This is a genomic window from Haematobacter sp. (genome assembly GCF_032102465.1).
Lineage (GTDB): Bacteria > Pseudomonadota > Alphaproteobacteria > Rhodobacterales > Rhodobacteraceae > Haematobacter.
Genome location: NZ_DAMDHB010000001.1, coordinates 384257 through 440783, shown reverse-complemented (window position 1 = coordinate 440783; position 56527 = coordinate 384257). Strand labels below are relative to the sequence as shown.

The window sequence follows — 56527 nt, the reverse complement described above, 5'->3', positions numbered from 1 at the left end:
AAAGGTCGCGGGACGGGAGAAGAGAGCGCCGATGCTGTATTCCTGATCGTCGCCGCTTCCCAGACCCTGCCCCTGAAGATCGAACCGAAGGTTCTCCGCCCCTCCGAACAGGTTGCGGTGCATCCAGTAGCCGTTCAGGTTCACCCCGTCGGAGGAGGATACCTCGGCACCGAAGCCGAAGCGACGGGGCAGCGATTCAACAACCGTCGCGGTGATGTCCATGGTATTTCCCGGCCCGAGGCGGTCGGCCTCCTGCATCGCCACGGAGGAAAAGGCCCCGGCGCGACGCAGCCGGCGGGCGCTTTCGTCCAGATCGTCCGGACTGAACACCTCCCCCTCCGGAAGACCGGCAATGGCATGGACGCGCTCCGTCCGCACATTCTCGTTTCCGGCGACGATCAGCTTGCCAAAGCTCACGCGCGGCCCCGGCACCATGCCGATAGCGACGTTCAGAAGGTTCTGCCGGTGATCGGCCACGATATCCTGCTTGCCGGTGGCGACCTTGGCATAGCCCGCGTCACGCCATCCGGTCGTTGCTGCATCCACGCCTTGCTGGACCAGCGTGGAGCGTGCGCGCTCCCGCGGGCGCAGATCCGCGGGCAGGGTGGTGGAGGGGGTCAGCGGCGCGATGGAGACCTGACCGAACTGAAAGGTGGGGCCGGTATCGACGTTCACATCTATGCGACGGATGGCACGGGGCGCCTGCAACGTGGGGATATTGGCGGCCTCTCGCCCGTCCACGAGAATGTTGATGACCGGCGCGTAATATCCGCGCGAGTAGAGCGCGCCGATGAGACGCGCGTAATCGGCCCTGGCGGAGGCGATGAGTTCCTGCGGATCTCCCTGCCGGTTTTCCGCCGCAGCCGACAGCAGCGAAGCCCCCCGCAGAAGCGTCTCGAGATCATCGTCGCGACCACCGCGGATATTGAAGTGTATGCCGTCGCGCGACTGCTGGCGCTGTTCAGCGGGCTGGCTCTGCTGGGCGAGAAGCACGGCAGGCACGACGGAAACACCACATAGGACCGCCGTTGCACACAGCAGGGCGGCATGCCACTTCCCGTCGGTCCTGTCTGTCATCACTGCCCTGCCTTTGGTTTGTGTTTTTGACACAACCTAGCATGCAGCATTCCGTTCCCATTTCCAGCCGTCCGGGCACATTGCCTCAGACGGTGAGCCACCTGCGCAACTCCGGCTCCCGCGCGCCGCTCATCTCCACCTGTATCCCGTCCATCACCACCTCGCCCCTGTCCATGACATAGAAGCGGTCGGCCAGTTCGCGGGCAAAGTCGAAGAACTGCTCCACAAGCAGGATGGCCATGCCGGCTTCATCGCGCAGATAGCGGATGGCGCGGCCGATGTCCTTGATGATGGAGGGCTGGATGCCTTCCGTCGGCTCGTCCAGCACCAGAAGCTTCGGCCGCATCACCATTGCCCGGCCGATGGCAAGCTGCTGCTGCTGTCCGCCCGACAGGTCGCCGCCGCGGCGCGCCATCATCTCCCCGAGGACCGGGAACAGGGCGAAGACGTCGTCGGGTATAGCCTTCCGGCCCCGGGGCAGGGCGGCAAAGCCGGTCTCCAGATTTTCGCGCACGGTGAGCAACGGGAATATCTCCCGTCCCTGCGGAACATAGGCGATGCCGCGCTGGGCGCGCTCCACAGGGGAGAGGCGGGCGATCTCCGCCCCCTGCCATCGGATCGCGCCTGCGGTGATGCCATGCCGCCCGACGATGGCCCGCAGCAGGGAGGTCTTGCCGACGCCGTTCCGCCCGAGCACCGTCGTCACCTCCCCCTCCCGCGCGGCGACGGTGACGGATTTCAGCGCCTGCGCCGCGCCATAGGACAGGTTGATATGATCGACTTCCAGCATCTCAGCGTCCCAGATAGACTTCGATGACTTCGGGCATGGCGCTCACCGTTTCCAGACTGCCCTCCGCCAGAACGCTGCCTTGATGGAGAACCGTCACCTTGCAGTCGAGCGCGCGGACGAAGTCCATGTCATGCTCGACCACGATCACCGCACGTTCCCCGGCGATGGCGCGCAGCAGTTCAGCCGTTCGCATCGTTTCGGCATCGGTCATGCCCGCGGCGGGTTCGTCCACCAGCAGGAGTTGCGGATCCTGCGCGAGCAGCATGCCGATCTCCAGCCATTGCTTCTGCCCGTGCGACAGGTCGGCGGCGGGGCGGTGGCGGGCATCGCCAAGGCGCACGATCTCCAGCAGCTCCGCCACCCGCCGGGTCTCGGCGGAGGTGGTCTTGTGGAAGAGGCTCGCCAGAACCCCCCGGTCTCCCTTGATGGAGAGGCGGAGGTTGTCCTCCACCGTATGGCTTTCGAACACGGTGGGTTTCTGGAACTTTCGCCCGATCCCCAGTTGCGCGCAGTCGGCCTCGTCCAGTTTTGTGAGGTCGAGCTGCTGCTCCCAGAGCACCTTGCCCTCATCGGGGCGGGTCTTGCCGGTGATGATGTCCATCATCGTGGTCTTGCCCGCGCCGTTCGGGCCGATCACGGCGCGCAGCTCCCCCTTGTCCACCACTAGCGACAGGTTGTTGATCGCCTTGAAACCGTCGAAGGTCTTGGTGACGCTGTCGAGTTGCAACTGCTGAAGGGTGGCGCTGCCGGGAATGGCCGTGTGCACGGTCATGCCTCCACCTTCACCGGGTCGCTGGAGCGCTGACGCCGGAAGCGTTTCCCGGTGTCTTCGATCGCGCCCAGCACACCGTTCGGCAGGCCGATGGTCACAAGAATGAACATCGCGCCGAGGAAGAAGAGCCACGCATCCGGGAACCAGCTTGTCAGCAAGGTCTGTGCCAACGAGACGATGATCGCGCCGAGCGCAGCCCCCACCAGCGTGCCCCGACCGCCGAGCGCCACCCAGATCACGATGAGGATGGAGTTCGCGGCGGAGAATTCCGACGGGTTGATGATGCCGACCTGCGGCGTGTAGAGCGCGCCCGCCACCCCCGCCATCATGGCCGAAACGGTGAAGATGAAGAGCTTGTAATGCTCCACCCGGTAGCCGATGAACCGCGTCCTGCTTTCGGCATCCCGCACGCAGACCAGCACCTGGCCGAGACGCGACCGGGTGATCCAGCGCCCCAGCAGCAGCCCGCCGGCGAGCGCGAGGCCCGAGATCACCATGAGCGCCGCCCGCGTGCTGTCGGCCTGAATCGGGAAGCCGAGGATGTCCTTGAAATCGGTCAGCCCGTTGTTGCCGCCGAAGCCCATCTCGTTGCGGAAGAAGGCGAGCATCAGCGCATAGGTCATCGCCTGCGTGATGATCGACAGATAGACCCCCGTCACCCGGCTGCGGAAGGCGAACCAGCCGAAGACGAAGGCGAGCAATCCCGGGACGAACAGCACCATCAGCATGGCGAAGGGGAAGTGGTTGAAGCCCTGCCAGTACCACGGCAGGTCCTGCCAGTTCAGGAACACCATGAAATCGGGCAGTGTCGGATTGGCATAGACGCCGCGATCCCCGATCTGGCGCATCAGATACATGCCCATCGCATAGCCGCCGAGCGCGAAGAACGCCCCATGCCCGAGCGACAGGATCCCGCAGTAGCCCCAGACGAGATCCAGCGCCACGGCGAGCAGCGCGTAGCAGAAGTATTTGCCGATCAGCGCCACGATGTAGGAAGGAATGGGCCGCTGCTCCATCATCAGGTTGCCCACCGGCACCGCGACGATGACGATGAACAGCACGATGAGCGCGACGACAAGACGGCGGTTGAAAAAGGTGCCCTGCATTTCTCAGCCCTCCACGAACCGGCCCTTGACGGCGAACAGGCCGCGCGGACGCTTCTGGATGAACAGGATGATGAAGACGAGGATCAGGATCTTCGCCAGCACCGCCCCCGCGAAGGGTTCCAGGAACTTGTTGATGATGCCGAGCGAAAAGGCTGCCGCGAAGGTGCCCCAGACGTTGCCCGCACCGCCAAAGACGACGACCATGAAACTGTCCACGATATAGCCCTGCCCGAGATTGGGGCTGACGTTGTCGATCTGCGACAGGGCGACGCCCGCCAGCCCCGCGATGCCGGCGCCGAGGCCGAAGGTCAGCGCGTCCACCCGCCCGGTACGGATGCCCATGTTCGCGGCCATCGGACGGTTCTGCGTGACGGCGCGCATCTGGAGACCGATGGCCGTGCGCTTGAGCACCACCGGAAGGGTTGCAAAGACCACGAGAGCAAAGACGATGATCCACAGCCGGTTCCAGGTGATGGTCATCTGACCGATCTGGAACGCGCCCGACATCCAGGAGGGGTTGCCCACCTCCCGGTTGTTCGGGCCGAAGAACGACCGCACGGCCTGTTGCAGGATCAGGCTGACACCCCAGGTGGCCAGCAGCGTCTCCAGCGGGCGACCGTAGAGGTGGCGCACGATCCCCCGCTCGATCAGCACCCCGACCCCGCCCGCCACGGCAAAGGCCAGCGGCAGGGCGATCAGCAGCGACCAGTCGAACAGCCAGGGCGCATGGGCCCGGATCATGTCCTGCACCACAAATGTCGTATAGGCGCCGAGCATCACCAGCTCCCCATGCGCCATGTTGATGACGCCCATCACCCCGAAGGTGATGGCCAGCCCCACCGCTGCCAGCAGCAGCACGGAGCCGAGGGACAGGCCGAACCACACGTTCTGCACGGTGTTCCAGAAGGCGCGCGACCTTTCGATCTCGGCGATCGCGTTCCCGGCGGCGGCGGCGATGGCAGGTTCGGGGGAGGCGAGCAGGGGGGTCAGCAGCGAGAGCGCGGACTGATCGCGGAGATCGCCGATGAGGGCCACGGCCTTCTCCTTCTCGACCACCGGCCTGTCGGAGGTCAGCACCGCCGCCGCATGGGCGAGGGCTAGCCGCGCGCCGATCGCCGCGTCGGTCTCCGCTGCCATCGCGGCCTCGAGTGCGGAAAGCTGCTCCGGGTCCGGGGCGCGGAAGGCGGCCTCTGCGGCAGAAAGGCGTTTGGCCGGGTCGGGATCGCGCAGCGTCAGCACGCCGAGCGCCGCGCGGATGTCGCGCCGCAGGGAGTTGTTGACCTTCACCTTCTCCGCATTGCGGCCGGGGTCCGGGATTGCCTCACCCGTCAGCGCCACGCGGGCCTCGCGGCCTTTCACGATCACCACGGTGCCATCGGATTTCAGCGCGGCCAGATCGCCGTCCACGAGAGCGTTCAGCACATCGACAGCGCGCGGATCGCCGGTGGCGGCAAGCGCGGTCACCACGCGGGCGCGGTCGCTGAAACTGCCGGCGGGCAGCTGGGTCACCAGCTCATCCACGCTCTGCGCGGCGGCCATTCCTGCAAGGGTGATGCCGAGGGCGGCAAGAAGAAGGCGGAAGAAGGTCATGCACCTGTCCCGGAAATACATGCGGCGCGCGGAAAGGCGCGCGCCGCGAAGGACGGATCAGTTGGAGCCGCCGCAGGTCTTGGTCTGGGTGTTGAAGTTCCCGCAGGAGAGCGGCGCCCGCCAGTCGGAGATCAGCGGCTTCGACTCCGGCAGGAAGTCCGACCATTCGTCGCCCAGCACGAGGCCCGAGGTTTCCCATACCACGTCGAACTGGCCGTCCGCCTGAATCTCGCCGACAAGCACCGGCTTGGTGATGTGGTGGTTCGGCCCCATGGAGGCATAGCCGCCCGTCAGGTTCGGCACGGCAACGCCGATGATGGAATCGATCACCGCATCCGGCGTGGTGGTGCCCGCGGCCTCCACGGCCTTCACCCACATGTTGAAGCCGATGTAATGGGCTTCCATCGGGTCGTTCGTGACCCGCTTGTCATCCTTGATGAACTTGTGCCAGCCGTCGATGAAGGCGGCATTCTCCGGCGTATCGACCGACATGAAGTAGTTCCAGGCGGCCAGGTGGCCGACCAGCGGCGCGGTGTCGAGACCCGCCAGTTCCTCTTCGCCCACGGAGAAGGCGACGACGGGGATGTCTTCCGCCTTGATGCCCTGGTTTCCGAGTTCCTTGTAGAACGGCACGTTGGCATCGCCGTTGATGGTGGAGACGACCGCGGTCTTCTTGCCGGTCGAGCCGAACTTCTTGATGTCGGAGACGATGGTCTGCCAGTCGGAATGGCCGAAGGGCGTGTAGTTGATCATGATGTCCTCGGCCGCGACACCCTTGTCCTTCAGGTATTGCTCGAGGATCTTGTTGGTCGTGCGGGGATAGACGTAGTCGGTGCCGGCCAGCACCCAGCGCTCCACGCCCTCGTTCTCCATCAGGTAATCGACGGCTGGGATCGCCTGCTGATTCGGTGCAGCGCCGGTGTAGAACACGTTCCGCTGGCTTTCCTCGCCCTCATACTGGACGGGGTAGAAGAGCAGGCCGTTCAGTTCCTCGAAGACCGGCAGCACGGATTTGCGGCAGACGGAGGTCCAGCAGCCGAACACGGCGGCGACCTTGTCCGTCTCCAGCAGCTGTCGCGCCTTCTCTGCCGCGAGCGGCCAGTTGGAGGCGATGTCCACGACCACCGGCTCCAGCTTCTTGCCCAGCAAGCCGCCTTTCTCGTTCTGCTCCTCGATCAGCATGAGCATGACGTCTTTCAGCGTCGTCTCCGAGATCGCCATCGTGCCGGAAAGCGAATGCAGGATGCCGACCTTGATCGTATCGTCCTGGGCGCGAGCAGGCGCACCGAAGGCGGCGGCCAGCACTGCTGCCGCCAGAAGGGATTGTCCCAATTTCATTCTGTCCAATACTCCCGGTGGATGGCGGCAGTCCGCCCGACGCGCCGCAAGCGACCGCCGTTCGTCTCCCCCCGTTGTTGTTGTCCCGCGGTCTGCCGCGGCGGGCGCGGCGCTCCCCGTACCCGCGTTCCGGCGGGATGACGGAGGCTTGCCACGCTGCCGACAGCGGGCAAAGGATTCTGGGCAGGACGAACGATGGCCCGGCCGGGATGCCCAATTATTGAGCGTCCCCGTGCGGGTAAAGCACGCAATATGTGCATGAAGCAATTTTCTTCGGCAAAGTGGGGTCTTCGCGCAAGCATCTCCCAACGGCGTTCACGGGAAGATCACGGCGGATCAAAAAACACGCAGGAGGCAGGTTGACGCAGGGCGGCGTTTTGCTACGTGTTTCGGCAGCGCCAGAGGGGAGGCCCTCGGCGCGGAAACCGGTACCGGGCCCCTCTGGCGAGAGTTCATCGGCGCTCTCGCGATGTCGGTGCCGCTGTGGAAACAGCCGGCGGAACTATGGACACATGAACAACGCGACCAACGGTCGTGCAGGAGCGGGCCGGACCCGTGCTTGCGCGTTTGGCCACGGGGGGCTGCGCGGATGAGCGGGGCAACCAGAACGAGCACGCTTTCCTATTTCAAATGGGCCTTCGTCGTTACTGCATTCGGCCTCGCGCTGGGCGCATGGCTGGGCTGGCAGACGACCGGGACGGTGCAGGGGATGCTGTCGGTCTTCTTCATCTGCTGCGTGCTGGCGGTGCTGGAGATCTCGCTCTCCTTCGACAATGCCATCGTGAACGCGAACAAGCTGAAGGACATGACCCCGGAGTGGCAGCACCGCTTCCTGACCTGGGGTATCCTCATCGCGGTGTTCGGGATGCGGATCGTGTTCCCGCTACTGATCGTGGTCATCGCGGCGAATGTCGGACCGTGGCAGGCGATCATCATGGCGGCGAGCCAGCCCGAAGAATATTCCCGCATCATGCAGGATGCCCACCTGCCCATTGCGGCCTTCGGCGGGACTTTCCTGATGATGGTCGGCCTCACCTTCTTCTTCAACCATGAGAAGGACGTGCACTGGGTCAGGTGGGTGGAGGAGAAGGCCGCGCGGTATTCCTCCGTCAAGGGGATCGAGATCGCGGTCGTGCTCGTCATCATGCTGGCCTTCTCCCGCATCATCCAGTCCGATCCCGACCTCGGCCCCGCGGCGGCGAACACCTTCTTCCACGCGGCGGTCTGGGGTCTTCTGACCTTCCTGCTGGTGGAAGTGGTCGGCGGCGTGCTGGACAAGCGCGAGGAGACAATGTCCGCCGCTGCAAAGGGCGGGCTGGGCGCGTTCATCTATCTGGAGGTGCTGGACGCGAGCTTCTCCTTTGACGGGGTGATCGGGGCTTTCGCGCTCACCAACAACCTGTTCGTCATCGCCATCGGTCTGGGCATCGGGGCGATGTATGTCCGCTCCATGACCATCATGCTGGTGGAGAAGGGGACGCTCGCGCATTTCCGCTATCTGGAGCACGGGGCGTTCTACGCGATCCTGATCCTGTCGGTGATCATGTATGTGCAGGCGCTCGTGCATATCCCGGAGGTCATCACCGGGCTTGGGGGCGCGGCGCTGATCGGTGTCTCGCTATGGTCCTCGATCCTCTACAACCGGCGTCATCCCGAACATTCGGACGTCGCGCCCTCCGGCCCGCAGGGCGACACGCTGTAGAACCGGAAAGGGCGGCCACCCTGGCCGCCCTTCGATCTTCCAGTTCCAGTCTTCCAGTTCCAGTCTTCCAGTCGCGGTTTTTAAGCCCCGGTCTTCAGTCCCGGTCATTCAGTCGCGGTTGAAGACGCGTACCGGATGCAGCTCCCCGCTCCGGTAGGTGCCGACCGCAATCGCCTGCCCCTCGAAGGAGGCCCATGCCTCCTCGCCATATTCCACATCGGAGGAGGGCAGGACGATGCCGGGATTGCCGTTGCGGAGCCGCGCTGCGCCCTCGGGCGTTGCACGCAATTCCGGCAGATCCTCCAGCCCGTCTTCCAGCGGCAGGACGAGAGCATCCAGTTCGGGTTTCCGCGCCAGCTCCTCGATCCGTTCCATGGTGACGCCCTTTTCGGCCTCGAAGGGGCCGGACCAGACGCGGCGCAGCCATTCGACATGGCCATAACAGCCCAGAGCCTGCCCCAGATCCCGCGCGATGGACCGGACATAGCCGCCCTTGCCGCAGACCATCTCCAGCTCCACGTGATCCGCGTCGGGCCGGAGCATGACCTCCAGGCTCTCGACCCAGAGCAGGCGGGGGGCAAGCTCCATTTCCTCCCCCTCGCGCGCTAGGGCATAGGCGCGCTCACCATCCACCTTCACGGCGGAAAACTGCGGCGGCACCTGCATGATCTCTCCCCTGAAGGCGGGGAGCGCGGCGGCGATATCGGCATCCGTAGGGCGCTTGGCGGAGGTCGCTATGACCTCCCCCTCCGCGTCATCGGTGTTCGTCGCGGTGCCGAGGCGGACGGAGAACCGGTAGCATTTTAGCGCATCGGTGACATAGGGCACCGTCTTGGTCGCCTCTCCGAGTGCGATGGCGAGAACCCCTGTCGCCGCCGGATCGAGCGTGCCTGCATGGCCAGCCTTCTTTGCGTCAAGCGCCCAGCGGACCTTGTTGACCACCGCGGTGGAGGTGATGCCCGCAGGCTTGTCCACCACGAGCCAACCCGAAATGTTGCGTCCCTTGCGCCGTGCCAAGCTCCGCTCCTTCCCTGTTCCCGAAAGCGGGCTAGCTAGCGCCCGCAGGCCGGGCCGTCAATCGGCGGCGTTCTCCGGCACGGCCAGTCCGACGATCGGGCCCATCGGAAAACCGAAGTCGTTGCGCCGGAGCGCCGGGGCATAGAGCCGGGAGATCTTGCCGTCCAGATAAAGCGCGTTCGGCGTGTTCAGCCCGTCACGGAACAGCCGGCCGAACTCGTAAAAGGTCACGGGCCGGTCGGAGATGGCGAACACCGCTGTCCCATCCTGCCGGATACCCACGCCATTGCGGATGAAGCGGGAGTCGCTGTCGGGCAGGAAGCGGGGATGCAGCTCGCCGTCGATCACCAGCATGGGACCGGACTGAGTGGCAAAGCGGCAGGGCAGGGGATGGCGGGCGAAAGCCCGGCTTTCGACGACGGCGTAACCGCTCTCCCCGATACAGAAGACGCCGTTCGGCAACATGCCAAAATTGCCCTTGCTCGCACCGGTGACGATGGCGTTGTGCTCGACCCCGCCCGTCACAAGCAGGCCGACCGGACCGCGGTCGGCGTGATACATGCCGCCGTTCATGGCGAAGCCGAGGCGCCGCCCCTCCGCCCGCAGGTCATTGTCGATCCGCCGGAAGGAGCCGTAGAGACTGCCCGAGTCATCGCTGTGCCACACGCGGATGTCCGCACCCTTCGGTACAGGGCACAAGACATACCCCTCGCCCTCGAACGTCATCCGCTCGCAGGGCGGGGCCGCCGCGGGGGCGGCGACGGGGATAAGGCTCATCAGGGCGGCGAGAAAGAGCAGGACGGGGGCGAACGGCCCCTCAATCCTGCCTGTCATCGCCCCGGTCATCGTCCCTGTCTTCGTCCTCGTCAGTCTCCAGATCGCGGCGCACGTCATCGCGGGCGAAAAGGCGGCGGGTCTCGTCCATCCGGTCGAATGTCTCGTCCAGCGCGAACCGCAGCTCGGGCGCGAATTTCAGCGACAGGCCGGACGCGACGAGGCGGCGAAGCTCATGCCGGTTGCGGCGGAGCGCGGCCAGAGCCTCCTCCTGTCCCGCGCCGCCCAGCGGCATGACATAGGCCGTCGCCACATGCAGGTCGGGGGAGGTGCTGACCTCCGCCACGGTGATCGACATGCGGGACAGGTCCGGGTCATGGATGTCGCCGCGCGCCAGCACCTCCGACAAGGTGCGGCGGATCAGCTCGCCCACGCGGAGCTGGCGTTGCGAGGGGCCGGAGCCCCTGTGTGAATCCCGAGGAGTGCGCTTCTGTGCCATGATCCACCATCTAGGTCATGCGGGAGCCGCCCGCAATGCGCCGGTTTGCCAAGTTCGCCCGTGCCGGTTAGGGAGGGGCAAACGGAGGGCGTGATGACGGAACTCGAAGCAGGCGAAACCCGGCCCGGCGTGGTCGTCACGGGGGTATCGGGGCGGATGGGGCGGACGCTCGCCGCCTTGGTGCTCGACAGCCCGGAGTTGCGGCTCGTCGGTTGTCTGGAGCGGTCCGGCGGTGCTGGTGTGGGCGAGGATGTCGGCCGTCTGCTGGGCCGCGATCCGGTAGGCGTGCTTGTGGAGGACGACCCGCTGCCCGCATTCGCCCGCGCGCAGGCGGTGATCGACTTCACCTCTCCCGCCGCGACGGTGGAATTCGCGGCGCTGGCCGCGCAGGCGCGTGCCGTCCATGTCATCGGGACCACCGGTCTGGAGGCGGGTGATCTTGCCAGGATCGCCGCCGCCGCGCGCCATGCGACGATCATCCGCGCAGGCAACATGAGCCTCGGGGTGAACCTGCTACTCGGCCTGACCCGCAAGGTGGCGCAGGCGCTGGGGCCGGAGTTCGACATCGAGATCGTGGAGATGCACCACCGCCACAAGGTCGATGCGCCCTCCGGCACCGCGCTGATGCTGGGGGAAGCGGCGGCGGAGGGGCGCGGCGTGGCGCTCCCCGATGTGTCCGACCGGGGGCGCGATGGAATCACCGGGCCGAGGGAGCCGGGCCATATCGGGTTTTCCGCCGTCCGGGGCGGGGATGTCGTGGGCGAGCATGACGTGATCTTTGCCGGTCCGGGGGAGCGGCTGATTCTGCGCCATGTCGCCACGGACCGCGCGATCTTCGCGCGGGGTGCGCTCCGCGCGGCGCTCTGGGGGCAGGGGAAAGCGCCCGGCGAATACACGATGGCCGACATTCTCGGACTCTAGCGCTTCAGGAGTTCTTCCACCCACGGGGGCACGATCTCGGTGGCGCGGCCCTGCCGCGTCTCGTCGAAGTCCGAGTGGATGGCCGAGGCTTCGAGGTTGAGTTCGATCGTATGGGCCCCGGCGCGGCCTGCATCCTGGACGAAGGCCGCCGCCGGATAGACATTGCCGGACGTGCCTATGGCGACAAAGATCTCGGCCTTTCGGAGCGCCGTCCAGATCTCCTCCATGTGATAGGGGTATTCCCCGAACCATACGATATCCGGGCGTCCCGCCGGAGCACCGCAGGCGGGACAGACCTCCTCCACCGCCATGACCGCAGGTGCTGGCCAGCGATGGCCGCAGGCCGCGCAGAGCGCGCCTTCCAGCGATCCGTGCATATGCAGCACATTCCGTGATCCCGCGCGTTCATGCAGGGTATCGACATTCTGTGTGACGATCATCACCTCTCCCGGCAGCATCGTCTCCAGCCGTGCGAGCGCTGCATGGGCGAGATTGGGCACCGCCGCACGGGACGTGCGGCGGCGGTCGTTATAGAAGTCCTGCACGAGACGTGGGTCGCGGGTGAAGGCTTCGGGCGTCGCCACATCCTCGATGCGATGATCTTCCCAAAGACCATCTGAATCGCGAAAGGTTCTGAGCCCGCTTTCGGCAGAGATTCCGGCTCCCGTCAGGATGACGATACGCATTTTTACGCTCCTGTCGCCTATAGTTATAAATAATTATGCGTCCAGCCTGTATTTCACTTTATGGTTAACACGGACGTGCTAGTCTGATGCACGGTCATCGTACTTTGTATTATCGGAGTTTTATAAAATGACCCGCGCTTCCATTTTTGCGACTACCGCCACTCTCGTTCTACTGTCTCCCCTTGCGGTCAACGCGGCTGTCATCCGCGTGACTGAGGATAACTTCACGGCAGCAGCCGGAAAGCTTACCTTTTCCGAATTCGCTGTCGGGACGGAAAATCCGGTATACGCCCCCGCCGACTATGGCGGTGGTGCGGATTCTCCCACGGTCTATACCGGTGGATACTTCACTGGCCAGTCGATCAGCCCCGACCCTGGCACCGACTGCCCCGGCGCTTCGCCCACCGGATGCGTCATCGGCTCCCCTACGGGACCGCTGTCGCTCGACGCCTCCGCCCCGCCCGCGTTCATCACGACGGACGGCGCTTTCCCCACCTCTCCGACCCTGAGCGGCACACCCCGCTTCAACGGGCCGGTCGCCCTCCTCTTCAGCGAGGATCAGACCGGCGTGGGCTTTGAGGCAGGTTATTTCGATGCCGTAGGCAGCACAGGTATCACCGCCTTCGCGCGTGACGGCTCCATCCTTGGAACCGTCGTGAACACCACGACCGGGATCGAGTTCCTCGGCCTCGTTACAGACGACCTGAAACCGGCGATCGCCGGGGTGTTCCTCGACCTCGTCGGAAATGAACCGGCGGGCTACAATATCGACAATGTGCGCTTTGGTGTGGGTGATGAAATCATCCCGCCGATCTCGCCGGTGCCGCTGCCGGCGGCGCTGCCGCTGTCCCTTGCGGGGCTTGGGGCCATCGCCCTCTTCCGGCGCCGCAAGGACGCCTGAACATCGTATGAATTGTGGCAAGGGCGTCCTCCGGGGCGCCCTTTCGCTTTTCGCGTCTTGTGCGGTGACGGGTTGCGTGCTGCAGTGCCGGAATACAACCGGAGGGCGTTCATGCCGGTCAAGCGCATCCTTTTCGTGTGTCACGGCAACCTCTGCCGCTCTCCCATGGCGGAGGGCGTCCTTCGGCGGATCGCCGGAGAGGCAGGGCTGGCGGTGGTGGTGGACAGCGCGGGGACCGGTGTATGGACAGCGGGCGCATCGCCCGACTTGCGGGCCTTCGAAGCGGCGGAGGCGCGGGGCTACAGCCTTGAAGGCATCCGGTCCCGCAGGCTTTCCGCGGCAGATTTCTCTGCCTTCGATCATGTGATCGCGATGGACAGGGCCAATCTCGCCGTCGTCCGGCGTCTGGCGCCCGCGGAGTCACGGGCGGACACCGGCCTGCTGCTCAGACATGCCGGGCGATGTCTCCGCGTGCAGATCCCCGACCCCTACACCGATGGCCGCTTCGAGCACGCGCTCGATCTCATCGAGCACGGGTGTCGGGGTCTGGTGGCCACGCTTCAGCGCAAGGCGGCGGATCAGCGCGAGCAGTATGTTTCCGCGGCGCTGCCGAAGTTGCGGTAGCGCGTCCAGAATTCGTTGTCGGACGTCTTCTTGGACACGCGCACTTCCTGTGCTTCGTTCGGATCCTTGAAGAACCGGGCTGCGCGGCGCTGATCGGAGCCGGAGAGGGTCATGTCGGCAACCTGCTGGATGCAGTTGCACATGGCACCCGCGCGTGCGCCGCGGTCGGAGCCCAGACAGGCGTTTTCTATCGTCCCGCGCGCTTCTGCTCCGGTCGCAAGGGAAAGACCGGAGACGGCCATGCCGATGGCCAGAATCACGTATTTCATGCTGCTGTCCTCGTTCGCCTTTGGGGTGGCGTTGTCTCGCCCCCCGGATTTGTTGATCCGATGACGCTAGCACGGCCCGACCGTTTTCGCCACCTTTCCGCGCATCCCGACATGCAGTGGAGCAGCGGCGCTCCGCCACCAGATCGGGCCTGCCGCGCGGGTTCCATGCGTGCGAATCAGACGCCCGCTTGACCGCTCCCCGAAACCCGCTCATATGGCGCCATGACCGAGCTTTCGCTGATCCGCAACTTCTCCATCGTGGCCCATATCGACCACGGCAAATCCACCCTCGCCGACCGGCTGATACAGCTCACCGGCACGGTGGCCGAGCGCGATATGAAGGCGCAGCTCCTCGATTCGATGGATATCGAGCGGGAGCGGGGGATCACCATCAAGGCGAACACCGTGCGGATCGACTATCCGGCGAAGGACGGCAAGAGCTATGTCCTGAACCTGATCGACACGCCCGGCCACGTGGACTTCGCCTATGAAGTCTCGCGCTCCATGCGCGCGGTGGAGGGGTCGCTCCTCGTCGTCGATGCGACGCAGGGAGTGGAGGCGCAGACGCTCGCCAACGTCTATCAGGCGATCGACGCGGGGCATGAGATCGTGCCGGTGCTGAACAAGATCGACCTCCCCGCCTCCGACCCGGAGCGGGTGAAGGAGCAGATCGAGGATGTGATCGGCATCGACGCCTCCGACGCCGTCCCGATCTCCGCCAAGACGGGCCTCGGCATCCCCGAGGTGCTGGAGGCCATCGTTCACCGGCTGCCCGCGCCGAAAGGCGACCGTGACGCGCCGCTGAAGGCCATGCTGGTCGATTCGTGGTACGACCCCTACCTCGGCGTTGTTGTCATGATCCGCGTGATGGACGGCGTCATCCGCAAGGGTGACCGGATCAGGATGATGCAGACTGGCGCGCTCTACGGCGTGGACAAGCTCGCGGTGCTGAAGCCGCAGATGGTGGATATCGCGGAACTCGGTCCGGGCGAGATCGGTGTGCTCACCGCCTCCATCAAGCAGGTGCGTGACACCCGCGTGGGCGACACGATCACCCATGAGCGCAAGGGCACGGACAAGCCGCTTCCGGGCTTCAAGCCGGCGCAGCCGGTGGTGTTCTGCGGCCTGTTCCCGGTGGACAGTTCCGAGTTCGAGGCATTGCGCGACGCCATCGAGAAACTGGCGCTGAACGATGCCTCCTTCAGCTACGAGATGGAGACCTCCGCCGCGCTCGGGTTCGGGTTCCGTTGCGGTTTCCTCGGATTGCTGCACCTCGAAGTGATCCGCGACCGGCTGGAACGGGAATACGACATCGACCTGATCACCACCGCACCTTCGGTGGTCTATCACGTCTATATGCGCGACGGCTCCATGATGGAGCTGCACAACCCGGCCGACATGCCCGACCTGACCCATGTGGATCATATCGAGGAACCGCGGATCAAGGCGACGATCCTCGTGCCCGACGAGTATCTGGGGGACGTGCTGAAGCTCTGCCAAGACCGGCGGGGCGAGCAGCTCGACCTCTCCTACGCGGGGAGCCGGGCGATGGTGGTCTATGATCTGCCGCTGAACGAAGTGGTGTTCGACTTCTACGACCGGCTGAAATCGGTAACGAAGGGCTATGCCTCGTTCGACTACCAGATGGCCGGTTACCGTGAGGATTACCTCGTCAAGATGCAGGTGCTGGTGAACGATGAGCCGGTGGACGCGCTCTCCATCATGGTGCACCGCGACCGCGCGGAAGCGCGGGGCAGGGCGATGGTGGAGAAGCTGAAGGAGCTGATCCCCCGGCACATGTTCAAGATCCCGATCCAGGCGGCCATCGGTGGGCGGGTCATCGCGCGGGAGACGATCTCCGCCATGCGCAAGGACGTGACCGCCAAATGCTACGGCGGCGACGTGACGCGGAAGAAGAAACTGCTGGAGAAGCAGAAAGCCGGGAAGAAGAAGATGCGGCAGTTCGGCAAGGTCGAAATCCCGCAGCAGGCCTTCATCAACGCGCTGAAGATGGACAACTGACCGCCCTGTGCGCCTCACCTGATCTCCCGGCTGGTGAGGGCTGGCGGAAAACTCCAGTTCCGGGCGGTAGAGTTCCGGGCGGTAGAGTTCTCAGGGGCCGATCACGCCCGGCCGGTCCTGTAGCCGAAGGACCATGTCCCAACGGTCAAGCCCGTCGCCGAAGCCATCGGGCGTGACGGCGGCGGCAATGAAGCCGAAGCGCTCATAGAAGGCGCGGGTATGCTGGCTTGTGGCGAGAGCGACCTCCGTTATGCCCGGCAGGCGACGGGCGAGCGCCAGCCGCGCTTCCGTCAGCTTCCCGCCCAGCCCTCTCCGGTGCGCGGCGCGATCCACCATTCCCCAAGTGAGGATGGCGCGATGCGCTTCCGCATCGACGGACAAGCCGCCGCAGGCCAAGACCCTCTCATCGGACAGCAGCACCAGATAGGTCGCAGGCTCCATGGTGCGTAGATGGGTTTCAAATGCGTCCCTCTCCGACGGCGCAAAGAACCCTGGCACGTTGCTGTCGAATATGGCGAGGCAGGCAGCCGTGTCTGTGGGGAGCCAATGACGGACGGCAATGTTCTCCAGCACCGGGTCACCCATGTCCTCCCCATGAAAAAAGGGCTGCCTGCGGGGCAGCCCTCTCTCATTCCGTCATGCGGCTCACATCTGGGACTGGGCTTTCCGCGCTTCCCCGGTCAGGGCGGCGCCGCCGGACTGGATGTCATGTCCCGCACCTGCCATGGTGTTGCAGGCGGCGATGGCAAGGATAGCCAGCAACGGCAGAAGGCGAAGCGAGCGTTTCATGTCGAATACTCCTTTGGAATGCTGCCGTCTAACATTCGGGAACGGGCATGGGTTCCCGGTCAGGAAAGAAATTTATCGACCGCGGCCTCAACTTCGCGCGGGCGTTCCGCATGGAGCCAATGGCCGGCCCCGGCGATCTCCTCGAACACCGCGTTCGGGAACAGGTCCAGAATGCGCGCGTGCATCTCCGGGCGGACGTAGCGGGACTCGGCTCCGCTGAGAAACAGGGCAGGGCCGTCGAACCGGCCGGAGACTTCCGGGAAGCCGACGGCATTCGCCATGCCGCGTTCCAGTTCCTCCAGATTGAGCTTCCAGCGCGGGCCACCCTCTGCGCGAAGGTCCAGCGACTGAAGCAGGAAGGCGCGCGTCCCAGGGTCTTCGACCCCAGCCGCCAGCCGCTTGTCGGCCTCACCGCGGGTCGTGAGATCGGTAAGATCGAGGTCTCTCATCGCGTCTATCAGCGGCTGCTGCGTGTGATGATAGGCGACCGGGGCGATGTCGGCTACGACGAGCCTGCGGATCAGTTCCGGCTCCTGCAGCGCCAGCACCATCGACGCCTTGCCGCCCATGGAATGTCCCAGCACATCCGCTCGCCCGCCATGCGCACGGATCACCTCGGCGATATCGGCGGCCATGGAGGGGTAGTCATGCGGGGCGGCCCAGGCGCTGTCGCCGTGGTTGCGCTGGTCAACCGCGATGACCTGACGCCCCGCCGAAAGGCGCTTGGCGATGACATTCCAGTTCCGCGCGGAGCCGAAAAGGCCGTGCACGATGACAAGCGGGGGGGACTCGGCCGGTTCGCCGGTGATGATCGTGTTCAGCATATCCGGGTAGATATCGCCTGCCATGCGATCCGCCAAGGGGTTGCTGCGACGGAGCGGCGCACTAGCTGACTCACGGAAACGCGAGGGGTGTTGAAACGCGAGGCAGGGCGATGCGCAGGACGGATGACAGGGCGGACGATATCTCCACGCTGCTGTCGCGGCGGGCCGGGCTGCATGGCCGGACCCTGGCGGACAAGCTCTCGCATGCGCGGGGGGTGGTGCCCGGCTATGTGCGCAAGGAGGCCGGTCTTCTGGCGGAGGCGGAGCGGCTCCGGGGCCATCCGAAGCTCGCCGGACGGATCGCGGAGCGTGATCTCGACCATGCCTATCGCGTCTGCCGGGGGCATCTGGAGGGGCGGGACCGGCGGGGTCTCCGCCGCTCCCGGTTTCTCGACTGGCTGGCCGGGCTGGCCTTTCAGTTCTTGCTGCTCGCGCTGCTGATCGGCGCCGTGCTGGTCTGGCGCGGCTTTCTGTAGATCAGAGCGTCGGGTAGAGCGGGAAGCGCCCGCAGAGGGCGGCCACTTCGGCCTTTACCTTGGCTTCCACATCGGCATTTCCCGTGTCGCCGTTCGCCGACAGGCCGTCGGTCACCTCGACGATCCAGCGCGCGATCTGGCGGAACTCCTCCTCGGCAAAGCCCCGCGTGGTGCCCGCCGGTGTGCCCAGACGCACGCCCGAGGTGACGAAGGGTTTCTCCGGGTCGAAGGGCACGCCGTTCTTGTTGCAGGTGATATGCGCGCGGCCGAGTGCTGCCTCCGCAGCCTTGCCCGTCACATGTTTGGGGCGCAGGTCGGCCAGCATCAGGTGGTTGTCCGTGCCGCCGGAGACGATGTCGATGCCGCCCTTCTGAAGCTCGTCGGCCATCGCCTTCGCGTTCTTCACGATCTGTGCGGCGTAGGTCTTGAATTCGGGGCGCAGCGCCTCGCCAAGAGCCACCGCCTTGGCGGCGATCACATGCATGAGCGGGCCACCCTGAAGCCCGGGGAACACGGCGGAGTTGATCTTCTTGGCAATGTCCTCGTCGTTCGTGAGGATCATACCCCCCCGCGGCCCGCGCAGGGATTTGTGCGTGGTGGTGGTCACCACATGGGCATGCGGCACAGGCGAGGGATGCTGCCCGCCGGCCACCAGACCCGCGATATGGGCCATGTCCACCATCAGCCAGGCGCCGACCTCATCGGCGATCTTGCGGAACTCCGCCCAGTCCCAGATGCGGGAATAGGCGGTGCCGCCGGCGACGATCAGCTTCGGCTTGTGCTCATGCGCGGTGGCCCGGATCGCTTCCATGTCCAGAAGCTGGTCCTGCTTGCGCACGCCGTAGGACACGACATTGAACCACTTGCCCGACATGTTGACCGGCGAGCCATGCGTCAGGTGCCCGCCGGAGTTCAGGTCGAGGCCCATGAACGTGTCGCCCGGCTGGAGCAGGGCGAGGAATACCGCCTGGTTCATCTGGCTGCCGGAGTTCGGCTGCACGTTGGCGAACTTCGCGCCGAACAGCTCCTTGGCCCGTTCGATCGCCAGCGTCTCGACGATATCCACATACTGGCAGCCGCCGTAGTAGCGCTTGCCCGGATAGCCCTCGGCATATTTGTTGGTGAGCACCGAGCCCTGCGCCTGAAGCACGGCCAGAGAGGCAATGTTTTCCGAGGCGATCAGTTCGATTTCGTCGCGCTGCCGACCCAGCTCCTTGCCGATCGCGCCGAAGATTTCGGGATCGCGCGCTTCGAGTTGTTCGGTGAAGAAGCCGCTGTCGCGGATCGCTGCGGTCATGGGTGCCACTCCCTGCGGGTGCTGAAAGATGGGCGCTTTTAACGCAAGCCTCTCCGCGCCGAAAGCGGTAATGCGCCGCTTTTCCGCCCGAGCCGCTTGCCAACGGATTGCGGGCGGGCGAAGACAACGGGGCAGGGGGACAGAATGACGGACAAGAGGCGGATCGCCTTCCTCGCTTCGACTTCCGATCTCGCGCAGGATGCGCGGGAACGGCTGATCGCGCGCTATGGCGATGCTCCGGTGGAGGCCGCCGATGCGATCGTGGCGCTCGGAGGGGACGGGTTCATGCTCCAGACGCTGCACGGCACGCAGCATCTCTCCGTGCCGGTCTATGGCATGAACTGCGGCACCGTCGGTTTCCTGATGAACGAATTCGCGGAGACAGGGCTGACCCGCCGTCTGGCCGATGCGGAGGAGGAGGTCATCAACCCCCTCGCCATGACGGCGGAGGATGCCGCGGGCCGCATCCATGAGGCGCTGGCCATCAACGAGGTTTCTCTGCTCCGCGCCGGGCCGCAGGCGGCCAAGCTCCGAATCACGGTGGACGGCAAGGTGCGCATGGAGGAGCTGATCTGCGACGGCGCGCTTGTCGCGACGCCTGCGGGCTCCACCGCCTACAACTATTCCGCGCATGGGCCGATCCTGCCCATCGGCTCCGCCGTGCTTGCCCTGACGCCGATGGCGGCGTTCCGGCCGCGCCGCTGGCGGGGGGCCCTGCTGCCGCGAACCGCGACCGTCCGGTTCGATGTGCTGGAACCGCAGAAGCGCCCGGTCATGGCCGACAGCGACGGAAGGTCGGTGCGCGACGTGCTCTGGGTTTCCGTCCGCTCCGACCCTGCGGTGCGGCACCGCATCCTGTTCGATCCCGGCCATGGGCTGGAAGAACGGCTTATCCGTGAACAATTCGTCTGAGGACTGACATGACCAAGCGCTTTGGAGATCCCGTCGCCGACTGGACCGCCGCCCGGAAGCCGGAGGCGACGCCGCTGGCGGGCCGGTACGCGCGGCTCGAACGGCTGGAGGAGGATGCCCATGCCGCGCCGCTCCATGCGGCGAACGGGGCGGATGACGCGATCTGGGATTACCTTCCGTATGGGCCTTTCGCCACGGCGGAGGATTACGGAAGATGGGTGCGTGACGTGTCGGCGCTGGAGGATCCGTTCTTCTTCGCCATCCGTGACCTGGACCGGGAAGGCACCCCCGCCGGCGTGGCGAGCTTTCTGCGCATCACGCCGGATGTGGGCACCATCGAGATCGGGCACATCAACCTCTCTCCCGCGTTGCAGGGGCGGCGCGCGGCGACGGAGGCGCTGTCGCTGATGATCGGCTGGGCCTTCGATGCGGGCTATCGCCGGGTGGAGTGGAAATGCGACAGCTTCAACCTGCCCTCCCGGCGGGCGGCGGCCCGGCTGGGTTTCAGCTACGAGGGGACGTTCCGCCAGGCGACCATCACGAAGGGCCGCAACCGCGATACGGCATGGTTCGCCATCATCGACAAGGACTGGCCCGATATCCGCGCGGCGCATGCCGCCTGGCTTGATCCGGGGAATTTCGCGGCGGACGGGCGCCAGAAGACACGGCTTTCGGACCTGACCGAACCGCTGCTCGTCGCCCGCGACCCCGGGGCCGCGGGTTGAGACGCGCCCCGGAGATTGCACCACGCGGCCCCCGCGTGTAAGAGCGGCACCCAGAAAACCGCCGGAGAAGGCAGGAGGAACGAGCATGCGCAGGGTCGTCGTCACGGGTCTCGGACTGGTCACACCGCTGGCGTCGGGAGTGGAGGAAACCTGGTCCCGGCTGTTGGCGGGGGAGTCGGGGGCAGGCCCCATCACCCGGTTCGACACCACCGGCCTCGCCACGACCTATGCCTGCGAAGTGCCCTATGGCGACGGCACGGACGGAACGTTCAACCCCGACGAGTGGATGGAGCCGAAGGAGCAGCGCAAGGTCGATACCTTCATCCTCTACGGCATGGCCGCCGCCACCCAGGCGATCCGCGACAGCGGCTGGGAGCCCGCGACCGAGGAGGACAAGGAGCGGACGGGCGTGATGATCGGCTCCGGCATCGGCGGGCTGAACTCCATCGCGGAAACCGCGCTGCTCATCAAGGAGAAAGGTCCGCGCCGCGTATCGCCCTTCTTCATTCCGGGCGCGCTCATCAACCTTGTCTCGGGGCAGGTGTCGATCCGCTTCGGCTTCAAGGGACCGAACCATTCCGTCGTCACCGCCTGCTCCACCGGTGCCCATGCCATCGGCGATGCCGCGCGGCTCATCATGCTGGGCGATGCGGATGTGATGGTCGCGGGCGGCGCCGAGGCCGCGATCTGCCAGATCGGCATCGCGGGCTTCAATGCCTGCAAGGCGCTTTCCACCAAGCGGGCCGACGATCCCAAATCCGCCTCCCGTCCCTATGACGCGGATCGCGACGGCTTCGTCATGGGCGAAGGCGCGGGCATCGTCGTGCTGGAGGAATACGAGCACGCGAAGGCGCGGGGCGCGAAGATCTACGCCGAGGTGCTGGGCTACGGCCTCTCCGGCGACGCCTATCACATCACCGCTCCTGCGGAGGACGGTGACGGCGGCTTCCGCTCCATGAAGGCGGCGCTGAACCGGGCCGGGATGCAACCTTCCGACATCGACTACATCAACGCGCATGGCACCTCTACCATGGCGGATACGATCGAACTCGGCGCGGTGGAGCGGCTGATGGGCGATGCGGCAGCCTCCGCCACGATGTCCTCCACGAAATCGTCCATCGGCCACCTGCTCGGCGCGGCCGGGTCGGTGGAGGCGATCTTCTGCATTCTGGCGATCCGCGATCAGGTCGCACCGCCGACGATCAACCTCGACAATCCGGCCGTGGAACCGACGCTCGACCTTGCGCCGAACAAGGCGGTGAAGCGCAAGATCGACGTGGCGCTGTCCAACTCCTTCGGCTTCGGCGGCACGAATGCGTCGCTGGTGATCGGGCGGGTGACCGGCTGATGTGGCGTAACATCGCCTCCAACGCGCTGACGCTGTTCATCGTGCTTCTGGCGGCGGTGGCGGGCGTCGTCGCCTGGGGCAAGCGGGAGTTCTCAGGGCAGGGGCCGCTTGCGCAGGCGATCTGCTTTCAGGTGCCCCGCGGCGCCTCCATGAGCGCCGTCGCCGAACGGCTGGCCGATCAGGGTGCGATTTCCCACGCGGCCATCTTCCGCATCGGCGCGAACTACCGGGAGCAGTCGGGCAACCTGAAGTTCGGCTCCTACCTCATCCCCCCCGGCGCACCGATGGAGTCCATCCTCCAGAGCCTGACGCAGGCCGGACAGAGCACCTGCGGGACGGAGATCAATTACCGCATCGGCGTGCTTGTCGCCGATACCGTGGTACGGGAGCTTGACCCGACAACCAACCGCTACGTGGAAGTGGTGAAGTTCGACCCCGCGACGGAAGCGGCTCCGGCGCAATATGTCGATCTCGCCCAGGGGCAGGACGTGCGCTTCCGCGTGACGCTGGCCGAAGGCGTGACGAGCTGGCAGGTGGTCGAGGCGCTGAAACGCGCGGAGTTCCTCTCGGGAGAGGTGGGCACGGTCCCGGCGGAGGGATCGCTCTCCCCCGACAGCTATGAGGTCACGCGCGGCGGCAACCGGGCGCAGCTCATTGGCCAGATGGAGAACCGGCAGGCGGCGACGCTGGCGGATCTCTGGGCCAACCGCGCCGAAGGTCTGCCCTACGACACGCCGGAGGAGGCCCTCGTCATGGCTTCCATCGTGGAGAAGGAAACCGCGGTGCCGGAGGAGCGCCGCCGCGTTGCCAGCGTGTTCGTCAACCGTCTGGAGCAGGGGATGCGGCTCCAGACCGACCCGACGGTGATCTATGGCGTCACGCAGGGGAAAGGCGCGCTTGGCCGGGGCCTGCGGCAGAGCGAGCTGCGGCGGGTCACGCCGTATAACACCTATGTCATCGACGGGCTGCCGCCCACGCCCATCGCCAATCCGGGCCGGCTGTCGATCGAGGCCGCGCTGAACCCCGAGCAGACGGCCTACCTCTTCTTCGTCGCGGATGGCACGGGGGGGCACGCCTTCGCCACCACCCTGCAGGAGCATAACCGCAATGTCGCCCGCTGGCGGGAGATCGAACGGACGCAGGGCCTGCCGCCGGATGCGACCGGCACCAATGTCGGCGGCGCGGATCAGTAGCCCGACCCGCAGCCGGGGCGGGCCAAGTCAGACCTTGCCCGCCAGCCGCGCCTGTTCCCTGCTCAGGGCGGCCAGGATCATTTCCGCCTCATAGGGTTTCTGCACCACGGGGATGTTCTCGAACACCGAGGGAATGATGGAACTGTCGCCGTAGCCCGTGGCGAAGACGAACGGGATCTTCCGTCGGATCAGCTCCTCCGCCACCGTGAAGGACGTGTCCCGCCCGAGGTTCACGTCCAGAACGGCGAGATCGGGCGCCGCGCGCTCTATCATCGACAGGGCCTCTCCCGAGGCGCGGGCTGCGGACACGTTGTCATAACCAAGATCGCCCAGCATCGCCTCCACATCCATCGCGATCAGCACCTGATCTTCGACCAGGAGGATGTTCAGGTCATGCGCGGGCGCGTCGGCTTGTGACTCCGGCTTGGGCAGGGACATGGATTCCTCCGTGGGCGCGGGATCGGCTCCGCTCGGCGTAACATGCTGGGCAGGGATCAGGAAACGGGCGCGCAGCCCTTCTGGCGCGAAAACCACTTCCGCCTCGCCGTCCAGATCATGCGGGATGGAGCGGGTGATGAGTGTGGAGCCGAACCCGTCGCGCTTCGGCTCGACGACCTCCGGCCCGTCGCTTTCCGTCCAGGTGATCTCCACCGCTCCGTCGGCACGGCGCTGCCAGCCGACGAGCAGCCTGCCCTGAGGCTCCGACAGCGCGCCGTATTTCGCCGCATTGGTCGCCATCTCATGCAGCACAAGGGCCAGTACCGGGAAGGCGCGCACGTCAAGATGCACGGGTTCCCCGGAAAGTGTGACCGCATGGCCAAGATAGGGGCCGAGTTCCGCCCGCATCAGGTCATCGAGCATCCCGCCATCTTCGCCGCGGATCACCTGATCATGGGCATAGGCCAGCGCCTGAATGCGTCCGCGCAAATCCTCCACATAATCCCTCAGGCTACCGCCATCGACGACCGGCTGACCGATCAGCGACTTTATGAGCGCCAGCACGTTCTTCACCCGGTGGTTCAGCTCGTCGTTCAGCACCCGCTGTCGCAGGGCGGCGCGGTCGCGCTCATCGGCCAGCAACTCGCTGTGGCGGAGCAGGATTTCCGTGATCGCGCTGCGGATCGATTCCGCCGCGTCTATTTCCTGAACGGTCCAGGGGCGCGACTGCTGATAGACGGTCTCCTTCCAGATGGCGAAGCTGCGCCGGGGCGTAAGGCGGTCGCCATGGGGGCCGGTCGTATAGGTCTTGTTCGGGTCTCCGGCCCAGTCGAGCGACTGGATGATCTCCTTGCGGAAGAAGAACATGTAATCGCGCGGCAACTGCGACAGCGGGATGATGAGCAGGCCGGAGGCCGCCCCGTGATATTCCGCCGCTTCGGGCAGCACGGAGGACAGCGCATTGGTGGACCAGACCCGCCCCTGCGCCACATCCCGCAAATCGGCGACGATGCTCCGCGCCGCGCCCGGGGGCGGGGTGGTGCCGGTTTCTGTCCACAACCCGTCGATCAGCAGCGCCGCGCCGTCGGCATGCAGCACCTGCGAAAGCTCCGGCAGGCTGCGGACCAGCACCCGATCCGGCGGTGTGGTGCTGCCGAGATAGGTCAGTCGCTCCACGGTCGCCCGCACCTCACGCGCGAGCTCCAGCTTCTCCTGCCGCTGGAGGGAACTTAGCTGGAGGGAGAGGAACTCACCGAACATCTCCATCGACACGCGGAGCGACATCGGCAGGACACGGATTTCGTAATGGTGGCAGGCAATCAGCCCCCAGAGGCGCCCATCCACCACGATGGAGATCGACATGGAAGCGCCCACCCCCATGTTGCGCAGATATTCGCAGTGGATGGGAGAGACGGCGCGCAGATGGGCCTGTGACAGATCGAGCTTGCGCCCTTGGTCATCCACTTCCGGCAGAAGCGGGACGCGGTGGTCGGACGCATCGGATATGATGCGGATGGTGTTGCGCAGATAAAGCGCGCGGGCCTGGATGGGAATATCCGCTGCCGGGAAATACTGGCCGAGGAAGCTTTCCAGGTCATTCCGTTTCGTCTCGGCGATCACCTTGCCGGACCCGTCCTCCTGAAAGGCATAGGCCATCACCCGGTCATATCTGGTGGTGCCGCGGACCAGCCGGACAGCCTGCTGGATAAGGGCTGATTCCTGATCGATGCGGCGGATGCGGGCCATCAGGGTGCGGCTGATCTCCAGCGGTGCGCCGCCACCTTCCTCCGCGGGCTCGAACTCCACCACGATCTCGTCGCCGGAGCGGTGGATGGCGATGTCGAACAGGGGACTGCCCTCCCGTGCCTCCACGGCGAAGAGCAGGGCGGGACGGTCGATGGCGAGCAAGAGAGCGTTGCGGAGCCGGTGAAGGGTCCCACGTCCCAGAACGGCGTCGGTCGATGTGCCGGGACGGAGCTCGGGCGCCTCCAGCATGGCTGCGGCATTGGCGGAGACACGGGTCACCACCGTAAGATCGCCGCTCAGGGCCAGCAGACAGCCATGCGGTTGAGTGGCGCCGGGAATGTGGATCGGCTCGCGGTCGCAGGTCGTCAGATCGAGCTGGAAGTCTCCCTGCATCAGTCCCTCTTTCCGAAGGCGTTCTGGGCGAGGGCGAAGCAGGTGCTGCTCGCCGTTGCGGCCAGACCCAGATCGAAGTCGCTCTCCGCCTCCAGCCGGACGAGGAACTCCCGCCACTCGGGCACGCGCCCCGCCTGAAGGGCAAGGTGCCGCGCTCCGTGGTCGCCCGTCAGGCCAAGCGTCTGTGCCCGCCGCAGCAGCACCTGCGCCCCGAGGGTCGCGCCTTCCAGAACGTAGAGCGTGCCGTAAGCCGTCTCGCGCCGCGCATCAAGAAGGGGGCCTCCCGCCAGCGGGGCCATCGGTGTCAGGCCAAGATCGCCGATATCGGAGAGGAGGGCGGGAGCCACGCGGGCCGGCCGCCAGCCCCGAAGCCCCTCCGGCAGCGGCATGCTCTCCAGTGCCGTCTCCACCACCGCCCTGAACCGGTGAAGCGCCAGGAGATAGTCCCCATAGCCGGCCAAGCTGTCCACGCCGCCGACGGCCTTGTCCACGGCGTCATGCGAGGCATGCGTTGCGGCCCGCAGGTGCCAGCGTCGCGGCATATCCGTCATGAAAGTTCCCTTCTCGCCAGGCATTCCGGTGCAGGCCGCACCCTTCCCGCACGCGGCCGGCCAACGCATGGGATACGGGGGGAGGTATAGTGCTCTTTGACGGTCTCGCCAGAGCTAGTGAATGCTTTCGCTGATCGGCTTCAGCGGCAGATCGTCATGCGGGGGCACCGTCTGCCGTTCGATCATCCGGTGAACGCGCGGTGGCGCATCGCCGGAATGAAGGGTGCGGAGCCGCTTGGTGATCTCATAATCCCCGACGGTACGGCGCTGGTTATGGCGGAGGTAGTCCATCCATGTCGGCACATGATAGCTTTCCGTCCAGAGGTCCGGCTGTTCGAGGTCACGCAGGAGCGCCCATTGGCGCGCGCCATCCCGGATGCGGATGCGGCGGCGCTCGCTCATCGCGGCAAGGAAGTCGTCGGTGTCCTCGGGGCGGATGACGTAATCGACCATGATCATCAGCGGCCCGCTGCGCTGCTTGATGTCCAGCCGCAGCGCCGGTTCGTTGAAGCGCTCCAGCGGGTCGAGGTTCACGGTGCCGAAGGCCGGCAGGCTCCAGCCCAGCCCGAGCGCCATGCCGAGGACCAGCGTGATTGAGGCCGCGAGCAGCGCGACATCCACCCCGTATCCCTCCGCGATCATGCCCCAGACCCAGCTCCCGATCGCCATGCCTCCAAAGGTGAAGGTCTGATAGAAGGCAAGCGCCCGGCCCACGACCCAGCGGGGCGTGGAAAGCTGCACCGTCACGTTGAAGAGCGACAGCGCCATGACCCATCCCGCGCCGCCCAGCAGAAGGAACAGGCAGCTCAGCCACAGGTCCCGGCTGATGGCGAGAACGGCCGTGGTGATCGCCACGGCGAGAAAGCCGCAGCGGGCGACATTCTCGTTCGACAGCACTTCCCGCAAGCGTGCGTTGGAGAGCGCCCCCCCGATCGCGCCCAGGCCGAAACAGCCGAGCAGCAGGCCATAAGTCAGCGCGGTGCCGTTCAGCAGCCGCTGCGACACGACCGGCAGCAGCGCCAGGATGGAGACTGCGGAGAAGCCGAAGCAGAAGGCCCGCAGCATCACTTTCAGCAGATGCGGCGACATGGAGACATAGCGCAGGCCGGAGCCGATGGCGCGGCCCAGCGGTTCACGCGCAAGCGGTGCGGGTTTGGGCTCCGGCTTCCAGCGCCAGAGCGCGAAGATGAGCGAGACATAACTGAGCGCGTTCAGCGCGAAGGCCACCGCCGCTCCCGCCGTCGCCACGATAATGCCGCCGATGGCCGGCCCGACGCTCCGCATCAGGTTGAAGCCCATGGAGTTCAGCGACACGGCCTGAGCCAGATCCTGCCGGGGAACGATGTCGCCCATGGAGGATTGCCATGACGGGTTGTGAAGCGCAGTGCCCACGCCGATCAGGAAGGTGAAGCCCAGAAGCGTCCAAGGCGTCAGCAGTCCGGCAAAAGCGGTCAGCGCCAGTCCGATGGACACGAGCAGCATGAAGGACTGCGCGAACAGCATGATCCGACGCCGGTCGAGCGTATCGGCCAGTGCACCCGCCGGGATGGAGAACAGCATGATCGGCAGCGTGGTGGAGGCCTGAACCAGCGCCACGAGACCGGTGGACGTGGTCAGCGTGGTCATCATCCAGCCCGCGCCCACGCCCTGTATCAACCCACCGAGGTTGGACAGCAGCGTGGCCATCCACAGCATCCGAAACGTCTTGTGACGGAAGGGGGCGAGAGAGGAGGGGCGTTCAGGCACGGAAGCGTCCTCGCATGGCTGCTTAACGACCGAATATGTCGTTCTGGCTGCAACGGCAATGGCGCGATAGCTGCGCACCGCAGGATGTGACCTTTCCGCGATAAACGGGAACATCGCCGCTTAAGCGGCGTTTCATTTCCCGATCGCGGAGGGTGCGAGATGCGCGATGAGGAGTTGGTACTGCCGCTTGCCGAGGAACACGCGACGATCTCCGTGAGAAACAGCGTGTCAGGCCGGGTGAGCGTTCATCTTCGTACTGAAACCGTTGTCGAGACTGCGGAAGTGGAACTGGCTTCCACGGAAGTGGAGGTGAAGCGTGTTGCGATCAACCGGGAGGTGGATGCGGTCCCCGAGACGCGTGTCGAGGACGGTGTCACAATCATCCCCGTGGTCGAGGAACGTCTGGTCGTCCAGCGGCGGCTGGTACTTACGGAAGAGATACATCTGATCCAGCGCCAGAGGCGCGACGCCGTTTCCATGCCCGTGACCCTGAGGCGTCAACGGGCGGAAATCTTCAGAAGCGGCGGATCGTCCGAGGCTTCATCCATGAGAGAGGACCATATCATGGCCGACTATGGAAACCGGAACTTGACGGCATTTTTCGACAGCAAGGCGGAGGCGGACAAGGCGCGGAACGCGCTGAAGGCTCTGGGCCTCCCCGACAGTTCCATCCGCGTTACCGGGGGCGAGGAATATGCCGGCCGCGCCTCCTCGGATTATGAGGATCGCGGCTTCTGGGAGAGCATCTCCGACTTCTTCTTCCCCGGCGACGAACGCGAGACCTATGCCGAAGGGCTGCGCCGCGGGGGCTACCTCGTTGCAGTGAGCAATGTGCCTGACGACAAGCATGATCACGTGCTCGACATCCTGGAGGACGAAGGGGCCATCGACCTCGACGTTCGCGCGGATGAATGGCGTCAGCAGGGCTGGGGCGGAGAAACCGCGACCGGTGCGGCCACCGCCGCTGCGACCGGTGCGGCAGCGACTGCGGCAGCGGCAATGAGCAGCACGCGCGGCGATACGATGCCGAAGCAGATGGCCGCGTCGCAGCAAGCGACTTCCGGCCAGATGGGCGGCACCGTCGGCAGCGCTCCGACTGCTGCGGCCTATGATGCAGCACGTGCCTATTCCGACAGGGACGAGGAAGAATATCGCGCCACCGACGAGATCATCCCGATCGTCGAGGAGCAGCTCCGCGTAGGCAAGCGGGACGTGAACCTTGGCCGGGTGCGGGTACGCTCCTACGTGGTCGAGACGCCGGTCTCCGAGGAGGTCACTCTCCACAGCGACCACGTCGAGATCGACCGTCATCCGGTGGATCGGGCGGTGAAGGCGGGTGAGGATCTGTTCCGCGAACGCGTGATCGAGGCCGAGGAACACGCGGAAGAAGCCGTGATCAGCAAGGAAACCCGGGTGAAGGAGGAGATCGCGCTCCGCCGTCATCAGGAGGATCACACCGAGACCGTATCCGACAAAGTGCGCCACACCGAGGTGGAGATCGAGGATGCGCGCAAGGAAATGAAAACGCGGAGCGCCGAAGTCATCGACTCCAAGGATATGGCGGCGATGCGGGATACGAAGGACAAACCCGTTCGCCCCATCTGACTCCGGGCCGGCGGTGGGCCGCCTTTGGGAGACTCTGACACTTCTGGGGCCGGCTCATTATCGGGCCATCTGACCCTCGGGCCGCCTGACCATCCAGCCGCCTGACCCTTGGGCCGCCTCATTGTCGGGAACGCATCGCGAGGGGGCGGCAGCAGGAGCCGCCCCCTCGCTTGCTGACGGTTCAGGCTTCGGAGCCATCTTCCATGGCTTCCAGCTCATCTATGAAGCCGGAAATCATCGACAGGCCCTTGTCCCAGAAGGCGGGATCCGTCGCGTCCAGCCCGAAGGGGGCGAGAAGTTCCTTGTGATGCTTCGACCCGCCCGCCTTCAGCAGCGCGAAATACTTGTCCTGGAAGGAGGGATCGCCTTCCTCATAGACCGCGTAGAGCGCATTCACCAACCCGTCGCCGAAGGCATAGGCATAGACGTAGAACGGCGAATGCACGAAGTGCGAGATATAGGTCCAGTAGGTCTCGTAGCCTTCCATGAACCGGAAGGCATCGCCGAGGCTTTCCGCCTGCACGGACATCCAGAGCGCGTTGATGTCCTCTGGCGTGAGCTCACCCTCCCGGCGCGCGGCATGCAGCTTGCATTCGAAATCATAGAACGCGATCTGCCGGACGACGGTGTTGATCATGTCCTCCACCTTGCCGGCGAGGAGCGTCTTCTTCTCTTCCGGCGTCTTCGCCTCCGCCAGCAGTTTGCGGAAGGTCAGCATCTCCCCGAACACGCTCGCCGTTTCTGCCAGCGTCAGCGGGGTGGAGGACAGAAGCTCTCCCTGTCCCGCGGCCAGCACTTGATGCACCCCATGGCCCAGTTCATGGGCAAGCGTCATCACATCCCGCGGTTTGCCGAGGTAGTTGAGCATGACATAGGGATGCACTTCGGTGACGGTCGGATGCGCAAAGGCACCGGGCGCCTTGCCGGGCTTCACGCCCGCGTCGATCCAGCCCTTGGTGAAGAACGGCTCCGCGATCTCCGCCATCTTGGGGGAGAAGTCGGAATAGGCGTCAAGCACCGTCTTCTTCGCCGTCGTCCAGTCCACCGTTGTCGGTGCATCGACGGGAAGGGGGGCGTTCCTGTCCCAGATCTCCAGATGGTCTAGCCCCATCCACTTCGCCTTCAGACGGTAGTAGCGGTGGGAGAGCTTCGGATAGGCCGCGACCACGGCGTTGCGCAGCGCCTCCACCACCTCCGGCTCCACCTGATTGGACAGATGGCGGGCGGTCTGGGCGGTCGGCATCTTGCGCCAGCGGTCCTCGATCTCCTTTTCCTTGGCGAGCGTGTTGTGGACACGGGAAAAGAGCTTGATGTTCTGGCCGAACACCCGCGCCAGCTCCCGCGCCGCCGCTTCCCGCGTTGCGCGGTCGGTGTCGGTCAGCAGATTGAGCGTGGCCTCAAGGTTGAGCGTCTCGTCCTTGACGGTGAACTCCAGCCCGGCGGTCGTCTCATCGAACAGCCGGTTCCACGCAGCAGCCCCGACGGCGGACTGGTCGTGCAGGAACGTCTCCAGCTCATCGGAAAGCTGGTAGGGGCGCATGGCGCGGATCCGCTCGAAGATCGGCTTGTAGCGGGCGAGATCGGCGCTCTCCGCAAAGCGAGCCTCCAGCGCCGCATCGTCGATCCGGTTCAGTTCGAGCGAGAAGAAAACCAGCGGCGTGGTGAAGGTCGTGATCCTGTCCTGACAGTCGGAGAGGAACTTGGCCCGCGCGCTGTCCATGGTGTTCTGATAGTAGCGCAACCCGGCATAGGACATGACCCGCCCCGCCACGGTGTCGATCCGCTCATAGCGGCGGACGACCTCCAGCAGCCCCGCCGCGTCCAGATCGGCCAGACGACCCTGATAGGACGCGGCGAAATCGGCGCATTCGGCCTCCAGCCAGTCCATGTCCTCCCTGAGCTTCGGTGCGTCCGGGGCGGCGTAGAGGTCGGTCAGGTCCCATTCCGGCAGATCGCCGAACGCGGCTGCGCCGGAGGCGGTGTCGAAAACGGGTCGGGGGAGGGGCAGGGCCATGGCAAGTCTCCTTTTGCGCCATAAACTGGTGCGGTCGGCGGGAGAGTGCAAGCTGTAGCAACGCCGGACGGCGGCGCGCGGACGGTGGTGTGATCCTTGCGGAGCTGTATGAGGCCCGTCATTCGTGCAGGAATTTCCGGGCTGAAGGACGCGGCTTCGGTCGCTATGATCCGCCTGCAAGGCAAGCGGAGGATACCCATGCCCAAGGTGGCTTTGGTGACCGGAGGAACCCGCGGCATCGGCAGGGCCATAGCGGAGGCTCTGCAGCGGGACCACAAGGTCGTGATCACGTGGCGGACAACGGCGCCGGAGGGCCTTTCCCCGGACATCAGTGCCATTCGCGCTGATCTGGCCGAGCCGGATGCGGCTTTCCGGGTCGTGGCGGAAGTGATGGCGCAGCTGGGTCGTCTGGACGTGATCATCAACAATGCGGGTGTCGTTCGGCACACCCCGAAGGAGCGCTTCGATGCGGCAGCGGCGACGGCGATTCTTGCGGTCAATCTGCTCGCGCCCCAGGCCCTCCTCGCGGCAGCCTTGCCGCATCTGAAACCCGGCTCTGCCATCGTGAACATATCTTCCGTGAATGCCGTGCTGCCCCCGCGCGACGCTTCCACCTATGGGGCGAGCAAGGCTGCGCTGAACCTCTGGACCCGCGCCATGGCGAAGGAGCTGGGCGGCAGGGGGATTCGGGTAAATGCCGTGGCTCCTGGCGCCATCAATACCCCAGAGCACCCCCGGTCCGCGGAATTGACCGCGCTTTTCGTCGGGGAGACCGCTCTCGGCCGGATGGGGGAACCGCGCGACATCGCCCGCGCCGTTCGCTTTCTGGTGAGCGAGCAGGCAGGGTTCATCACCGGAGAGGTTCTTACTGTCTCCGGGGGGTATCGTCTCTGACCGCCCCTCGTGGACAGCCGTCTGGCGGCAGGCTGCGGGCCATTAGCCGGGCGGAGCGGGTCATCACCCGCTACCCGGGCGGAGGGGGCCGGGCTTCCGCCTCTGCGAGCAAAGCGCGGAGCGTATCGAGTGTGTCGATCTCCGACACCGGCTTGTCCTGACGCCAGCGGAGCATCCGGGGGAAGCGGAGCGCGATGCCGGATTTGTGGCGGGGGGAGGGCTGGATGCCCTCGAATCCGATCTCGAACACCAGTTCGGGCGGCACGCGCCGGACCGGGCCGAAGCGCTCGAGCGTATGGCTGCGGACCCATTGGCTGATCTTGCGGAACTCCGCATCCGTCAGGCCGGAATAGGCCTTGGTGAAGGGTACGAGTTCGTTGCCGTCCCGCACTGCGAAGGTGAAGTCGGTATAAAGCGTCGCGCGCCTTCCGTGACCCGCCTGTGCATAGATCATCACCGCATCGACCGTCATCGGATCGACCTTCCACTTCCACCAGTCGCCCCGCTTCCGCCCGCCGGTGTAGGGCGAGGCGAGCCGCTTCAGCATCAGGCCCTCCGCGCCGATCGCGCGGGCGCGGTCGCGCTCACCGGGCAGGCTGTCCCAGCCGTCGAAGGCGAGAAGCGGCGAGAGGTGGAGCGGCAGGTCTGGCGGCATCGCCCCGACAAGAGCCTCCAGCGCGGCCCGGCGTTCGGAGAGCGGCAAGTCGCGGATGTCCCGCCCCTCGGCCTCGAGCAGGTCATAGGCCAGCAGCACCACGGGCGCGTCATTGAGCACCTTGCGGGACAGGGTCTTGCGCCCGATCCGCGTCTGAAGGGCGGAGAAGGGAAGCGGGGCCTCCCCCTCCCACGCGAGTATCTCGCCGTCGATCACCGTCCCGTCGGGCAGGAAGTCCAGCGCGCGGGCAAGCTCGGGGAAGCGGTCGGTCACCAGTTCCTCCCCCCGAGACCAGAGGAAATGCGCGCCGCCGCGCCGGATGAGCTGCCCTCGGATGCCGTCCCATTTCCATTCCGCGATCCAGTCCGCTGGCGGCCCCAGCGCCACCGCCTCGCCTTCCAGCGGCGAGGCGAGACAGAACGGATAGGGCCGCGAGAGGTCCGCCTCCGGGTCCGGTTCGAGCACGAGGCGCGCGAAGGTGGTGGTGTCCGGCGTCCAGCCGCCCATCAGCCGGTGGGCAAGGGTGGCTTCCTCCACCCCGGTGGCTTCCGCCAGCGCGCGGGTCATCAGGCCCTGGCTCACCCCCATGCGGAAACCGCCCGTGATGAGCTTGTTGAAGATGAAGCGCTCCTCCCCTCCCAAGCGGTCCCAGATGCCGAGGATCACCTGCTTGCGGGCGGGCTCGTCCATGAGTGCGATGTCCCGCAGCCGGGCGATCCAGTCGGACAGCGGCAGGTCTTCCGCGCCCTTGGGGGCCGGGAGCAGCAGGGCGATCGTCTCCGCAAGATCGCCGACCATGGCGTAGCTTTCCTCGAACAGCCAGAAGGGCAGTCCGGCGGCCTCCGCCGCCCATTCGGCCAGCCGCGTGGCATTCACCGCGCGCTTCGGACGGCGGCCGGAGAGGAGGGCGATGGTCCAGAGCCGGTCCGCGTCATCGGCGGTGCGGAAGTAGTCCGCCAGCGCCGTCACCTTGGCCCCCGTCTTGGTCGTGCGGTCCAGCGCGGCAAAAAGGGCGGCGAAGCGCTTCATTCGACCACCTCATCGCCCGCCTCGTCGCCCTCGTAACGGGTCTCGACGATGGCGGCGTCGAAGCCTTGTTCGGCAAGCCACCTGCGGAACGGTTGGGTATAGCCGTGGGTGACGAAGACACGCTCCGCCCCGGTCGCCCGGATCGCGCTGTTCAGCCCCGCCCAGTCGGCATGGTCGGACAGCACGAAGCCCCGCTGCACGCCCCGGTTCCGCCGCACGCCGCGCAAGGCCATCCAGCCGGAGGCGAGGGCTGTCTCCGCCGCGCCAAAACGCCGCACCCAGGGCGAGGCCAGTGCAGAGGGGGGCGCCACAACCAGCCCCCCCGGCAGCGCCCGGAGATCGGTCTCCGGCGTCACGCGGACCGTGTCGGGCAGGGAAACCCCCGCCGCCCGCAACGCCTCCGTCGTACCCTCTATCGCGCCATGGGTGAGCAGGGGGCCGATCCCGTTGTCAACGGAGGCGAGGATCCGCTGCGCCTTTCCCAGCGAATAGGCTCCGATGACGGAAAACCGCCCCGCGGCGGCATTCGCCTTCCACCAGTCGTTCACCGCGCCCATGATCTCTGCCTGCGGCTGCCAGGAAAAGATCGGCAGGCCGAACGTGCATTCGGAGATGAAGGTATCGCAGGGTACCGGCTCGAACGGCTCCGACAGGCCGTCCGGTTCGGTCTTGTAATCGCCGGAGACCACCCAGACTTCTCCGTCGCGCTCGATACGCACCTGTGCGGAGCCGGGAACATGGCCGGCCGGATGGAAGGAGAGGGTTACCCCGCCGACCTGCCGCCGCTCCCCGTAAGGCAGCACCTCGACCCGCACGTCGCCCAGCCGGTAGCGGAGGATGGGCGCGGTGAGCGGCGTGGCAAGGTAGCGGTTGCTGCCGACGCGCGCATGATCCGAATGCGCATGTGTGATCACGGCCCGATCCACCGGACGCCAGGGGTCTATGTGGAAGCCGCCCTCGGGGCAGAAGATCCCGGCATCGGTGAAGGTAAGAAGAGAGTTGCCCCGCATGCGTGAGAGATAGCGGTGTCGCTTGCGTCGGCCACCCCCGCCTTGCCTGGACGAGCACGGCGTGAACGAGCAGGGCGTGAACGAGTGCGGTGGGAAAGAGCACGGCGTGAACGAGTGCGGTGGGAGCGAGCGCGACGGGAGCGATTTCGGCAGGCGCAATTTCCGGCGCCGGAGAGCGTTCCGCAGACGTTTCCGAATGGAGGGCGGGTATCCAGCGGGCAAGCCGCTGGCGCCTGCGGCGAGGCAAGCGGCGGCCGTCGCCTTTTCCTTCGCCGCCATTGCTCTAGATGCAGAAAAATGTGGCACAATTAGAAGAATGTGATGGCTTTGCGATGAAAAGACCGACAGTCCTGCAGGTGGTAAAGCCAATCACCCGGCGCTGCTCTTCCCTAATGCCAGTCGGGCTGCTTAAGTGAGACAGATCACGGCAGGCCGGCGGGACATGGCGACGACCTATTTTAATGAAATGTTCGATGGCGGGATTGTCCGCCCCCCCTATTCAGGATTGGAAGACTGGACGAAGTCCATGCCTGCCGAACTCCGAACGCTGAAGCAGGCGGAGGCGGAGGCGCTTTTCCGGCGCATCGGCATCACTTTCGCCGTTTACGGCGAGGGCGGCGACCCGGACAGGCTCATCCCTTTCGACATGTTCCCGCGGGTGTTCACGCAGAACGAGTGGCGCAAGCTCGAACGCGGGATCAAGCAGCGGGCCCGCGCGCTGAACGCCTTTCTGGCCGATGTCTATGGGCGGGGGGAGATGATCCGGGCGGGGCGCATTCCGGCATCGCTGGTCTATCGCAACGAAGCCTATGAGAAGGCCGCCGCCGGCTTCATGCCGCCGCGGGGCGTGTTCTCCCATATCGTGGGGATCGACCTCGTGCGGACGGGGCCGGATCAGTTCTACGTGCTGGAGGATAACTGCCGCACCCCCTCCGGCGTCAGCTACATGCTGGAAAACCGCGAGATCATGATGCGCATGTTCCCGCAGCTTTTCCGGCAGAACCGGATCGCGCCGGTGGACCGCTACCCCGAGCTTCTGCGGCGGACGTTGAGCTCGGTCGCCCCCGCGAAATGCGACAGCGATCCGACCATCGTCATCCTGACGCCCGGCCATTTCAACTCCGCCTACTACGAGCATTCCTTTCTGGCCGACCTCATGGGCGTGGAGCTGGTGGAGGGGCAGGATCTGTTCGTGGAGGGAGAATTCGTCTGGATGCGGACGACGGAAGGCCCGAAGCGGGTGGATGTGATCTATCGCCGGATCGACGATGCCTACATCGACCCGCTCTGCTTCCGGCCCGATTCCATGCTGGGCATTCCTGGACTGATGGATGTCTATCGCTCAGGCGGGGTCACCATCTGCTCCGCCCCCGGTGCGGGCGTGGCCGATGACAAGGCGGTCTATACCTATGTGCCCGACATGGTGCGTTTCTATCTCGGGGAAGAACCCATCCTCCAGAACGTGCCCACATGGCAGTGTCACAAGTCGGACGAATACAAATATGTCATGGAGCATCTCCCCGATCTGGTGGTGAAGGAAGTGCATGGCTCGGGCGGCTACGGCATGCTGGTCGGTCCGAAATCGACAAAGGAGCAGATCGCCGCCTTTGCAGAGCGCATCCGTGCCAATCCCTCCAACTACATCGCGCAGCCGACGCTCGCGCTTTCCACCGTGCCGAGTTTCGTGCAGGAGGGGATCGCGCCCCGGCATGTCGATCTGCGGCCCTACTGTCTGGTGGGGGAGCGGGTGGAGCTTGTGCAGGGCGGGCTGACCCGCGTCGCGCTGACGGAGGGATCGCTCGTGGTGAACTCCTCGCAGGGCGGCGGGGTCAAGGACACCTGGGTTCTGGCGGAGTGACGACATGCTGAGCCGGACGGCAGACAACCTCTACTGGATCGCGCGGTATATCGAGCGGGCCGAGACAATGGCGCGGCTGCTCGAAGTGGGCGCGCGGATCGCACTCATGCCGTCGGCTGACGGCTACCGCAGCGAGTGGGAATCGTTGCTGCAGGCTTCCGGTACTGCGGCCGGATTCCAGCACAAATACGGCGATCCCGTTCAGCGCAATATCGAAAGCTACCTGTTCTTCGACCAGGACAACCCGTCCTCCGTCGTCTCCTGTTTCGGCATGGCGCGGGAGAATGCGCGGATCGTGCGCACCGCCCTTACCGCCCAGCTTTGGGATGCTCTGAACGGCGCGTTCCAGGAGCTTCGCAAGCTGGAGCGGATGGAGCGGAGCGAGCTTGACGTCAGCACCATGGTGGAATGGACGATGCGCCAATCCGCATTGATCCGCGGCGCCATGGACACCACGCTTCTGCGCAACGACGGCTACGACTTCCTCAATCTCGGCTTCTATCTCGAGCGGGCGGACAATACCGCGCGGCTGATGGACGTGAAATATTACGTCCTGCTGCCGACGGTGGATCTCGTGGGATCGGGGCTCGACAACTATCAGTGGACGACGCTTCTGCGCGCGATGTCGGCGCAGCGGGCCTTCCACTGGGCCTACGGGGGGGATGTGACGGCTGCCAAGATCGCGCATTTCCTGATCCTGAACCCGCAGAGCCCGCGTTCCCTCCTGACCTGCATGCATTCCGCGAATTCTCATCTCGACCGCCTCGCCCGTGGCTATGGGGGCACGACGGACGCACAGCATATCTCGCGGCGTCTGCTTGCCTCCCTTGCCGATACGCGGGTGGAGGAAATCTTCGATGAAGGACTGCACGAGTTCCTGACACGCTTCATTCAGGACATCGCAGGGCTGGGCCACAGTGTCTATGAAGCCTATCTGAGCGGCGACACCCGATGATTCTCAATGTTCAGCACCGCACCATCTACCGCTACGACATTCCTGTCCGCGGTGTGGTGCAGAGCTTCCGCCTCACCCCGTCCCTGTTCGACGGACAGAAAATCCAGACCTGGTCCATAGAGGTGAGCGAGGGCCTGCCGGGCGGCAGTTTCCGCGATGGGGCCGGTGACCGCGTCACCAGTTTCTCTGTCCGGGGTCCGGTGAGCGAGATCACCGTTGCCGTCCGCGGCACGGTGGAGACGATGGACACGTCCGGCGTCCTGCGCAACCACCGGGAGTATGTCGCGCCCGATGCCTACCTTCGCGATACACCGATGACGCGGGCCAATACAGCCTTTGCGGATCTGGCCGCGAGCGTGGGCGATGCGTCGGGTGCCCTTGATCTTGCCCATCGGCTTTCGGATGCCGTGTCGGAGGCCATCGCCTATACACCCGGCGCGACGGAAGCAGGCACGACCGCGGCGGAGGCGCTCGCGCTCGGGCAGGGGGTCTGTCAGGATCAGTCCCATGCGCTCATCACGCTGGCGCGGTTGAAGGATATTCCCGCCCGCTACGTCTCCGGCTACCTGCTGGCCGACGAGGCCGAGGGCGAAACGGCCACCGAGCATCGCGCCGCCCATGCCTGGGCCGAATTGTTCGTGGCCGGGCTGGGTTGGGTGGGTTTCGACGCGGCAAACCGTTGCTGCCCGGATGAACGCTATATCCGTCTGGGGTCGGGCTACGACTCGGTGGATGCCGCGCCGATCCGGGGCATCTCCCGCGGGACGGGAGAGGAGAGACTTGACGTAACGGTTGCCGTTCAGTCCGTGCAGCAATAGTCTGCGGAGCGCTGCAAACCACGGGACTGCCCTCCATGACCTATTGCGTTGGAATCCTTCTGAACGAAGGGCTGGTGATGCTGTCGGATACGCGCACCAACGCGGGTCTGGACAACATTGCCATCTATCGGAAGATGTTCGTTTTCGAAAAGCCGGGCGACCGGGCGATCTGCATCCTGACAGCCGGGAGCCTGTCGGTGACGCAGACGACTATCGCGCGGCTGAAGGAGGCGATCAAGGAGCCGGACGGAGGGCACGGCGCTTCCATCATGGAGGCGCAATCCATGCTGCAGGTCGCGGAGATCGTGGGCAACGCGCTGGCCGATGTGTCGCAGGATGTGTCGGAAAAGCTGGAGCGCATGCATCAGAGCGCGCGCGCCTCCATGATCGTCGCCGGGCAGCGCAAGGGCGGCGACATGCGAATGTTCCTCATCTACCCGGAGGGAAACTTCATCGAGGCGACGGAGGACACGCCCTTCCTGCAGATCGGCGAGCACAAATACGGCAAGCCGATTCTCGACCGCGTCGTCACGATGGAAACGCCGATCGAGGACGCGCAGAAATGCGCACTGCTTTCCATGGATTCCACCCTGCGTTCGAACCTTTCCGTGGGGATGCCGCTCGACCTGCTGGTGATTCGCCGGGATGAGCTGAAGGTAGGTCTGCGCCGCCGGATCGAAGCGGGAGACGAGAGTTTCATGAAGATGAGCGCGGCCTGGTCGGATGCGCTGCGGGACAGTTTCATTCGCATCAAGATCTGACGCGGCTCCGGTACAGGCTGATGACCTGCTCCATGAAGTGCTCACGGTGGCGGGGTGCTTCCATCATCAGTTCATGCCGTGCGCCGGGAAAGATCTCCACCTCCGCCCCGGGCCAGTGTGCCATGCCGCGCCGGATCGCGCGGGCGTCCACCACGCGTTCGTCGCTGCCGACACCCACATAGGCGGGGATCCCGGGCGGCGGCAGGGTGGCAAGCACCCGCATCTCCACCAACGCCTCATGCAGCCAGCGAAGGCTTGGCCCGCCGAGGGCCAGTTCCGGATGCGCCTCCATCGCCGCCCGCATCCGGGCCAGCATCATGGGATCGCTGGTCAGGTTGTTGAGCGCGGGGCGCGCCGTCAGCACATAGGGTGTTGCGGGATGGCCCGGCGGGTGCAGGCCCGGTCGCCCCGCGCGGAGAGCGACGGAGGAAAGCAGCCATGCGAGCGGCCGTGTAAGACCCGGAAGGGTAAGGCCCCACATCGGCGCGCTGAAGGCCGCGGCCTTTACGGCCAGCCCCTCATGCAGGGCCCGCCGCGCGATGGCTCCCCCCATGGAATGCGCGAGAAGCAGGGTGGGCGAAGGCATGTCGAGCGCTTGCGCCGTGGCAAGCATTGCCTGCACATCCTGTTGATAATCGCGGAAATTTTCCACGTCACCCATGCGGATGGCCGGATCGCGGTGGGCCGACAGCCCCTGCCCACGCCAATCGACGGCAAGGGTGGCAAAGCCTGCGTCGCAGAGAATGCGGGCGATGCCATCGTATTTTTCCACATACTCCGTGCGGCCCGGAAACAGCAGCACCGTGGCGAGAGCGCCGGCCGCGGGCCAGAGGGCGAAGCGCAGGCGCGTTCCGTCCTCCGCCCGCCGCCAATAGGCCGCGGCCCCGGACGAGCCGTCCGCGCCGAGATGGAGCGGGGCCGGCTCGAGGCGCATGTCAGGCCAAGGCCGAGCCGAGTTTCATGGCCGTGCCCATGTTGCCGTCAAGCTTCAGCTTGCCGCTCATGAAGGCCATCGTCGGGCTCAGGTCGCCGGCGAGAATCGCCTGGAAGGTCTTGACGTCAGCCGTCAGCGTCACATCCGTCTCGTCATCGCCTTCCCGCACGCCGGAGTGGTCGATCACGATGGCGCCTTCGTCCTTGATGACGAATTTCGCGCTTCCGTCGAACCCGTCCGACAGGCGGCCCGAAAGGGTTTTCACCGCTTCGTCGATGACATTGCTCATTACCCAAATCCTCCAATTGTGACCGTCCGCAGAACGGGACGGTATTCGCAGGCGGCTTCGCTTGCGCTATCCTCAGGTTATGGTGTCGATACTCTCCAAGCTCAATCCTTTCGTGACGGCAGCTTTCGCCGCCGTGATCGCGTTTCCCCTCCATGCGGAGGAAGCGGTGGAGCAGCGGCTTCTGAGGGAGCTGAAGGATCCGCAGAATACCGCCTGGCAGCGGACGGAAAGCGATCTGCAACGTGAATGGTCGCGTTCGGGTTCCGCCTCCATGGACCTGCTGTTGCAGCGGGGGCGCGACGCGATGGAGACCGGGGACACGCAGGAGGCGATAGAGCATCTCACCGCGCTGACCGACCATGCCCCCGACTTCGCCGAAGGCTGGAACGCGCTGGCCTCCGCGTATTTTCAGGCGGGCAAGTTCGGCCCCGCCGTGGACGACATCCGCCGGACACTCGCCCTCAATCCCAATCACTACGGCGCGCTGTCGGGGTTGGGGATGATCCTGGAGGACATGGGCTACGACGCCTCCGCTCGCGATGCCTATCGCGCCGCGCAGGCTATACATCCCCATCAGCCCGACATAGAAAAGGCCGTGGAAAGGCTGGATCGCGAAATGTCCGGTCAGGCACTCTAGGGGCCCCGTTCAGGGGGAATCGGCACACCCATGCGCGACCAGACGAGGACCGTGGCGGTCCTTGGTCCCACCAATACCGGCAAGACCCATTATGCCATCGAGCGGATGCTGGCGCACCGCACGGGGGTGATCGGCCTGCCGCTCCGCCTTCTCGCGCGTGAGGTCTATGACCGTATCGTGGCGCAGCGCGGGCCGTCCGTCGTGGCGCTGGTGACGGGGGAGGAGCGGATCGTTCCCGAGCGCGCGCGCTACTGGGTCTGCACGGTGGAGGCGATGCCGCAGGAGATCGGCGCCGATTTCGTCGCCGTGGACGAGATCCAACTCTGTGCGGACCTCGAACGCGGACATGTCTTCACCGACAGGCTTCTACGGGCGCGGGGCCTGCACGAGACGATGTTTCTCGGCTCCGACACCATGCGCGGCGCCATCGCGGCGCTGGTTCCGGGGACGACCTTCCTGCATCGCGAGCGGTTCTCGGAACTGAGTTATACCGGCTCCAGGAAGATCAGCCGGATGCCCACCCGTTCCGCCATCGTCGGATTTTCGGTGGAGAACGTCTATGCCAATGCGGAACTGATCCGGCGGCAGAAGGGGGGATGCGCGGTGGTGACGGGCGGTCTAAGCCCCCGGACGCGGAACGCGCAGGTCGCGCTCTATCAGAATGGCGATGTGGATTACCTCGTGGCGACCGATGCGATCGGCATGGGCTTGAATCTCGACATCGGCCATGTCGCCTTCTCGGCGCTGGCGAAATTCGACGGGCACCGGATGCGCCCGCTTTTCCCGCATGAGATGGGTCAGATCGCCGGGCGCGCGGGCCGCCATACCCAGCCCGGCAGTTTCGGCGTGACGGGCGAGGCGCGCCCGCTGCCGGAGGATCTGGTGGATGCGATCGAAAACCACCGTTTCGCCCCGATCCGCAAGCTGCAATGGCGCAATTCCGACCTGTCCTTCGGTTCCGTCGAGCGGCTCATCGCTTCGCTGGAGGCGGGGACGAACAACGAATGGCTCAGCCGCGCGCGGGAGGCGGACGACCTGGCGGCGCTCCGCCATCTGGCCGCCATGCCGGAGGTGGTGGACCTTGTCCGGGGCACCGCCGGCGTACGGCTTTTGTGGGATGTATGCCGGATTCCCGATTTCCGCGGAATTTCCTCTACGGAACATGCAGGACTGCTGGCGCGAATCCATGGTTTCCTGCAAGCTGACGGACGGGTGCCGGATGATTGGCTGGCCCGCAACGTGAAGCGGATCGACCGGACGGACGGAGATATCGATGCGCTGTCGAAGCGGCTCGCGCATATCCGCACCTGGACATACGTGGCACAGCGAAGCGGCTGGGTGACAGATGAAAACCATTGGCGCGGCGAAACGCGCGCGGTAGAAGACCGGCTGTCGGACGCGCTTCACATGCGTTTGACCCAGAGATTTGTCGACCGGCGCACCAGTGTGCTCCTGCGGCGGTTGAAACAGAAGGAGAGCCTTGTGGCTGAGGTGAACGACAAGGGCGAAGTGACGGTCGAGGGCGAGTTCGTCGGCCGGCTGGAGGGCTTCCGCTTCCATCAGGATGCGACGTCCGGCCCGGACGAGGCGCGGACGCTGCGCTCGGCGGGCCTTCAGGCGCTGAAGCCGGAATTCCATCTGCGGGCCGACCGTTTCTACAACGCGCCGGATACCGAGCTGGACTTTACCGAGCAGGGCGGCCTGATGTGGGGCTCCTCCGCGGTGGGCAAGCTTGTCGCCGGGGCGGACCCGATGCGCCCGCAGGTCGAGCCTTTCGTGGATGAAGAAGCCGGTCCCGACGTGGTGGAGAAGGTCCGCCGCAGGCTCCAGCACTTCATCGACCGGAAGGTTGCGACCCAGTTCGAGCCGCTGCTCGCCCTGTCAAAGGACGAGGCGCTCACCGGTCTGGCGCGTGGTTTCGCCTTCCGTCTGGTGGAGGCGCTCGGCGTCCTGCCGCGCGATCAGGTGGCCGATGAGGTCAAGCAGCTGGATCAGGAGGCGCGCGGCGCACTCCGCAAGCACGGGATCCGCTTCGGCCAGTACACGATCTTCCTGCCGGCGCTGCTGAAGCCCGCGCCGACCCGGCTTCGGCTGGTGCTCTGGTCGCTGGCGAACGGCTTGCAGGAGTTTCCCGAAAGCCCGCCGCCCGGCCTTGTCACCATTCCGAACATCGTCGAGGTGCCGAAGCAGCACTATACGCTCGCAGGCTACCGTCCGGCGGGCAAGCGGGCGATCCGCATCGACATGCTGGAGCGTCTGGCAGACCTGCTCCGCGCCAAGGACTGGCGCGCGGGCTTTGAGGCGACGCCCGAGATGCTCTCCATCACCGGCATGACGCTGGAGCAGTTCTCCGACCTGATGGAAGGGCTTGGCTTCAAGGCGGAGCGGGGCGAGCGGCCCAAGGTCCGGGCGGAGCAGGCGGCGAAGGAAGCCGCGCTGCGCGAAATGCCCGTGGGCCTTGCCGAGGATGTGGAGGCCGTCGCCTCCGGCGCCGATGCGGTGTTCGATGCGACCGGGGCGGAAGCGGATCTGGATGACGCGCGCGTGCCGGTGGAGGCCGTTGACGGGCTCGAACCCGGCCAACCCGTGCGCACGCCCGCTTTCCCCGACGAGGAGCCTGACGATCCGGCGGATGAGACCGGCTCCGATATGGCGCCCGAGATCACCTCTGACGATGCGCTCGGCGCCATTCCGGTTTCTGACGATGCGCTTCGCGCCCTCGCGGCCGAAGATGGTGTGGAAGCTCCCGTGGAGCCGGTCGAGTCGGAGGTGTTCTATACCTTCGTCTGGGCGCCGCGGCCGCGTCACAACCGCAACGCTCCCCGGGGCGGGGAAGGCCGTTCGCGCGGCCGTAACGAGCGGCAAGGGGGTGATCGCCAGGCGGGCGAGCAGCAGGCCACCGGCGAAAACCGGGGCGAACGGCGGGAGGGCCAGTCACATGGTCAGCCCCACGGTCAGCCGCATGGACAGCCGCGCGGTGAGCGGAGGAACAAGCCCGAAGGCGGCAAGCCCGATCACGGCAAGCGGCAGAAGTTCGAGGGCAAGGAAGGTCGTCACGGCGGCAAGGGCAAGGAAAAGCGCTCCGAGCAGCCGCGAAGCTTCGAATCGCGCCCGCCCCGCAATGATCGTATCGACCCGGACAGCCCCTTCGCCATCCTCGCGGCGTTGAAGGAGCGGAAGTAACCCTTGGCCGTCCTCGCCACGCGGGAGACGATGCGGCTCGACAAGTGGCTCTGGCATGCCCGCTTCTTCCGCACCCGGACGCTTGCGTCCGAAGTGGTGGAGGCGGGTCATGTGCGTGTGAACGCGCGGCGGGTGCAAAAGCCCGCCTTCGCCATCGGCGAGGGGGACACGCTGACCTTTCCGCAGGCCGGGCGAATCCGGGTCGTTCGCGTGCTTGGATCGAGCCTGCGCCGCGGTCCGGCGACAGAGGCGCAGGCGCTGTACCTCGATATGGATGCGGAAGGTGTTCCGCCATCCCCGGCGGCGGAGGAACAGCCATCCTCCAGCCCGCGACGTTAGGGGCACCGGGCCTTTCCGGTGTCACCCGTCTTGATCCCCGCCAGCTGTTGGACTAGCTAGTCTCCGCCAGACGTGAAAGACCGATCCCATGACTTATGTCGTCACCGACAACTGCATCGCATGCAAATATACCGACTGCGTGGAAGTCTGCCCGGTCGACTGCTTCTATGAGGGCGAGAACATGTTGGTCATTCATCCCGATGAATGCATCGACTGCGGCGTCTGTGAGCCGGAATGCCCCGCCGATGCAATCCGCCCCGATACGGAGCCGGATGTTGAGGAATGGGTCGCGTTCAACCGCAAGTATGCCGAGCAATGGCCGGTGATTCTCTCCCGCAAGGATCCGTTGCCTGAGGCGACGGAACGGGACGGCGAAACCGGGAAGCTGGCAAAATACTTCTCCGAAACGGCTGGCGAAGGCTCCTGATTCGGGCTCTACGGCGCGATTCCGGCATGGCAATTTGATGACAAGTCCTTGAAGGCGCTTGCCCGCTGTTTACGCATGAGTCACGACGCTTTAAAACAGCGGTGCTTTGTGCTATATTTCTTCCACAAAATGCTTGGAATGCCGAAGGCAGGCGGTCTCTCACCTCGACGATCCGTCTGAAGCAATCAGCTTGTCCGATCATTCTCCTGAAGCGGAAGCGCTTCCGGCGGATGGTTTTGTGGCCTGTGGGATTCCCATGAGAGGAAGCGACTGAATGACGAAGACCAAGAAGTCCGAGTTTCACCCCGATGATTTCGTGGTGTATCCGGCCCATGGCGTCGGCAGGATCATCTCGATCGAAGAGCAGGAGATCGCCGGTCTCAAGCTTGAGCTGTTCGTGATCTCGTTCGAGAAGGATAAGATGACCCTTCGCGTGCCGATCAACAAGGCGGCGGAAATCGGTATGCGTTCGCTTTCGACGCCCGATATCGTGTCCAAGGCGCTCGAGACGCTGAAGGGCAAGGCGAAGGTGAAGCGGGCCATGTGGTCGCGTCGTGCTCAGGAATATGAGCAGAAGATCAACTCCGGTGATCTGCTTTCCATTGCCGAGGTGGTCCGGGACCTGCATCGCTCCGACGATCAGCGCGAACAATCCTATTCCGAGCGTCAGCTCTACGAAGCGGCGCTCGAACGGCTGACGCGTGAGGTGGCCGCCGTTGCCGGAGTGGACGAGGCCAATGCGCAGAAGAAGGTCGATGACGTTCTGCTGTCCCGCGCGGCCTGAACTTTTTCCCTGAACGTTTTCAGTGATCGCGAAGCCGCGCCCGATCCGGCGCGGCTTTTTCATGTCTTCAGAGCAAGGTGGAGAGGGTTGCAAGCGCGGTGATTTCGGCAAGCTGCTGGCTCGCTCCGAGCACATCACCCGTCTGTCCGCCGATCTTGATACGGGCAAGTATAGCGACGACAAGCGCCGCCGCAGCGGCCGCCAGCGTTGCGGCCACTCCGGGCATCCCGCACAGTCCGAACGCAATCACCGCTCCCACGGCCATTGATACGATGGCAACCGCCTTGCCGGGTCGCCCGATAGAGGCAGCCAGCCCGCCGTTCCGCGCAAAGGGCAGGGCAGCCATCACGCCCGGCAGGACCGCTCGTGACAGCGAACCTGCCACGATCAGCGCGAAGAGCGCGTCCCCGCCTGCCAGCAACCCTGCGATCAGCGTCGCGCGCGCCATGAGCGACAGGACGAGCGCCAGCACCCCGTAGCTGCCGATACGGCTGTCTTTCATGATCTCCAGACGGCGCCCCGTCGTCCGGCCGCCCCAGAAGCCGTCCGCCGTATCCGCCAGCCCGTCCTCATGCAGGCCTCCTGTCAGCAGGATCGCCGCCGCCAGCACACAGACCGCGGCGAAACCCGCAGGCAGACCGATATCCGCCAGCAGAACACCGCAAGCCGCCGCGAGCGCGTTCACGACACCACCGACCACCGGCCACGCCCAACAGGATCCCGCGGGCGAAGCCGCCGCGACGGGAAGCCGCGTCAGCAGCCCGAAGGCGTTCCTGATGTCGTGAAAAGGGCTCACGTCCCGCTCCGGTTGCATCCGCCGCGCCTTGGATAGAGAAGGGACATTCCGCAAGCAACGGATGAAACATGCCTGTCCTTACCTCCTCTGCCGATTTTCGCACTCTCCTCACCGATCTGCCGCAGCCGGATCGCGCCGCGCTTGCCGCCGCTGACGCACGAAACGGCCGATTGACGAAGCCGCAGGGGGCCTTGGGGCGGCTCGAGAGGCTGGCGATCTGGTATGCGGGCTGGCGGGGGGCGGAAACGCCCGCCATCACGCGTCCGCAGATCGTCATCTATGCGGGCAATCACGGTGTGGCTACGAACGGTATCTCCGCCTTCCCGCCGGAGGTGACCGCACAGATGGTCGCGAATTTCGCAGCAGGCGGGGCTGCGATCAACCAGCTCGCGCGCGAGGGGGGGGCGATGCTGGATGTCATACCGCTCGACCTCGACCGGCCGACCGCCGATTTCACACAAGCGCCCGCGATGACCGAGGCAGACCTTGTGAATGCGCTGTCGGCGGGATGGGAGTCGGTGGACCCGCAGGCCGATGTGTTCATCGCGGGGGAGATGGGCATCGGCAACACCACGGTTGCCGCTGCCATTGCTGCGGCGCTTCTGGGTGGTGGAGCCGAGGCATGGATCGGCCGGGGCACCGGTCTTGACGATGCCGGGCTGGCCCGCAAGCGCGCGGCCGTGGAGGCCGGGCTGATGCGCCACGCTGCCGTGCTCGATGATCCGCTGGAGGTGCTGCGCTGCCTTGGCGGACGGGAGGTGGCGGCCATGGCCGGGGCCATTGCGCGGGCGCGGGTCGAGCGGATCCCCGTCATCCTCGACGGGTTCATCTGCTGTGCGGCGGCGCTCGTGCTGCAACGGCTCAATGAAGGCGCCCTCGATCACGCCGTGGCTGGGCACCTTTCGGAGGAGACGGCACATCGCCGCCTGCTGACCGCGCTCGGCAAGGAGCCGATCCTGTCGCTCGGCCTTCGGTTGGGAGAGGGCTCCGGTGCCGCTCTCGCGCTGCCGATGCTGAAGGCCGCGGTCGCCTGCCTGTCCGGCATGGCGACGTTCGGTGAGGCGGGCGTGACGGAGGGCTGACCCCCTGGCAGGGTGCTGAAAAAGTATTCCAATGTTGCTCCGGGGCGGAGATCTTCCCTGTATGGTTGAAGATCACGCCGGAAACCGCAGGTTTTCTGCGCTTGACCGGACCTATTTTCTTCAACGAAAGTCTGGCCAGACCCACGACTTTTTCAGTAGCCTGCTAGCGAATGGTGGCGAGGAAGCGGTCCACTTCCTCCTCCGTGGTCGCCCAGGAGCAGACGAGCCGCGCGGCGACGGGCTCGTCCCCCGGACCGTCGAGCGATTGGCTCCCCGGCCAGAGGTAGTAGTAGGCTCCGGCCTCCTGCGCGCGCCGGTGCCCCTCACGCGGCCACGCGGCAAAGACCGCGTTCGCCTCGGTCGGATGGACAAGCGAAGCACCCGGCAGACCCGCTATCCCCTGCGACAGCCGCGCCGCCATGGCATTGGCATGACGGGCGCTGCGCAGCCACAGGTCGTCCTCCAGATAGGCCAGCATCTGGGCGGAGAGGTAGCGATGCTTGGAGAACAGGTGGCCGCCCCGCTTGCGGCGAAGCTCGAACTCCCAGGCCTTCGCAGGGTCGAAGATCACCACGGCCTCGACGCCCAGCAGTCCGTTCTTGGTGCCGCCGAAGCTCAGGATGTCCACGCCCGCTTTCCACGTCATCTCCGCCGGGGAGGCATTGGTGGCGGCAAGCGCGTTGGCGAAGCGGGAGCCGTCCATATGAACGGGGATGCCAGCGGCCCGCGCGATGGCGCAAAGCCGCTCCACTTCCGCGACCGTATAGACGGTGCCGTTCTCCGTCGCATTGGTGAGGGAGAGCGCGCCCTTCTGCACATTGTGAACGCCTGCGCCGCCCGCCGATTGGAGCGCCAGCTCCAGTCCGGCCGGGTCTATCCTGGCGTGATCGCCGTCAAGCAGGGTGAGCTTTGCGCCGCCCGTATAGAACTCAGGCGCCGCGCATTCGTCTTCCTCGATATGCGCGTGGCGGTGGCAATAGACCGTCTGCCACGGCTGGACGAGACAGGCGAGCGAGAGGGAATTGGCGACCGTGCCGGTCGCGACAAGATAGACGGCGGCCTCCGGCGCTTCGAACACCGCGCGCATCCGGGCCTCCACCTCCCGCATCAGAGGGTCCGCTCCGTAGGAGGACATGGCGCCATGGTTCGCCCGCTCGATCGCGTCGAGCACCTGCCGCGGGACGGGGGCGATATTGTCGGAGGCAAATTGCATCAGATGTCCTCTTCGATCACGTGGTCTTCCCATTCGTCCTCGGCCACCTCGAACTCCGGCACGGTGCGGCCGCGGACGGAGACGCCGGCGCGGTGAACCTCCTCCCTGTCGCCGCAGAGAAGATGGTGCCACGGATAGAGCGGCCGCCCCTCGTTCAACAGCCGGTAGGCGCAGGTGCGGGGCATCCAGTAGGAGATCTCGTCGATATTCGCGGGGGTCAGCACCACGCATTCCGGCACGAACTGGCGGCGATTCTCGTAATGCGCGCAGCGGCAGGAGCCGTCATCGAACAGGCGGCAGGCGATGTCGGTGAAGAACACCTCGCCCGTGTCGGCGTCTTCGATCTTGTTCAGGCAGCATTTGCCGCAGCCGTCGCACAGCGCCTCCCACTCCGGGGGCGTCAGCTCGCGGAGGGGGTAGCGCTCCCAGAAGCGGGGGCGGAGAGGGGGGTTGGGCTGGCGTTTCATCGGTTGCGGACCATGCACCTGTTGCGCGGCGGTTGAAAGCCCGATCACGCTCTCCGCGCCGCATAGACGACATGCGGACGCAGCGGATGTCCCTCGGGCAGGGCGGGGTGATCGAAATCCAGATCGGCACGGCGACTCATGCCGATCCGCTCCATCACCCGGCGGGAGGGGCGGTTGCCGGTCGCCGTGAAGGCGACGATCTCATCGAGCTTCATTGCCCCGAAGCCGTGATCGAGCCACGCCCGCGCGGCCTCCGAGGCAAGGCCCATACCCCAGAAGGCGCGCGGCAGGCGCCAGCCCACCTCCACCGCGCCGGTCAGGGGGCCTTGCAGCACCGGATTGAGGCCCACCATTCCCGCAAAGGCCCCGTCCTCGCGCCGCTCCACCGCCGTGAAGGAGAACCCCTTCTCCGCGGCGCGGGCGATGAGCCTGTCCATCAACGCGTCGCTTTCCTGCCGGGTGAGGGGGGCGGGGAAGTGGCGCATGACCTCTGCATCGGCATTCATGGCGGCGAAGGGCGCGCGGTCCCGCGGCTCCCAGGGGCGCAGGATCAGCCTCTCGGTCGTCAGGATCATGCGCGCAGGGTGGCCAGAATGTCCCGCGCACGGGCGCAATCGGCATCCATCCGGGCGATGAGCGTGTCGAGGCTGTCGAACTTCATCTCCGGGCGCAGCCATTCGATCAGGGCGACCGACAGATGCTCGCCATAAAGGTTGCCGGAGAAATCGAAGATGAATGTCTCTATATTCGGGGTGTTTTCGCCGAACATCGGCCGCGTTCCGATGGAGGCCGCACCGCCGTAGTCCCCCGCATGAGGACCGCTGAGGACGCGCACCTTCACCGCGTAAACACCGAAGCGCGGCGGGTGGATGGCCGCGATGGACATGTTCGCGGTCGGAAAGCCCAGCTCTCGCCCGCGGGCGTCGCCGTGCAGAACTTCCCCCTCGATCCGATGCCAGTGTCCCAGCATCCGGCGGGCATCGCCGGGACGGCCCTCGGTCAGGGCACGGCGGATCGCGGTGGAGGAGATCTCCTCCACCTCGTCCGAAACGAGCGGTGCCACCGTGACGCCGAAGCCGATCTCCCGGCCCAGCTGCTCCAGCCGCCGCGCATCGCCGCCCCTGTCATGGCCGAAATGAAAGTCCGCGCCGACGACAGCATGACGGATGCCCAGTCCTTCGTGCAGAACCTGCCGCGCGAAATCCTCAGCCGAAAGGGCGGCCAGTGCGCCGTCGAAGGGCAGTTCGTAGAGGATATCCACGCCGAGCCGCGAGAGCCGGTTTTCCTTCGCCTCGCCGTTCATCAGCCGGAAGGGCGGGGCATCCGGCTGGAAATACTCGCGGGGATGCGGCTCGAAAGTGATGACGCCCAGCGGGCCTCCCGCCGCACGCGCGATGTCGATCACGGACTGATGGCCCAAGTGAACGCCGTCGAAATTGCCGATGGCGACCGAGGCCCCCCGGTCGCTGTCAGTAACGGTCCTGTAATCCCGGATGATCCGCATGGCCTTCCCGTATCCCCGCGCAAATGCCGCCGCAAGCGCCTTAACGGAGGCGCCCGATGGTGAACTGCGGGTCCAGCCCCTTTTCCCGGAGATAGGCTGCAAGCGCCTCCGGTTCCGGCTGCTCCTCCGTCCGGGTTTCCCAGGCGGCCAGCCCGCCGGAGACGAAGATCGCGTCGATCCCGTTTTCCAGCGCGCCCCTGACATCCGTCGCGGGGCCGTCGCCGATACCGGCAATGCGCCCTGCGGCAATGCCGATCTGATGGAGCCTGCGGCGGGCGAGGTCATAGATCGGCGCATGGGGCTTGCCGAAGTAGAGGCTCGTGCCCCCCATATCCTCATAAAGCTCCGCAAGCGCGCCCGCGCAGTAGATGCGCTGTTCCCCCTGATCGACGACGATATCGGGATTGGCGCAGAGCAGTTTCACCCCACGCTCCACCAGCGGCTTGAACCGTTCGACATAGTCGGCGGGCGTTTCCGTCATCTCGAAGAAGGGGCCGGTGCAGACGATGCCTTCCGCAGCCTCTGCGGGAACGAGTTCGATGGGGGGCAGGAGGGCGGCTTCGGCTGCCGTGTCCTTGGCCATTTCGGTGAAGAAACTCGAATGCTCCTTCGCCCCGATGTGCCAGACCTTCCGGCCGACGGCGCCTTCGATCATCGCGGTCTGCGCCGCATCGCCGGAGGTGGTGATGTCGTCATAGCATTCCGGCGGCACGCCGAGCCGCCCGAGCTGCCGCCGGACGGAAGGGCGGGGCCGGGGGGAATTCGTCAGGATCATTACCCTCCGCCCCTCCGCCCGCCACGTCTTCAGCGCCTCGACCGCGGCGGGAAAGGCGCGCACCCCGTCATGGACGCAGCCCCAGAGATCGCAGAACAGGACGTCGTAGTCGTCCGAAACCTCTGCGATGTGCTCGATGATGCGAGTCATGCGCGCCGTCCGGTCAAAGGCTCAGTACCGGGATAATCTGCTTCTTGCGGCTCATCACGCCGGGCAGGACGACAGTATCGCCCGCTACGGCTGCGCCGAAGCTCTTCTCGGCCACGATCCTCACCAGATCGTTCGGCACGAGCAGCGTCGCTTCCTCGCGCAGGATATCCACGATGAAGAGCAGCACCTGATCCGCGCCATCCTCCGTCGCGACCTGCGGCATGGAGGCCATCAGGCTGTCCTTGCGATCGAGGACGACCTGGGGAGCGGTGGTCTCCAGCACGCTCACGCGGAACTGCTTGCCGCCGACCTCGTATTCCTTCGAATCCATCCGCAGAAGCTCCGCATCGGAGAAGGCGGAAACGTCCGACTTCGCCGCGAACATCTGCGCTGCATAGTCGGGGATGGACACGCCCAGATCGGCCGCGAGCTTCTCCGCCACCTGCCTGTCGTGCGGCGTCGTGGTGGGGGAGCGGAACTCCAGCGTGTCCGACAGGATGCAGGAGAGCGCCATCGCCTTGATCGCGTCCGGCATTTTCGCCGCATCCTCGCCCATCAGGTCGATCATCACGGTGGCGGTGCAGGCGAGGGGACGGATCGTTACGTCAATCGGCGTCTTGGTCTTGATCCCACCGGTCAGCAGGTGGTGGTCGATGATCGCGATGACATCGGCACCGGGGAGCGACTCGGGCAGTTCGAGCGGGTTGTTCGTATCGACGATGACAACCTTTGCGCCCGGCTCCAGCTCCGAGATGATCTCCGGCTTGGCCATCCCCCAGTGGGAGAGGACGAAGGCCGCTTCCGTATTGGGTTCGCCGAGAAGCTTCGGCACCGCGGGAGTGCCTTTCACTTCGGTCAGATACCAGGCCCAGACGATAGGGGAGCCGGTGGAATCTGTGTCGGGCGACTTGTGGCCGAGGACCTGGATCATGGTGCAACCGTCCTGAAAGAAATGTCGGCTGCGTTATAGGGGTTGGGCTCGGCCTTGTCACGGCCTGGCCGCGGTGTGGGAGCGCGCAGTGTCAGATCGCAATGTCAGATCCCGGTGTGCAACGGGGTCTGCTGGTGCTGAACAAGACGCCAGCCTTCAGGGTCGCGCCGATAGACCGAGGTGCAGATCGCCCGATAGCTGGACCCGCCGCGCTCCGCGCTCGCCACATAGCCCAGCACCACGACGGAATCGCTCTCCGTCAGGCGCCGTCCGGTCATGTTGACGGAGCGCCAGCGCGGCGCGCTGTCAACCGCCTCCAGAATGGCGTCGTTCTGCACGAGGCCCGATTCAGGAAAGGCCATGAGACAGCCGGGCGCCATATGATTCATGTAGGCGAGACGTCCCCCGATCCAGAGACTTTCCTCCTGCTCCCAAATGCCGTTGGCAGGCATCTGCACCTCCATTCTTTATATATCCGACATAAAACTGTCGGCCCCCTTCCGACGTTCCATGGTTCGATTTTTTACGCGGCAAAACCGTTGACAGGCGCGGAGCGCTTGCCTACCTAGGCTGTCGTTGGCACTCACCTGAATGGAGTGCTAACGTCGCATAACCTGAACCCCAAGGGAGTTCTCAGATGGCATTCAAACCCCTGCACGACCGCGTTCTGGTCCGTCGCGTCGAAGGCGATGAAAAGACCAAGGGCGGCCTGATCATCCCCGATACCGCGAAAGAAAAACCGGCCGAGGGCGAGATCGTGGCGGTCGGCGAAGGCGCCCGCAAGGATTCGGGCGAACTGATCGCTCCTTCCGTCAAGGCCGGTGACCGCGTGCTGTTCGGCAAATGGTCGGGTACCGAAGTCACGATCGACGGCAAAGAGCTGCTCATCATGAAGGAAAGCGACATTCTCGGCATCATCGCCTGAGGCGCTTCACTTCCCCGCAACACCAACCCAAGGAGCTACATATGGCTGCCAAGGACGTACGTTTCGAATCCGACGCCCGCAACCGCATGCTGCGCGGCGTCAACATCCTCGCCGACGCCGTGAAGGTGACGCTGGGCCCGAAAGGCCGTAACGTTGTCATCGAGAAATCCTTCGGTGCTCCGCGCATCACGAAGGACGGTGTGTCGGTCGCCAAGGAAATCGAACTGGAAGACAAGTTCGAGAACATGGGCGCCCAGATGGTGAAGGAAGTCGCTTCCCGCACCAACGATGAGGCCGGCGACGGCACCACCACCGCCACCGTGCTCGCGCAAGCGATCATCAAGGAAGGTCTCAAGTCGGTCGCTGCCGGCATGAACCCGATGGACCTGAAGCGCGGCATCGACCTCGCCACCGCGAAAGTCGTGGAAGCGATCAAGGCCGCTGCCCGCCCGGTGAGCGACTCCGCTGAAGTCGCGCAGGTTGGCACGATCTCCGCCAACGGCGAAGCCGAAATCGGCAAGCAGATCGCCGATGCGATGCAGAAGGTCGGCAACGAGGGTGTCATCACCGTCGAAGAGAACAAGGGCCTCGAGACCGAGACCGAAGTCGTCGAAGGCATGCAGTTCGACCGCGGCTACCTCTCGCCCTACTTCGTGACCAACCCGGACAAGATGATCGCCGAACTCGATGACGCGCTCATCCTGCTGCACGAGAAGAAACTCTCCTCGCTGCAACCGATGGTCCCGCTGCTCGAAGCCGTGATCCAGTCGCAGAAACCGCTCCTCATCATCGCCGAGGACGTGGAAGGCGAAGCGCTGGCGACCCTCGTGGTCAACAAGCTGCGCGGTGGCCTGAAGATCGCTGCCGTCAAGGCGCCGGGCTTCGGTGACCGTCGGAAAGCCATGCTGCAGGACATCGCGATCCTGACGGGTGGCCAGGTGATCTCCGACGATCTGGGCATGAAGCTGGAGAATGTCGGCATCGACATGCTCGGCCGTGCCAAGAAAGTCCAGATCAACAAGGACAACACCACGATCGTGGACGGCGCTGGCGACAAGGCCGAGATCGAAGCCCGCGTGGCCCAGATCCGCACCCAGATCGAGGAAACCACCTCCGACTACGACCGTGAAAAACTGCAGGAACGCGTGGCCAAACTGGCTGGCGGCGTTGCGGTGATCCGCGTTGGCGGCATGACCGAAGTCGAAGTGAAAGAGCGCAAGGACCGCGTCGATGACGCCCTGAACGCGACCCGTGCGGCCGTGCAAGAGGGGATCGTCGTCGGTGGCGGCGTGGCTCTGGTTCAGGCCGCGAAGGTGCTCGAAGGGCTGGAAGGCGAGAACTCCGACCAGAACGCCGGCATCGTGATCGTCCGCAAGGCGCTCGAAGCGCCGCTGCGCCAGATCGCCCAGAACGCGGGCGTGGACGGCTCTGTCGTCGCAGGCAAGGTGCGCGAGTCGAACGACAAGACCTTCGGGTTCAACGCGCAGACCGAAGAATATGGCGACATGTTCAAGTTCGGCGTCATCGACCCGGCGAAAGTCGTGCGGACCGCTCTGGAAGACGCGGCCTCCGTCGCTTCTCTCCTGATCACCACTGAAGCCATGATCGCCGAGAAGCCGAAGGAAGCTGCGGCTCCCGCCGGCGGCATGGGCGGCATGGGCGGCATGGACGGGATGATGTGATCCCGGCCTAGCGCCATCACTACGGAAAGGGGGCCCTCGTGGCCCCCTTTTCCTTACGAGAAAGCGTTGTGCAGTGCAGATGCAGCGCGAACCATGATCAGACCGTGGAAAGCTCGCGGCGCCACTATGCCGAGACATATGACCGGATAGCCGGACGGGCGGCGACAACGGCGAGGATGCTGCCTCGCCAACGCCTCGCGCGCGAAGCCACGACGATTTTCTTCAGCTTAAGCACATGAAAAAGCTGATATTCATGTTGCGCTGACTGACGCTATCGTGCCCGC

Annotated in this window: 55 protein-coding genes (1 of these 55 only partly in view); 24 read left to right on the top strand and 31 right to left on the bottom strand. The window is 65.5% G+C overall.

Translation table 11 applies throughout. The features are described from left to right. The 6 genes from RT513_RS02135 to urtA all read right to left on the bottom strand — a co-directional run. Positions 1-1077, bottom strand: partial view of an autotransporter assembly complex protein TamA gene (locus RT513_RS02135; protein WP_088216241.1) — the 5' portion only. The gene continues 795 nt to the left of window position 1, outside the view; 1077 of the gene's 1872 nt are visible here — the first part of the coding sequence; the start codon lies at positions 1075-1077; the stop codon falls past the left edge of the window. 85 nt (positions 1078-1162) lie between these two features. After that, positions 1163-1867, bottom strand: a complete 705-nt coding sequence (gene urtE, locus RT513_RS02130; RefSeq protein ID WP_088216240.1) for an urea ABC transporter ATP-binding subunit UrtE — start codon at positions 1865-1867, stop codon at positions 1163-1165. Between the two features lies 1 nt (position 1868). Next, positions 1869-2639 (bottom strand): urea ABC transporter ATP-binding protein UrtD, encoded by a 771-nt coding sequence (urtD, locus tag RT513_RS02125; protein WP_290689776.1) that lies wholly within the window; start codon positions 2637-2639, stop codon positions 1869-1871. After that, the gene (gene urtC / locus RT513_RS02120) at positions 2636-3745 is read right to left on the bottom strand and encodes an urea ABC transporter permease subunit UrtC (RefSeq protein ID WP_290689775.1); all 1110 of its coding nucleotides are present in this window, start codon (positions 3743-3745) and stop codon (positions 2636-2638) included. Before urtC ends, urtD begins: the two co-directional genes overlap by 4 nt. 3 nt (positions 3746-3748) lie before the next feature. Further along, a complete protein-coding gene (gene urtB / locus RT513_RS02115; RefSeq protein WP_290689774.1) occupies positions 3749-5335 on the bottom strand; it encodes an urea ABC transporter permease subunit UrtB in 1587 nt (528 codons plus the stop codon). A gap of 57 nt (positions 5336-5392) precedes the next feature. Beyond that, positions 5393-6673, bottom strand: coding sequence for an urea ABC transporter substrate-binding protein (urtA, locus tag RT513_RS02110; RefSeq protein WP_290689773.1), 1281 nt, complete (start codon positions 6671-6673; stop codon positions 5393-5395). Between the two features lie 589 nt (positions 6674-7262). Between urtA and RT513_RS02105 the strand changes: the two genes are divergently transcribed. Next, positions 7263-8375 (top strand): DUF475 domain-containing protein, encoded by a 1113-nt coding sequence (locus RT513_RS02105; protein ID WP_290689772.1) that lies wholly within the window; start codon positions 7263-7265, stop codon positions 8373-8375. A 108-nt stretch (positions 8376-8483) separates the two neighbouring features. On the opposite strand, the gene truB is transcribed toward RT513_RS02105, so the two are convergent. Genes truB through rbfA form a run of 3 tightly spaced genes read right to left on the bottom strand, consistent with a single transcriptional unit; the run spans position 8484 to position 10665 of the window. Further along, positions 8484-9392, bottom strand: coding sequence for a tRNA pseudouridine(55) synthase TruB (truB, locus tag RT513_RS02100; protein ID WP_290689771.1), 909 nt, complete (start codon positions 9390-9392; stop codon positions 8484-8486). A 57-nt stretch (positions 9393-9449) separates the two neighbouring features. Then, a complete protein-coding gene (locus tag RT513_RS02095; RefSeq protein ID WP_290689769.1) occupies positions 9450-10226 on the bottom strand; it encodes a phosphodiester glycosidase family protein in 777 nt (258 codons plus the stop codon). Continuing rightward, complete coding sequence (gene rbfA / locus RT513_RS02090) at positions 10210-10665, bottom strand: 30S ribosome-binding factor RbfA (RefSeq protein WP_290689767.1); 456 nt, start codon at positions 10663-10665, stop codon at positions 10210-10212. Before rbfA ends, RT513_RS02095 begins: the two co-directional genes overlap by 17 nt. Before the next feature lie 93 nt (positions 10666-10758). Between rbfA and dapB the strand changes: the two genes are divergently transcribed. After that, a complete protein-coding gene (gene dapB, locus RT513_RS02085; RefSeq protein WP_290689766.1) occupies positions 10759-11586 on the top strand; it encodes a 4-hydroxy-tetrahydrodipicolinate reductase in 828 nt (275 codons plus the stop codon). Here dapB and RT513_RS02080 read toward each other — a convergent pair. Beyond that, positions 11583-12272 carry an NAD-dependent deacylase gene (locus RT513_RS02080; RefSeq protein ID WP_088216231.1) on the bottom strand — a complete coding sequence of 230 codons (690 nt, stop codon included), beginning with the start codon at positions 12270-12272 and terminating at the stop codon, positions 11583-11585. The genes dapB and RT513_RS02080 overlap by 4 nt on opposite strands. Positions 12273-12399: 127 nt before the next feature. Here RT513_RS02080 and RT513_RS02075 point away from each other — a divergent pair, with 127 nt between their 5' ends. Beyond that, entirely contained in the window at positions 12400-13173 is a 774-nt protein-coding gene (locus RT513_RS02075; RefSeq protein WP_290689765.1) for a VPLPA-CTERM sorting domain-containing protein, read from the top strand. 111 nt (positions 13174-13284) lie between these two features. Next, positions 13285-13797, top strand: coding sequence for a low molecular weight protein-tyrosine-phosphatase (locus tag RT513_RS02070; RefSeq protein ID WP_290689764.1), 513 nt, complete (start codon positions 13285-13287; stop codon positions 13795-13797). On the opposite strand, the gene RT513_RS02065 is transcribed toward RT513_RS02070, so the two are convergent. Next, entirely contained in the window at positions 13752-14066 is a 315-nt protein-coding gene (locus tag RT513_RS02065; RefSeq protein ID WP_088216228.1) for a hypothetical protein, read from the bottom strand. The two genes, RT513_RS02070 and RT513_RS02065, sit on opposite strands and share 46 nt — an antisense overlap. Before the next feature lie 222 nt (positions 14067-14288). On the opposite strand from RT513_RS02065, the gene lepA reads away from it, so the two are divergent. Beyond that, complete coding sequence (gene lepA / locus RT513_RS02060; protein ID WP_088216227.1) at positions 14289-16088, top strand: translation elongation factor 4; 1800 nt, start codon at positions 14289-14291, stop codon at positions 16086-16088. 90 nt (positions 16089-16178) lie between these two features. On the opposite strand, the gene RT513_RS02055 is transcribed toward lepA, so the two are convergent. Genes RT513_RS02055 through RT513_RS02045 form a run of 3 tightly spaced genes read right to left on the bottom strand, consistent with a single transcriptional unit; the run spans position 16179 to position 17701 of the window. Continuing rightward, the gene (locus RT513_RS02055; RefSeq protein ID WP_290689762.1) at positions 16179-16673 is read right to left on the bottom strand and encodes a GNAT family N-acetyltransferase; all 495 of its coding nucleotides are present in this window, start codon (positions 16671-16673) and stop codon (positions 16179-16181) included. A gap of 60 nt (positions 16674-16733) precedes the next feature. Continuing rightward, on the bottom strand, positions 16734-16877 hold the full coding sequence (locus RT513_RS02050; RefSeq protein WP_088216225.1) for an entericidin A/B family lipoprotein: 144 nt from the start codon (positions 16875-16877) through the stop codon (positions 16734-16736). Positions 16878-16936: 59 nt separating this feature from the next. Continuing rightward, positions 16937-17701 carry an alpha/beta fold hydrolase gene (locus RT513_RS02045; protein ID WP_290689817.1) on the bottom strand — a complete coding sequence of 255 codons (765 nt, stop codon included), beginning with the start codon at positions 17699-17701 and terminating at the stop codon, positions 16937-16939. 110 nt (positions 17702-17811) lie between these two features. Here RT513_RS02045 and RT513_RS02040 point away from each other — a divergent pair, with 110 nt between their 5' ends. After that, positions 17812-18177: a hypothetical protein gene (locus RT513_RS02040; protein ID WP_290689760.1), complete on the top strand. Its 366-nt coding sequence runs from the start codon at positions 17812-17814 to the stop codon at positions 18175-18177. 1 nt (position 18178) lies between these two features. Here RT513_RS02040 and glyA read toward each other — a convergent pair whose 3' ends face one another. After that, positions 18179-19474 (bottom strand): serine hydroxymethyltransferase, encoded by a 1296-nt coding sequence (glyA, locus tag RT513_RS02035; RefSeq protein WP_290689759.1) that lies wholly within the window; start codon positions 19472-19474, stop codon positions 18179-18181. Between the two features lie 144 nt (positions 19475-19618). Between glyA and RT513_RS02030 the strand changes: the two genes are divergently transcribed. The 4 genes from RT513_RS02030 to mltG all read left to right on the top strand — a co-directional run bounded on the left by RT513_RS02030 (position 19619) and on the right by mltG (position 23652). Beyond that, complete coding sequence (locus RT513_RS02030) at positions 19619-20386, top strand: NAD kinase (protein ID WP_088216222.1); 768 nt, start codon at positions 19619-19621, stop codon at positions 20384-20386. Positions 20387-20394: 8 nt separating this feature from the next. Next, entirely contained in the window at positions 20395-21111 is a 717-nt protein-coding gene (locus tag RT513_RS02025; protein ID WP_290689756.1) for a GNAT family N-acetyltransferase, read from the top strand. An 85-nt stretch (positions 21112-21196) separates the two neighbouring features. Beyond that, on the top strand, positions 21197-22459 hold the full coding sequence (fabF, locus tag RT513_RS02020; RefSeq protein WP_290689755.1) for a beta-ketoacyl-ACP synthase II: 1263 nt from the start codon (positions 21197-21199) through the stop codon (positions 22457-22459). Beyond that, the gene (mltG, locus tag RT513_RS02015) at positions 22459-23652 is read left to right on the top strand and encodes an endolytic transglycosylase MltG (protein ID WP_290689754.1); all 1194 of its coding nucleotides are present in this window, start codon (positions 22459-22461) and stop codon (positions 23650-23652) included. The genes fabF and mltG overlap by 1 nt, the downstream gene beginning before the upstream one ends. 27 nt (positions 23653-23679) lie before the next feature. Here the strand turns inward: mltG and RT513_RS02010 are convergent, their stop codons facing one another. From RT513_RS02010 to RT513_RS02000, 3 genes are all read right to left on the bottom strand, one after another. Beyond that, entirely contained in the window at positions 23680-26229 is a 2550-nt protein-coding gene (locus tag RT513_RS02010; RefSeq protein ID WP_290689752.1) for an HWE histidine kinase domain-containing protein, read from the bottom strand. After that, positions 26229-26780 carry a biliverdin-producing heme oxygenase gene (locus RT513_RS02005; RefSeq protein ID WP_290689751.1) on the bottom strand — a complete coding sequence of 184 codons (552 nt, stop codon included), beginning with the start codon at positions 26778-26780 and terminating at the stop codon, positions 26229-26231. Before RT513_RS02005 ends, RT513_RS02010 begins: the two co-directional genes overlap by 1 nt. 114 nt (positions 26781-26894) lie before the next feature. Further along, positions 26895-28526, bottom strand: a complete 1632-nt coding sequence (locus tag RT513_RS02000) for an MFS transporter (RefSeq protein ID WP_088216280.1) — start codon at positions 28524-28526, stop codon at positions 26895-26897. 159 nt (positions 28527-28685) lie between these two features. Between RT513_RS02000 and RT513_RS01995 the strand changes: the two genes are divergently transcribed. Continuing rightward, complete coding sequence (locus tag RT513_RS01995) at positions 28686-30131, top strand: YsnF/AvaK domain-containing protein (protein ID WP_290689750.1); 1446 nt, start codon at positions 28686-28688, stop codon at positions 30129-30131. 181 nt (positions 30132-30312) lie between these two features. Here the strand turns inward: RT513_RS01995 and RT513_RS01990 are convergent, their stop codons facing one another. Further along, positions 30313-32145: a M3 family oligoendopeptidase gene (locus RT513_RS01990; RefSeq protein ID WP_290689749.1), complete on the bottom strand. Its 1833-nt coding sequence runs from the start codon at positions 32143-32145 to the stop codon at positions 30313-30315. A gap of 198 nt (positions 32146-32343) precedes the next feature. On the opposite strand from RT513_RS01990, the gene RT513_RS01985 reads away from it, so the two are divergent. Next, positions 32344-33039, top strand: coding sequence for an SDR family NAD(P)-dependent oxidoreductase (locus tag RT513_RS01985; RefSeq protein WP_290689748.1), 696 nt, complete (start codon positions 32344-32346; stop codon positions 33037-33039). A gap of 70 nt (positions 33040-33109) precedes the next feature. Here RT513_RS01985 and RT513_RS01980 read toward each other — a convergent pair whose 3' ends face one another. Continuing rightward, positions 33110-34723, bottom strand: a complete 1614-nt coding sequence (locus tag RT513_RS01980) for an ATP-dependent DNA ligase (RefSeq protein ID WP_290689746.1) — start codon at positions 34721-34723, stop codon at positions 33110-33112. Continuing rightward, positions 34720-35733, bottom strand: coding sequence for a ligase-associated DNA damage response exonuclease (locus RT513_RS01975; protein WP_290689745.1), 1014 nt, complete (start codon positions 35731-35733; stop codon positions 34720-34722). Before RT513_RS01975 ends, RT513_RS01980 begins: the two co-directional genes overlap by 4 nt. A 442-nt stretch (positions 35734-36175) precedes the next feature. Between RT513_RS01975 and RT513_RS01970 the strand changes: the two genes are divergently transcribed. Genes RT513_RS01970 through RT513_RS01955 form a run of 4 tightly spaced genes read left to right on the top strand, consistent with a single transcriptional unit; the run spans position 36176 to position 40125 of the window. Further along, a complete protein-coding gene (locus RT513_RS01970) occupies positions 36176-37591 on the top strand; it encodes a circularly permuted type 2 ATP-grasp protein (protein WP_088216212.1) in 1416 nt (471 codons plus the stop codon). Positions 37592-37595: 4 nt separating this feature from the next. Next, on the top strand, positions 37596-38546 hold the full coding sequence (locus RT513_RS01965; protein WP_088216211.1) for an alpha-E domain-containing protein: 951 nt from the start codon (positions 37596-37598) through the stop codon (positions 38544-38546). Then, positions 38543-39364, top strand: coding sequence for a transglutaminase family protein (locus RT513_RS01960; RefSeq protein WP_290689744.1), 822 nt, complete (start codon positions 38543-38545; stop codon positions 39362-39364). The genes RT513_RS01965 and RT513_RS01960 overlap by 4 nt, the downstream gene beginning before the upstream one ends. 35 nt (positions 39365-39399) lie before the next feature. Beyond that, positions 39400-40125, top strand: coding sequence for a proteasome-type protease (locus RT513_RS01955; protein WP_088216209.1), 726 nt, complete (start codon positions 39400-39402; stop codon positions 40123-40125). Here the strand turns inward: RT513_RS01955 and RT513_RS01950 are convergent. Both RT513_RS01950 and RT513_RS01945 read right to left on the bottom strand, forming a co-directional pair. Further along, positions 40115-41059 carry an alpha/beta fold hydrolase gene (locus RT513_RS01950; RefSeq protein WP_290689743.1) on the bottom strand — a complete coding sequence of 315 codons (945 nt, stop codon included), beginning with the start codon at positions 41057-41059 and terminating at the stop codon, positions 40115-40117. The genes RT513_RS01955 and RT513_RS01950 overlap by 11 nt on opposite strands. A gap of 1 nt (position 41060) precedes the next feature. After that, positions 41061-41348 carry an SCP2 sterol-binding domain-containing protein gene (locus tag RT513_RS01945; protein ID WP_290689741.1) on the bottom strand — a complete coding sequence of 96 codons (288 nt, stop codon included), beginning with the start codon at positions 41346-41348 and terminating at the stop codon, positions 41061-41063. A gap of 61 nt (positions 41349-41409) precedes the next feature. On the opposite strand from RT513_RS01945, the gene RT513_RS01940 reads away from it, so the two are divergent. The 5 genes from RT513_RS01940 (at position 41410) to RT513_RS01920 (ending at position 46718) form a co-directional block, all read left to right on the top strand. Continuing rightward, complete coding sequence (locus tag RT513_RS01940) at positions 41410-41985, top strand: tetratricopeptide repeat protein (protein ID WP_290689740.1); 576 nt, start codon at positions 41410-41412, stop codon at positions 41983-41985. Between the two features lie 30 nt (positions 41986-42015). Next, positions 42016-45168: a helicase-related protein gene (locus RT513_RS01935; protein ID WP_290689739.1), complete on the top strand. Its 3153-nt coding sequence runs from the start codon at positions 42016-42018 to the stop codon at positions 45166-45168. 3 nt (positions 45169-45171) lie between these two features. Then, positions 45172-45507 carry an RNA-binding S4 domain-containing protein gene (locus RT513_RS01930; RefSeq protein WP_373447807.1) on the top strand — a complete coding sequence of 112 codons (336 nt, stop codon included), beginning with the start codon at positions 45172-45174 and terminating at the stop codon, positions 45505-45507. An 88-nt stretch (positions 45508-45595) separates the two neighbouring features. After that, positions 45596-45934, top strand: coding sequence for a ferredoxin FdxA (gene fdxA / locus RT513_RS01925; protein ID WP_035740705.1), 339 nt, complete (start codon positions 45596-45598; stop codon positions 45932-45934). Positions 45935-46208: 274 nt separating this feature from the next. Continuing rightward, a complete protein-coding gene (locus RT513_RS01920; protein ID WP_035706589.1) occupies positions 46209-46718 on the top strand; it encodes a CarD family transcriptional regulator in 510 nt (169 codons plus the stop codon). A 67-nt stretch (positions 46719-46785) separates the two neighbouring features. Here the strand turns inward: RT513_RS01920 and cobS are convergent, their stop codons facing one another. Continuing rightward, positions 46786-47514: an adenosylcobinamide-GDP ribazoletransferase gene (gene cobS, locus RT513_RS01915; RefSeq protein WP_290689737.1), complete on the bottom strand. Its 729-nt coding sequence runs from the start codon at positions 47512-47514 to the stop codon at positions 46786-46788. A gap of 68 nt (positions 47515-47582) precedes the next feature. Here cobS and cobT point away from each other — a divergent pair, with 68 nt between their 5' ends. Beyond that, positions 47583-48596, top strand: coding sequence for a nicotinate-nucleotide--dimethylbenzimidazole phosphoribosyltransferase (gene cobT / locus RT513_RS01910; protein WP_290689736.1), 1014 nt, complete (start codon positions 47583-47585; stop codon positions 48594-48596). Positions 48597-48759: 163 nt separating this feature from the next. On the opposite strand, the gene RT513_RS01905 is transcribed toward cobT, so the two are convergent. The 7 genes from RT513_RS01905 to RT513_RS01875 form a co-directional block, all read right to left on the bottom strand. Then, positions 48760-49809 (bottom strand): threonine aldolase family protein, encoded by a 1050-nt coding sequence (locus RT513_RS01905; protein WP_290689735.1) that lies wholly within the window; start codon positions 49807-49809, stop codon positions 48760-48762. Then, a complete protein-coding gene (locus tag RT513_RS01900; RefSeq protein WP_088216277.1) occupies positions 49809-50276 on the bottom strand; it encodes a YcgN family cysteine cluster protein in 468 nt (155 codons plus the stop codon). The genes RT513_RS01905 and RT513_RS01900 overlap by 1 nt, the downstream gene beginning before the upstream one ends. A 44-nt stretch (positions 50277-50320) precedes the next feature. Beyond that, entirely contained in the window at positions 50321-50851 is a 531-nt protein-coding gene (locus RT513_RS01895) for a GNAT family N-acetyltransferase (RefSeq protein ID WP_088216203.1), read from the bottom strand. Continuing rightward, positions 50848-51780 carry a bifunctional riboflavin kinase/FAD synthetase gene (locus RT513_RS01890; RefSeq protein ID WP_290689733.1) on the bottom strand — a complete coding sequence of 311 codons (933 nt, stop codon included), beginning with the start codon at positions 51778-51780 and terminating at the stop codon, positions 50848-50850. Before RT513_RS01890 ends, RT513_RS01895 begins: the two co-directional genes overlap by 4 nt. A 40-nt stretch (positions 51781-51820) precedes the next feature. Beyond that, the gene (locus tag RT513_RS01885) at positions 51821-52705 is read right to left on the bottom strand and encodes a TIGR01459 family HAD-type hydrolase (protein ID WP_088216201.1); all 885 of its coding nucleotides are present in this window, start codon (positions 52703-52705) and stop codon (positions 51821-51823) included. A gap of 13 nt (positions 52706-52718) precedes the next feature. Further along, the gene (locus tag RT513_RS01880) at positions 52719-53636 is read right to left on the bottom strand and encodes a manganese-dependent inorganic pyrophosphatase (RefSeq protein WP_088216200.1); all 918 of its coding nucleotides are present in this window, start codon (positions 53634-53636) and stop codon (positions 52719-52721) included. Positions 53637-53740: 104 nt separating this feature from the next. Next, positions 53741-54088 (bottom strand): DUF4440 domain-containing protein, encoded by a 348-nt coding sequence (locus RT513_RS01875; RefSeq protein ID WP_179209233.1) that lies wholly within the window; start codon positions 54086-54088, stop codon positions 53741-53743. Between the two features lie 185 nt (positions 54089-54273). On the opposite strand from RT513_RS01875, the gene groES reads away from it, so the two are divergent. Continuing rightward, entirely contained in the window at positions 54274-54561 is a 288-nt protein-coding gene (gene groES, locus RT513_RS01870; protein WP_035706563.1) for a co-chaperone GroES, read from the top strand. A gap of 41 nt (positions 54562-54602) precedes the next feature. Beyond that, entirely contained in the window at positions 54603-56243 is a 1641-nt protein-coding gene (gene groL / locus RT513_RS01865) for a chaperonin GroEL (protein WP_088216198.1), read from the top strand. Positions 56244-56527 lie beyond the last annotated feature (284 nt).

Coding starts and splice junctions, on each gene's coding strand:
- urtE (WP_088216240.1), bottom strand. CDS start 1,867: ATGCTGGAAGTCGATCATATCAACCTGTCCTATGGCGCGGCGCAGGCG.
- urtD (WP_290689776.1), bottom strand. CDS start 2,639: ATGACCGTGCACACGGCCATTCCCGGCAGCGCCACCCTTCAGCAGTTG.
- urtC (WP_290689775.1), bottom strand. CDS start 3,745: ATGCAGGGCACCTTTTTCAACCGCCGTCTTGTCGTCGCGCTCATCGTG.
- urtB (WP_290689774.1), bottom strand. CDS start 5,335: ATGACCTTCTTCCGCCTTCTTCTTGCCGCCCTCGGCATCACCCTTGCA.
- urtA (WP_290689773.1), bottom strand. CDS start 6,673: ATGAAATTGGGACAATCCCTTCTGGCGGCAGCAGTGCTGGCCGCCGCC.
- RT513_RS02105 (WP_290689772.1), top strand. CDS start 7,263: ATGAGCGGGGCAACCAGAACGAGCACGCTTTCCTATTTCAAATGGGCC.
- RT513_RS02095 (WP_290689769.1), bottom strand. CDS start 10,226: ATGACAGGCAGGATTGAGGGGCCGTTCGCCCCCGTCCTGCTCTTTCTC.
- rbfA (WP_290689767.1), bottom strand. CDS start 10,665: ATGGCACAGAAGCGCACTCCTCGGGATTCACACAGGGGCTCCGGCCCC.
- dapB (WP_290689766.1), top strand. CDS start 10,759: ATGACGGAACTCGAAGCAGGCGAAACCCGGCCCGGCGTGGTCGTCACG.
- RT513_RS02080 (WP_088216231.1), bottom strand. CDS start 12,272: ATGCGTATCGTCATCCTGACGGGAGCCGGAATCTCTGCCGAAAGCGGG.
- RT513_RS02075 (WP_290689765.1), top strand. CDS start 12,400: ATGACCCGCGCTTCCATTTTTGCGACTACCGCCACTCTCGTTCTACTG.
- RT513_RS02070 (WP_290689764.1), top strand. CDS start 13,285: ATGCCGGTCAAGCGCATCCTTTTCGTGTGTCACGGCAACCTCTGCCGC.
- RT513_RS02065 (WP_088216228.1), bottom strand. CDS start 14,066: ATGAAATACGTGATTCTGGCCATCGGCATGGCCGTCTCCGGTCTTTCC.
- lepA (WP_088216227.1), top strand. CDS start 14,289: ATGACCGAGCTTTCGCTGATCCGCAACTTCTCCATCGTGGCCCATATC.
- RT513_RS02055 (WP_290689762.1), bottom strand. CDS start 16,673: ATGGGTGACCCGGTGCTGGAGAACATTGCCGTCCGTCATTGGCTCCCC.
- RT513_RS02050 (WP_088216225.1), bottom strand. CDS start 16,877: ATGAAACGCTCGCTTCGCCTTCTGCCGTTGCTGGCTATCCTTGCCATC.
- RT513_RS02045 (WP_290689817.1), bottom strand. CDS start 17,701: ATGCTGAACACGATCATCACCGGCGAACCGGCCGAGTCCCCCCCGCTT.
- RT513_RS02040 (WP_290689760.1), top strand. CDS start 17,812: ATGCGCAGGACGGATGACAGGGCGGACGATATCTCCACGCTGCTGTCG.
- glyA (WP_290689759.1), bottom strand. CDS start 19,474: ATGACCGCAGCGATCCGCGACAGCGGCTTCTTCACCGAACAACTCGAA.
- RT513_RS02030 (WP_088216222.1), top strand. CDS start 19,619: ATGACGGACAAGAGGCGGATCGCCTTCCTCGCTTCGACTTCCGATCTC.
- RT513_RS02025 (WP_290689756.1), top strand. CDS start 20,395: ATGACCAAGCGCTTTGGAGATCCCGTCGCCGACTGGACCGCCGCCCGG.
- fabF (WP_290689755.1), top strand. CDS start 21,197: ATGCGCAGGGTCGTCGTCACGGGTCTCGGACTGGTCACACCGCTGGCG.
- mltG (WP_290689754.1), top strand. CDS start 22,459: ATGTGGCGTAACATCGCCTCCAACGCGCTGACGCTGTTCATCGTGCTT.
- RT513_RS02010 (WP_290689752.1), bottom strand. CDS start 26,229: ATGCAGGGAGACTTCCAGCTCGATCTGACGACCTGCGACCGCGAGCCG.
- RT513_RS02005 (WP_290689751.1), bottom strand. CDS start 26,780: ATGACGGATATGCCGCGACGCTGGCACCTGCGGGCCGCAACGCATGCC.
- RT513_RS01995 (WP_290689750.1), top strand. CDS start 28,686: ATGCGCGATGAGGAGTTGGTACTGCCGCTTGCCGAGGAACACGCGACG.
- RT513_RS01990 (WP_290689749.1), bottom strand. CDS start 32,145: ATGGCCCTGCCCCTCCCCCGACCCGTTTTCGACACCGCCTCCGGCGCA.
- RT513_RS01985 (WP_290689748.1), top strand. CDS start 32,344: ATGCCCAAGGTGGCTTTGGTGACCGGAGGAACCCGCGGCATCGGCAGG.
- RT513_RS01980 (WP_290689746.1), bottom strand. CDS start 34,723: ATGAAGCGCTTCGCCGCCCTTTTTGCCGCGCTGGACCGCACGACCAAG.
- RT513_RS01975 (WP_290689745.1), bottom strand. CDS start 35,733: ATGCGGGGCAACTCTCTTCTTACCTTCACCGATGCCGGGATCTTCTGC.
- RT513_RS01970 (WP_088216212.1), top strand. CDS start 36,176: ATGGCGACGACCTATTTTAATGAAATGTTCGATGGCGGGATTGTCCGC.
- RT513_RS01965 (WP_088216211.1), top strand. CDS start 37,596: ATGCTGAGCCGGACGGCAGACAACCTCTACTGGATCGCGCGGTATATC.
- RT513_RS01960 (WP_290689744.1), top strand. CDS start 38,543: ATGATTCTCAATGTTCAGCACCGCACCATCTACCGCTACGACATTCCT.
- RT513_RS01955 (WP_088216209.1), top strand. CDS start 39,400: ATGACCTATTGCGTTGGAATCCTTCTGAACGAAGGGCTGGTGATGCTG.
- RT513_RS01950 (WP_290689743.1), bottom strand. CDS start 41,059: ATGCGCCTCGAGCCGGCCCCGCTCCATCTCGGCGCGGACGGCTCGTCC.
- RT513_RS01945 (WP_290689741.1), bottom strand. CDS start 41,348: ATGAGCAATGTCATCGACGAAGCGGTGAAAACCCTTTCGGGCCGCCTG.
- RT513_RS01935 (WP_290689739.1), top strand. CDS start 42,016: ATGCGCGACCAGACGAGGACCGTGGCGGTCCTTGGTCCCACCAATACC.
- fdxA (WP_035740705.1), top strand. CDS start 45,596: ATGACTTATGTCGTCACCGACAACTGCATCGCATGCAAATATACCGAC.
- RT513_RS01920 (WP_035706589.1), top strand. CDS start 46,209: ATGACGAAGACCAAGAAGTCCGAGTTTCACCCCGATGATTTCGTGGTG.
- cobT (WP_290689736.1), top strand. CDS start 47,583: ATGCCTGTCCTTACCTCCTCTGCCGATTTTCGCACTCTCCTCACCGAT.
- RT513_RS01905 (WP_290689735.1), bottom strand. CDS start 49,809: ATGCAATTTGCCTCCGACAATATCGCCCCCGTCCCGCGGCAGGTGCTC.
- RT513_RS01900 (WP_088216277.1), bottom strand. CDS start 50,276: ATGAAACGCCAGCCCAACCCCCCTCTCCGCCCCCGCTTCTGGGAGCGC.
- RT513_RS01895 (WP_088216203.1), bottom strand. CDS start 50,851: ATGATCCTGACGACCGAGAGGCTGATCCTGCGCCCCTGGGAGCCGCGG.
- RT513_RS01890 (WP_290689733.1), bottom strand. CDS start 51,780: ATGCGGATCATCCGGGATTACAGGACCGTTACTGACAGCGACCGGGGG.
- RT513_RS01885 (WP_088216201.1), bottom strand. CDS start 52,705: ATGACTCGCATCATCGAGCACATCGCAGAGGTTTCGGACGACTACGAC.
- RT513_RS01880 (WP_088216200.1), bottom strand. CDS start 53,636: ATGATCCAGGTCCTCGGCCACAAGTCGCCCGACACAGATTCCACCGGC.
- RT513_RS01875 (WP_179209233.1), bottom strand. CDS start 54,088: ATGCCTGCCAACGGCATTTGGGAGCAGGAGGAAAGTCTCTGGATCGGG.
- groES (WP_035706563.1), top strand. CDS start 54,274: ATGGCATTCAAACCCCTGCACGACCGCGTTCTGGTCCGTCGCGTCGAA.
- groL (WP_088216198.1), top strand. CDS start 54,603: ATGGCTGCCAAGGACGTACGTTTCGAATCCGACGCCCGCAACCGCATG.